The organism is Streptomyces sp. NPDC096046, from assembly GCF_040303285.1.
Lineage (GTDB): Bacteria > Actinomycetota > Actinomycetes > Streptomycetales > Streptomycetaceae > Streptomyces.
The window spans coordinates 54,479-106,605 of sequence record NZ_JBEOSZ010000027.1 but is presented as its reverse complement, the minus strand read 5'-3'; the positions used below and the strand labels follow the sequence as shown (position 1 = coordinate 106,605).

Below are 52,127 nucleotides of genomic sequence, written 5' to 3'. Positions count from 1 at the left end.
GATCGGCACGGTGCTGCCCGCGCTGATCGCGTACCGGGCGGCGCATCCCGGGGACGACATGACCACCGGGCGACGCTCACCGGCCCCTCGGCATTCATCGAGCCCTGGCGGGTGCGGGTGGGACGGGGGCCGGCCTCCGGCCCGCCGTCCCTGCACCCGCCGGCTCCTCGCGGGGTACCGCGCCGGGCGGTGTCACGCCCTGAAGAACTCCGCCAACAGCGGCGCGCCCGTCTGCTGGTTGAACAGGTGCCCTTCGCCTTCGAGGCGCAGGAGACGGGCCCGAGCAATCTCCTCGGAGAGCGTCACGCAAGCCTCCTGGATCCACGGAGCGCTCTCGGAGCCGCTAAGAATCAGCGTCTCGACAGTGATCTTCGGCAGCAGCGCGTGAGGGATGGAACCGTACTGATCGTTGATGATCGCGTCGTAGACACATGAGGGAGCCATGGACTCGAATGCCTGCCAGGCAGGGTGCTGCTTGAACCTCTCCAGCGTCTCGTCTGTCATGAACTTGACGATTTCCTTGCCGAAGAGGATCACCGCCTCTTCCCGGCGATCCTCGGCGACGAGCCGCTTCAGCCGGTCGACCTCGTCGCCCTGGAGCTGGGGCGAGGAGTACGGCGGTTCGTAGAGCCCCAGCTTCGCCATCGGGACGCCGGCCGCCGCGGCATGGATGGCGATCATGCCGCCGCTGCAATTGGCGAAGACATGGCTGGGTTCCCCGATGGCGTCGAGCACCGCGACCAGGTCCTCGACCTCACGGTCGATCGTGTACTGCTCCGGATCCCCGTAACCGCTGTCCCCACGCCCGCGGCGATCGTAGTTGAACACCGTGAACTGCTGCGACAGGCTCTGGGCGAGCGGCGTGAACATGGCCTTGTCGTTGAGCCCACCCCCGATGATGACGACGGGCGGACCGCTTCCTGACTTCTCGTAGGCGATCGTGGTGCCGTCGGCCGACACCACGGTCTCGACCGGAAGATCACGCGGTCCCGCGTAGTCATCGCCCAGGGGCAACCCGTCCCCCACGACCCCCGCTTCGGCCGTTGCTCCTGAATCCACCATCAAAACTCTCCTTGTACGAAGGGTCACGTCGCCCAGTGCGTCCGCTCGGATCGGTGAACGGCACGGTGCGACGGGCGTGATCAAGTCGTCGGCGCGGGCATCACCGGGTGAGGGCCGCGGTCCTGCCCTTCAGGTGCACCGGCAGAGCGGCATGGCCGTTGACCACGAAGCTTCCCTGCCCCTTGAGTTCGTCGCGACGGACCGCCAGTTCCATGTCGGGGAAGCGCTCGAACAACGCGGGGATGCCGATCATCCAGGCGTGCTTCGCGAGCCGCGCGCCGAGGCAGTAGTGGACGCCGTGCCCGAACGAAAGGTGTGTCTTACGGGACCGGAGAGCGTCGAACTCGTCGGCGGTGTCGCCGTGGATGGCAGGGTCCCGGCCGATGCCCGCGAAGTCGACCAGCAGGGGATCGCCCTTCGAGATCTTCACACCGCCGATCTCGAAGTCCTGGGTCGCGTAACGGAAGGGCAGGTGCGCCACGGGCGACTCCACACGCAGCGTCTCCTCCCACACGTTCTCCCAGGAGATCTCGCCGGAGGCCACCTTCTTGCGCAGGTCGGCATCGGTGAGCAGAGCGAGGGAGGCGTGGGCGAGGGCGTTCACCAGGGTTTCGGAGCCGGCGCCGAGCAGCAGGTGCAGCGTGCCGATCAGCTCGGAGTCGCTCAGCCGCGACCCCTCGTCCCTGGCCTCGATCAGTGCGCTCGTGAGGTCGTCACCCGGATGATGACGCTTGTACGCGACGAGATCGGAAATGGCCTCCTGCCACTGCCCGAGGTTGGCTTCCGCCGCCTCGGCGGAGATCCGAGTGTCGATGTTCTTGTGGCCCCCGGCCAGCACCTCGTCGCGCCTCTCCTCCGGTACCCCGAAGAGGTCGCACATCAGCCGCGTGGGCAGTTCGGCGTGGAACATCGCCTTGATGTCCACGATCTCGTCGTCGGCCTTGGCGGCCATGTTGTCGAGAAGCTCGTTCACGGTCTTCTCGATGTGCGGCCTCATGGACTCGACCCGACGCTCGGTGAAAGCCTTCAGGAGCAGCTTGCGCAGACGAGCGTGGTCGGCGCCGTCCTGGGTGGCCATGGTGTCCATGGCCACCCAGGTGATCAGGGGCCAGCCGTTCGATATCTCCCCGTTGATGTACGCAGGCCAGTTCTTGCGGGGATTCTTGGAGAACCGCTCGTCGGCCATGATCTGCTTGGCGACCGCGTAGTCGTGCACCGACCACGCAAGTACGCCGTCCTGAAGTTCGACCCGGGCGATCGGGCCCTGCTCGCGAAGACGAGCGGTCTCCCCATGAGTGTCGGTGCCCTCGGGGTCAAGACGATACGGGCACACAGCCTCGGTCATGGACACAACCTCCAGCAGGGTCTGTTGTAGCGGAACAGGCGTCAGGCGGCTTTCAGCGGATGAAGACGCAGGAGGGCCGCCACATGGCGCGCGACAGGCACCAGTGCACGCCGGCGCGGGCGGCTCGATCGTTGTCCACGCTAGTCTCACGCCCCGTCCACGGCGTCTTCCTGATTGCGGAGAGCAGGAGTTGCCTGCCGGTGCGGGTGACCGCTCGTCAGGAGAGCCGGACACGGGGGCCGGAGGCGAGAGCCGGGCGGCGGGACAGGCCGGGGCGGGCTGAAGTCAGATGTCGAAGGGTGCGCCTCGACGGGTCGTCGTCGGCGTCGTGACATGCCTGGGCCCCGCGCGGTGTACCTCCGCGCGGGGCCCAGGCATGAGGGGGTTCAGGAACTCATGACCCCGACGTTGTTGCCGTCGGGGTCGGTGAAGACAGCGATGCGGCCGGTGGGGGTGTCCTGCGGCGGCATCTTCACGGAGCCACCGAGCTTCTCGGCCTGAGCGAGGGCGGCCTCGACGTCGGCGACCGGGAAATAGGGGACGACCCCGACGTACGGGCTTTCGGAGCCGGCCTGACCGATTCCGCCGGAGGGTGGGCCGTCCCCGGAACTCACCATGGCGTAGGTGTCATCCAGGGCGCTGATCGTCCAGCCGAAAATCTCTTGGTAGAAAGATCGCGTTCGGGGGGAGTCGGGAGTGGAGATGTCGAACCAGCCAGGAACGGCGGGGAAAGTTGCCGTTTCGTTGGTCTTTCCTTTTTCGTCTGCCATGTTTACACCGTACATAAACTGGGGCCTGCCGGTCAACCGGACTTGCCAAAGTGGATGAAAATGCTCGCATTCTCTCCGGGAGTCCGCTCGGCGAAGTATATTTGGATTCGCCGATTCGCCGGTCCGGTTCAGGAAATCGACGCCAAAGGATTACGGGAGGCTCGTGTCAGCGGGTCTGACCGACGATTTCGGAGGTCGGGTCGCGCAGCTCCGGATCCACACGTTCGAAGAGTGCCATGATCAGGACACCGCCGATGATCATCAGCGCCGCTCCCACCCGGAAGGCCAGGGCGTACCCCGACGTCACCGCGACCTCGACGGGGACACCGTCCTGGATCTCGCTGGTGGTGTACCGGATGGCCAGGGGCACCAGAACGGCGAGCCCGAGGGCTCCTCCGATCTGCTGCATGGTGTTCTGGACGCCCGAGGCCAGACTGGAGTTCTGGCTGGTGACCTGGTGCAGGGCAGCGCTCGTCGCGGCCGGCATGGTGGCGCCGGCGCACACGCCGAACACGACCATCCCCGGCAGAATCCCTCCGACGTAATCGGTGTCGACATCGATCATGCTCGTCAGCAGAAGCCCGACCCCGGCACCGATGAAGCCCGCCGCCACGATCGCGCGCACTCCGACACGCGGGGTCAGCGCGGTTCCCACTCCGATACCGATACCGATACCGAATCCGAGAGGGAGGTACGCCAGACCGGTCTCGAGCGGCGAGTACTTCAGAACGTGCTGCTCGAACAGCGTCAGGATGAACGTGTACGAGATGAACGCCGCCATGAAGAACAGGGAGGTCCCGTTGATGACCGACCTGGTCCGGTTGGCAAAGAAATCCAGCGGGATGAGCGGGTTCTTGGCACGGCGCTCGATGATGAGCGTGGCGAGCAGCAGAGCGATACCACCGGCGAGCGGCAGTACCACCGAGGCCGACTCCCAGGGGTGCTCAGCGGCTTGCAGCAGGCCGTAGACGATGGCCACGAGCCCCGCGGTCGAGGTGACCGCGCCGGCGATGTCGAGACCCTGGTCCTTCTCGCGCTCCATCCGGCTCTCGGTGACCATACGCGGAATGGCCACCAGCACGGCCAGGGCCACCGGCAAGTTGATGTAGAAGAGCCAGCGCCAGGACGTCAGGTCCGTCAGCACTCCTGAAACGATGTAACCCAGAGTCCCGCCGAGCGCCACGAGTCCGCCCCAGATCCCCAGGGCCTTGTTCCGTTCCTTGGGGTCGGTGAAGAGTAGTGCGATCAATCCGAGTGACGCGGGAGCGGCGATGGCCTCGGCTGCCCCCTGAGCGAACCGGCCCACGACCATCATCCCCGGAACCACGGCAGCGCCGCACACGGCCGAGGACACAGCGAAGATACCGACACCGGTCAGCAACAGGCGCCGCCGGCCGAAGACGTCGGCCAGGCGACCGCCGAGGATCAGCAGTCCTCCGGCTGCCAGCACGTACCCGTTGACCACCCAGGTCAGGCCTGCCTCCGAGAAGCCCAGACTGTCCTGGACGAGCGGCAGCGCCACATTCACGACGGTCATGTCCAGAAGGATCATGAACTGCAGCCCGGAGAGCAGGGCCAGTACCCACCAACGCCGAGGATCCGCCTTCGGCCGAGAATCGTCCTCGGCGCCGTCCGCGGCCACATCCGAGTTCACCGTGGTCACGCGTTTCTCTCCCTTGGTCATGGATTCCGTGAAGTCGGCCAGGTGTTGAGTGATCGAGGACTGCCGAGAGCGGGCAGGTGTCCACGCGCGCAACCGGTGTTGCCTCCTCGTCCCCACCGGGTCGATCGCCCTGATGTACGCTGTACTCAGAGTGTTCACACCATATACTTCAACGGGCCCAAGGGGGCCGCGGACAGCGGAATACCGGCCGAAGACCCGCGATTTGGCACCGGAGTGCCGAGGTCACGGATCGCCAAGTGCCCGACGCCGGCGGTCCGGTGCCGCCGGCGCCAGTGTCCGATCGCCGCAGAGCGGGATTCCGCACACCACGCAGGTCACACGCCACTGCCGCAGCTGGAGCCTGGTGCCCCCTCCACGCTTCCATACCGAGGCGGATGTTGCCTTCTTCCAGATTGCTCAATGTGCGGGACCGCCCGGCGTTTGATGCAGAACCGGCCGAACGTATACGCTGTCCACATCAACCGTCGCCGGAATCCGGGAAAATGCGGAAGTGGGCCACGGGCACGGATCGGAAGGCACCCGTGCGGGACCTGTCCGCGCGGTGCGCACCACCGCCCGGTCCGGACCGTCACCTCCGGTGCCGACTGTTCTCACTGTCCGCGGCCGGGAGGGTAGGGGCACACCATGGTCCGTGACGCGCATCCCTATCACCGCGGCGGCCTGCGCGCCGCGCTCATCGAAGCCGGTCTGAAGCGTGCGCGGAAGGGCGGCGCGGAGGCGCTCGGGCTCCGGGAGATCACCCGATCGGTAGGAGTCACGCCGAACGCCGCCTACCGGCATTTCACCGACCGGCAGGAGCTCGTGCTCGCCGTCGCCGCCCGGGCCCAGGACAAGCTGGCGCAGGCCATGCTCGACCGTATGCAGGACGTTGCGGACCAGGGGGACCCCGCGGCTCACGCGGTGCAGCAGCTGCGCGGAGTCGGCCTCGGCTACATCCACTTCGCATTGTCCGAGCCGGGCTGGTTCGAGCTCGCGATCCTGCTCCAGGACGAGCCCGGCGGTGATTCGGAGGCACGTGTGCCGCCGCCCTACCAACTCCTGCTCGACGCCCTCGACGGCATGGTCAAGGCTGACGCGTTGTCTCCCGAGCGACGGGTGGACGCCGAGTGGGTCTGCTGGTCGGGGGTCCACGGATTCGCCGATCTGGCGATCCGCGGTCCGCTGCGCCGACAGGACCGCGCGATCGTGGACAGGCTCGCCGTCCACGTCGTGGACACCGTCATCAGCGAACTCGGGGCCTGACGGCCCCCCAGGCCACGGCCGCCGACGCGTCGTTGCTCGCGGCCAGCGCACCGGGACAGCCGGCCGGAGGCCGCGGTACGAGAAGCAGCGCACGCGGGAGTATGTACCGGTCGCCCTTGCGGTCACGACCATGGACCGAGCCCCGGAACGAGCAGCTGCCGACGCGGGTGGAACGCCCGCGCGTGCGAGCGATGCGGTTCCGCAGCGCCTGACCCACGGCAGCGCAAGCCCGGGACGTCGAGTCACACAGGGATGTGTGAGCCGCATACCACCGGACTGTATGGAGTCGTCGTGGGCAGAGATCCCGTCATGGGCCGAGAGGCACCTCGGAAGATCGCAGCGGAGCGGCCGGACCCGCGGCAAGTCGCATCATGACCAGCGTCCTCCCCCGGTTCGAGTCTTCCTCCCGTCCGGGCCTGCCGCCCCTGCGCGGTGTCCTCAGCACACGCGAAAGCGATCTCGTCGCTGCGGCGCGGGACTTCGGCAACCGCGTACATCTCCGGCCCGTCGCCGTGCTGTACCCCGCCGACGCCGAGGATGTCGCGGCGATCGTGCGCTTCGGCCGGGAGAACGGGTTCGCGGTGGTCCCCCGGGGTGCGGCCTGTTCGGTGGACGGTCAGGCGCAGGCATCGGACGGGATCGTGATCGACCTGTCCTCGCTCCGCGGAGTCGGTGAGCCGGGTCCCGGCCTCGTGCGCGTGGACGGCGGTGCACGGTGGAGCGCGGTCCTCGATGCCACCCTGCCTCGCGGCCAGGCTCCTCTCGTGGTGCCCGACTACCTCGGGCTGTCCGTCGGCGGGACACTGTCCGTCGGCGGGATCGGCGGCACGAGCCACCGGCACGGCAGCATCGCCGACAACGTTCTCGAACTCGAGGTAGTCACCGCGAACGGCGACCTTCTCACCTGCTCGCCCGTCCGGCACCCCGGACTCTTCGACGCGGTCAGGGGGAGCCTGGGCCGGTACGGAATCATCACCGGTGCCACCATCGCGCTCACCGGGGCGAGGAGTTCCGCACGGACCTACCGCCTCGTCTACCACGATCCCGCCGCACTCCTCGCGGACCAGCAACGGCTGGTCCACGAGGGACGGTTCGAGCACGTGGAGGGACACGCCCACTGCTCCGGAGAGTCGGACTGGAGGTTCGTCCTGGAGGCGATGCAGTCCTTCGACGTACCGCACGAGCCCGACGACACCGCACTGCTGGCGGGCCTCACACACCATCATGTCGACAGGATCGAGACCACCTCCTACCACGCCTTCCTGAACCGGGTCGCACCGTTCGAGGCCCGGCTGAGAGCGCTCGGCTCGTGGCAGCACCATCCGCATCCGCGTTGCAATGTCCTCCTGCCGGGCCGCAGCGCGGCAACGCTCATCACAGAGACTCTGGCCGGCCTCACCGAGGAGGACATCGGACTGGGAGGGAGCGTGCTCCTCTACCCCATCCCCACCGCCCGGCTCGCCGCCCCGAACGTTCCGAAGGCGCGCGATGCCATGACCGTCGTCTTCGGGCTACAGCGGACCGCACCCCCCGGCCGGCCCGAACTGCTGGACCGCATGGTGCGCGACAACCTGGCCCTGCGGACGAGGGGCAGGGAGGCGGGAGGCGCTGATTACGCGTATGCGGCGACGCACTGCGGAGCCCCCGACGCCCATGAGCCGTTCGGCCGGATGGCACCGTCCCACTCTCCGCGCCTCTAGCCGAACCCGCTTTGTGCACGTTGATGCCCCGTACAGCACGTACGGGGCATCAGGGCGCAAGAGAGCGACGGTCGACTAGGCCGCCCGCAGCGCGCGGGCGAACGCCCGCAGGTCCGAGACGAACAGGCCGGGCTGCTCCATGGCGGCGAAATGACCGCCGCGCTCGAGCTCCGCCCAGTGCACGATGTTGGGGAAGGCGCGCTCGGCGAACCGGCGGACGGGCTGGGCCGAATCGGCCGGGTACACCGCGACGCCCAGCGGCGTCGGCAGCGGTGGCGCGGGAGGGGGCGGGGTGGGAGCCGTCGGCAGCACGTCGGAGATCTCGTAGTAGAAGTGGGCGCTCGAACCGGCGGTCGCGGTGAGCCAGTAGATCATGACGTTGGTCAGCAGCCGGTCACGGTCCACAGCGTCCTCGGGCACCTTGTCCGTGTCCGCCCACTCCATGAACTTCTCGACCACCCAGGCGAGCTGCCCCACTGGCGAGTCGGTCAGGGCGTAGGAGAGAGTCTGCGGTCGCGTCGACTGGATCTTCATGTACCCGGAGCCCTCTGCGCCGAACTCGGTCAGCAGGTTCAGGCGCGCGAGGTCTGATTCGTCGAGTCCGGCGAGGTCGGCCGGATCGCCCGACGGCGGGGTGATCAGGAAGTTCACATGGGTGCCCACGACATGCTCGTGATCGAGCCCCGAGAGTGTCAGGCTGGTCCAGGCTCCGAGGTCCCCGCCCTGCGTGGCGTACTGATCGTATCCGAGGCGCCGCATCAGTTCCGCCCATGCGGCGGCGACCCGGGGTAGGTTCCAGCCGGGTTCGGGAGTGGGGCCCGAGAAGCCGAATCCGGGCAGCGAAGGAATCACCAGATGGAATGCGTCGGCCGGATTCCCGCCGTGCGCACGGGGATCGGTGAGCGGGCCGATGATGTCGAGGAACTCGGCCACCGAACCCGGCCAGCCGTGGCTGATGATCAACGGAAGGGCATCGGGCTCGGGGGAGCGGATGTGCATGAAATGCACGTTCGTGCCGTCGATCTCGGTGGTGAACTGAGGGACCGAGTTCAGACGCGCCTCGGCCTCCCGCCAGTCGTAGCTGGTACGCCAGTACTCGACGAGCTCCTTGAGGTAGTCCAGCGGAACACCGCGGCTCCAGCCCGTGCCGGGAATGTCGCTCGGCCAACGGGTGGCATCCAGGCGCCGACGCAGGTCGTCCAAATCTGCCTGCGGAATTTCTATGCGGAACGGATCCACCAATAGCTCCTTTGCATTCGCTCGCGCCTTCAAGAGTGAAGAATCCACGGACCGGACAGGAAGAGCCCAAGCTGCGGAGCTGCTTCACGGCCACGTTATGGAGCCGCTCGTCACGGCGGCAAGAGCAACTCGTGCAGTGAGCACCTTGGAAGAATCACGGCAACCTCCGTGCCGCTACTTTGCATTACAGAGAGATCGTTCCGCATGATTCGGAGGCGTCATCATGAGTGGTTATGTCGGTGATCACGCGGTGGTCCTGGGAGGCAGCATCGCGGGGTCACTCGCAGCGCGGATGCTCGCTGACGCCTATCGCAAGGTGACCGTGGTCGACCGGGACGAGCTCACCGACGGGAGCGATCCGCGCCGCGCCGTACCCCAGGGACACCACATCCACGCGCTGCTGGCCCGCGGACAGCAGATACTCGACGAGATGTTCCCCGGCTTCACGGATGAGCTGGTCTCGCTCGGCGTGCCCATCGGTGACTTCGGTACCAGCCTGACGTGGTACTTCGAGGGCAAGGCGATCAAGAAGGCGGAGACCGGGCTGACGTGTGTGGCGGCCGGCCGGCCGCTCCTGGAGAGCCGTATCCGGCGCCGGATCAAGGGCCTGTCCAACGTCACCGTGCGGGAGTTGACCGACGTCGTGGGGCTCGTGACCTCTCCGGACCGGCGCAGCGTGACCGGGGTCCGCGTGCAGTCGCGTGCGCAGGGCTCCGCCGAGGAGGTACTTGCCGCAGACCTCGTCGTCGACGCGACCGGGCGCGGCACGCGCACGCCGCGGTGGCTGGTGGAACTCGGCTATCCGGAAGTGGCCGAGGAACGCGTCAAGATGGATCTGACCTATACGACCTGCCACTTCCGCGGTCCCCTGCCGTTCGACCCCATCGGTGACGACATCGCCCTCCTCCCGGTCGCCACTCCGGAGATCCGGCGGGGGGCGATCTTCGCCCGGATGCCCGACCGCTACTCGCTGTCGCTCACCGGGCTTCTCGGCGACCGCCCGCCCACCGATCACGAGGGCTTCCTCGCCTACGCCGAGTCCCTGCCGGTCCCGGAGGTGTACAAGGCCCTGCGCGATGCCGAGCCGTTGGGGCCTCCGGTGTCGTTCCACTTCCCCGCGAGCGTCCGGCGCCGCTACGAGCGGCAGTCGCGCCACCCCGAGGGACTGCTGGTGATGGGTGACGCCGCTTGTGTCTTCAATCCGGTCTACGGCCAGGGGATGTCCGTCGCCGCGATCGAGGCCCTGGTGCTGCGCCGGCATCTGAGCCAGGGTCCGCCCAAGCCTCGTGCCTTCTTCCGCGACCTGGCCCGGGCCATCGACGCTCCCTGGGACATTTCCGCGGGAGCGGACCTCGGCTTCCCGGAAGTCGAGGGGCGCCGGACGTTCAAGACGCGGCTGGGCAACGCCTACATCACACGCCTGCAGGCTGCCGCCGCCGAGGACGGTGAGCTCTCGGCTGCCTTTCTGCGTACCGCCGGACTCGTCGACCCGCCCCAGGCCCTCATGCGACCGTGGGTGATCTCCCGTGTGCTGCGCGGTTCCGCACGGTAGCGCTGCCGGGGAACGCCGCCCCCGAGGCCGATGACGGCACGCCCGAAGGGGAGCCGGAACCGCCCGGTCGGTTCCGGCTCCGCCGCGACGGGAGAGCCGTTCCCCCTACCGTGCGTTCACTGTCCCGCGCCGGCGAACTGACCCGGCTTGCGGCCCTCGCCCGCAGGGCCGCGGTAGGCCTGCGCGATGTCCAGCCATGCCTCCGCGTCCTGGCCTGTCGCGGTCAGGGCCAGGTCGTCGCGGTGGCGGCGGCGGGTCACCAGGAGGCAGAAGTCGCCGGCCGGTCCCCTGACGGTCTGGGCGGCGTCGTCCGGACCGATCGTCCAGACCTCACCCGAGGGCGCGGTGAGCTCGAAGCGGAAGGCCTCGGCCGGCGGGGTGAGGCCGCGCGCTTCGTACCCGAAGTCACGGGTGAGGAACGCGAACTGGGCCAGGTGACGGATCCGGTCGGTGGGCTCCCTGCGCACCGCCAGGGCGTCGGCGATGTCCTGCCCGTGGGCGAAGACCTCCATGATCCCGGCGCAGGCGAGTACCGCGGGAGGCAGCGGGCGGACGAGCCACGGCACGACCTGGTCCTCCGGAACCGAGGACAGGGCTTCGACCGAGGCCTCGCCCTCGGCGCGGAAGCGGGCGAGCAGCTCCCCCGGGGGGAAGGCGTTGAACTGCGCGAGGGCGGCGTTGACCGCACCGTTGAAGTCGCGCGCCGCCGCGGCCGTCATGGCCTTGAACCGCTCCGGCGCGGCCGCGGCGTTCCTGGCCAGTGTGAAGATGAAGGTGAGGTGCGCGATCTGGTCCGCGATGGTCCAGCCGGGGGCCGGAGTGGGAGTGGACCAGGCTTCGTCATCCAGAGGTTCCACAAGGCGGACGACATCGTCGATGTCGGCGGCGAGGTCCTTGAGTACGTCGTTCGCGGGGATCATCTGTGCCTCCTAGACAGGTATGGGGCTCGGGGCGCCGGAGCGCTTTCTCCGGACGGCTCACCTGGGCGTGCCGGGCAGTCCCGGTCGCAGGCGGTCAGTTGCCCACCAGGTCGGGCAGCAGGGGCAGGACGTCCCTGCGTCCGCTGCGGGAGCCGCTGGGGGCCGGCGCGCCGTAGGTGACGCCGACGCCCCGGTCCCGGGCGGCCCGCACGATGCCCGGCACCGCGCGCTCGGCGAGTGCGGAGATGGTCATGGCCGGGTTGACCGTCAGGGCGCCGGGGACGGCGGAGCCGTCGGTGACGAAGATGCCGGGGTGGCCGCGCAGTTCGTTGCGGTCATCGAGCGCCGAGGTGTGCGGATCGTCCCCCATCCGGCAGGAGGCCAGGGGGTGCACGGTGTAGGCACCGACCAGGTCGTTGGTCCAGGGCATCACCCGTGCCAGGCCGTCCTTCTCGAGGATTTCCTTTACCTCGGCGTCCGACTTCGCCCAGGCGTCGAGGGTGGTTCGCGTGGGCGCGTATCTGAGGTTCCCGCGGCCCAGCATCTGCTGGGAGATGCGGTGAGCGTTGCCGGTTGCGGGGGGCGGACCGAAGACGCCCTCGTTGTCGTCCTCGATCATGGAGAAGATCGTCAGCCAGGAGGTCCAGCGCTTGAGGATCTCCTTCTTCTCCGCACCGAACCAGGCGGGGCCGGCGGCATCCGGTACTTGGGCGAGGATCGTTCCCAGGCCGGGCGGGAAGTAGAGCTGCTCCAGTGAGTAGCGGGAGTACTCCGGCAGCGAGCCGTCCAGGCGGTCCCAGCTGGCGACGGTCGGCCCCCTGCCGATGTGGTTGGCGCGGTACGCCGACCCGGCTCCGCGGTCCAGTCCGAGCAGCTCGGCCGCCTTGTCCTCGTCGATGATGGCGGTGTTGAGCCGCTCGCCGTTACCGGAGAAGTAGCGTCCGACCGCGTGCGGCATCCGGCCCAGTTGCCCTTCACTGCGCTGCAGGATGACAGGCGTCGCACCCGCGCCGGCCGCCAGCACGACGATCTTCGCCTCAATCACCCCGCTGCCGGCGGTGATGCGGTAGTCCTGGCCGTCCACGACGTTGTAGTGCACCCTGTACCCGCCGTCCGAGGTGCGCTCGAGGTACTGGACCTCGTGCAGGGGGCGGATCTCGGCGCCGTGGGCGAGGGCCGCGGGAAGGTAGTTGACGAGCAGGGACTGCTTCGCCTCGAACCGGCACCCGGCCATCATCCAGTTGCAGTTGACGCACTTGGCCTTGTCGATGGCAACCGAGAGCGGGTTGGCGGTGCGGCCCGCCTGGGAGCAGGCCGCCGCCCACAGTCCGCCGGCGTAGCTCACGTCCTCCCAGCCCTGACGGGCGACGGACAGCGACTCCTCGACGCGGTCGTACCAGGGGTCCAGGCTCTCGCGGCTGATCGACTTCGGCCACATGCGGCGGCCGATGGAGCCCTGGCGGTCGAAGACGAATCGCGGTGCGCGTGGCATGGCAGCGAAATACACCACGCTGCCGCCCCCGACGCAGTTCCCGCCCAGGACGCTCATCCCGTCGCCGACCATGAAGTCGAAGATCCGCGTGTAGGAGGAGCCAAGCTTGTAGTCGTGCTCGAACTCGTCGTGCTCCAGCCAGGGACCGCGCTCCAGGACAGTCACCTTGGCGCCGCCTGCCGCGAGGTGGTAGGCAGTGATCGCGCCGCCGAACCCGCTGCCGACGACCAGGACTTCCGTACGCTCGACACTGCTGCTCATGCAGGGCTCCCAGTGGACGTGGTGTCGGGGTGGAGGCGTGCCAGTGCGCGGCCGTAGCCGAAGTTTTCGAAGCGCCACAGCCCGTCAGCGCCGGGCGCGGTGATGCCCATGGCCCGCAGGCCGGGGTGGCCGTCGGCGATCGCCTCAGCGGTGTGCAGGTGCGCGGCCGAGTCGAAGGCCATGTTGCAGAAGAGGGAGAGCAGGACCCAGAACTCCTTCTCCGGATGTCCTGGAGCGGTCAGCCTCCGGACCAGTGCCACGCGGTCTTCGTAACCGAGGGCGACGAACGGCGGAACCGTCCCGTCCAGTGCGAGCCCCGTCTCCTCCGCGTAGGCCTGGGCGTGCTCGTTGGCGAGGTCCGCCAGGTTCTCGAGATCGTCGTGGATGCCCGTCGCATCCCAGCGCAGCAGCTCGATCGCGCCGGCGGCCACGGCGCCGCCGTCCTCCACGGCTCCGGCGACGGCCCTGTCCTCCGGCCAGCGCTTCTGTCCCGGGACGATCGTGTCCGCGTAGGCCTCAAGCGTGAGCACGGCATCGTCGGCAATCTCGACCCTGCGCTCGGATTCCTCTTCCGTTTCCTGCACCTGAACCTCCCGTTCCAGTGATATCGGCGTTGTCCCGGTGCTGTGGAAAAGAAAGCTAGACCCGGTAAGTGTTTTCAAACAACTGACTCGTCCGGGTTCGAGTGAACAGCGGGTTGTTCCATGAAACCAATGAAAGTCGGCGCTTCTTCGCCTGGGATCTCGCGATGAAACCCTGGGAACGGTAACTTCGCCGACGACGTGTCCCTTTCCCTGCCATCGATCCGGACACGGGAAGGAAGAGCGTCTCGCAGCACGTCCTGGACTCAAAAGGGGAGGGGAGTTGGAAAGCGTCGGCACAACCCCAGAACCGCTTACGGACTTCACGGACTGGGTGCAGATCGAGGTATTGCTGCCCGCGGATTCTCCTCGCCTGGAGGGCATCAACGAGAAGTACGTCAGGCAACTTGCCGAAGTCTTACCGGAACTGCCTCCGATAGTTGTACATCGCGCAACGATGCGCGTGATCGACGGGATGCACCGGCTCGCCGCGGCCAGGCTGAAGGGACTGACCACCGTACGGGCGCGCTACTTCACGGGAACAGAAGAGGAATCGTTTCTTCATTCCGTTTCGGCCAACGTCGTCCACGGCCTGCTCCTGTCGACCGACGACCGCAAGGCAGCGGCCCGGCGCATCCTGGACGCGCGACCCGAGCTCTCCGACCGGGCCGTAGCGGTCTTGAGTGGTCTGTCACCCAAGACCGTGGCCGCCATCCGGTCGCGTTCAACCAAGGATTCCGCGCGGTCGAACATGCGGATGGGCAGTAACGGCCGGGCCCATCCGCTCAACCGCACGGCAGAACGCCTGCGCGCGGCTGAGCTGATGACCGCCCGTCCCGATCTGCCGCTGCGGGCCATCGTCCAGGAAACGGGGCTCTCACTCGGCACCGCGCACGACGTCCGCCAGCGCCTGTTGCGCGGCGAGGCCCCGGTACCCGACAGCCGCAGGCAGCCGGCCCGGGGCCGGCCCCTGGAAGCCACCGTGCCGCTGACCCGCCCAGCCTGTGCGGCAGGTGACCCCGACACTCTCGGCAGGCCTCCCTCGGCGTTCCCCGAATCCACACCGCTGGGAAGGTCGCGGACGTCCGTGGAGCTGCTGCGCAAACTCTCCTCCGACCCGTCGCTGCGGCACTCGGAATCCGGTCGCTATTTCCTTCGCTGGCTCCACGACCATTTCCTGAGCGACGACGCGTGGCGCCAGCAAGTGGACGCCGTTCCCCCACACAGCGCGGCTACGGTCGCGGAACTCGCCCTCCAGTGTTCGAACGCCTGGAAAAGGTTTGCTGAGGACCTCACCAGCCGTCGGCTGACCGGCGCGGAGCGCCCTTCCCGCATGCAGGCAGGCGCACAGCATCGGAATTGACAGCACGTCTGCGGATTGACATCAACGACAGGGAGACATGGTGACTTCCACCACCATCGAGCATGCTGTCCATCGGGTGATCAGCAACATGCGTGCCAATCTCGGACAGGACCTGACGATCGACGACATGGCCCGCACGGCCATGTTCAGCAAATTCCACTTCACGCGAATATTCAGGGACGTCACCGGTACCTCACCGGGAAGATTCCTCTCGGCGCTCCGCATCCAGGAGGCGAAGCGCCTCCTGATAGACACCGAATTCAGCGTCGCCGACATCAGCAGTCTGGTCGGCTACAGCAGTGTCGGAACCTTCAGCTCGCGCTTCAAGTCCTGTGTGGGCGTCTCCCCCAGCGTCTACCGGGAGTTGGAGGGTTTCACGACCGGCATCGGCCCGGAGTCGTCGTCCGAGCCGTCCGTCCCCTCGTCCGGCCCGTCCGGCACAACGCTGCGCGGCCATGTCACCCTCCCCGAGGGACGGCCCGCCGGCTACTGCTACGTGGGCATATTTCCCACCCAGGTCCCCCAGGGGCGGCCCGTGCGGTGCACGGTGCTGGAGGGTCCTGGAGCTTTCGAACTGCGTGACGTCCCGGCCGGCTCCTGGTACGTCCTGGCGCACTCGGTGGCCTATGGCCAGGAGCATCTCGTCTCCGGCGTCAGCCGCGACGGAGAGGTCGTCTCCGTCGGACGGTACGGGCCGGTCACGGTGCAGGCCGACGCGCTGCCCCTGCCGGTGGGCATCGCCCTTCGGCCGCTGGGAGCCTTCGACCCCCCAGTGCTGATGGCCCTGCTGGATCTGCGCAGGACCGCCGCTCTGCAGACCGCCGTCGGCTGACCTGCCGTACGTCGGGGGAACCCGGGCCGGCCGCGGCCGGCCCGGGCGTCCCTGTCCCCTTCTCACCTGGCCCGGCGGACGGTCATGGGCAGCCCTCCGCGCATCCTCAGGGACATCATCGGTTCGGCGACCCCCTCATGGCCTGGCAGGACCTGCAGGTCCAGGTCCCGGGTCAGCAGGGCCGTCACGAAGACCGCCTCCATCATTCCCAGGTTGCTGCCGACGCAGAACCGTGGCCCCGCCCCGAAGGGGATGTAGGCGTAGCGGGGGCGGTCGGCGACGCGCGCCGGGTCGAACCGCCCCGGCTCGAAGCTCTCCGGCCGTTCCCAGAGCTCGGGATGGCGGTGCAGTGTGTACGGGCAGACCAGCACGTCAGCGCCGGCCGCCACGGTGAACGGCCCGACCTGGTCGGCCTGTCTGGCAACGCGCGGCAGGATCCACACGGGCGGATAGAGGCGCATGGCCTCCTGGACGACCTGCGTCGTGTACATCAGCTTGTGCAGGTCCTCCGCCTCCGGCGCCCTGCCGCCCGACAGCACGCCGCGGGCCTCCTCGCGCACCAGATCCCGGACGTGCGGGTGGCGGGCGAGCAGCAGCAGAGTCCAGCCCAGGGTGCTGGCCGTGGTCTCGTGTCCCGCGAGCAGCAGGGTGACCAGCTCGTCCTGCAGCCGTTTCCGCGCGGCCGCCGGGTCGGGTTCCTCGCGGGCCGCGAGGATCATGCGGGAGAACGCGTCGTCGGCGTCCCCTCCGTCCGCCATGCGCGCACTGCGGTCGGCGACCAGTTCGTCGACGCTCCGGATCAGTTCACGGCGGGCCCTGCGGAACCGCCGCTGGGTGGCCAGCGGCACCCAGGTCGGCACCATGTTCTGCGTGACCATGTCGAACATCGCCTGGTCCTGTACCGCCTCGAAGGCGTGCGCGATGCTCCCGTGCCCGCCGAGGCCGGTGTCCAGCACGGTCCGCCCCAGCACTCCCAGGGTGAATCCGGTGACCTCCTGCAGCACGTCGACGGGACCCTGTTCAGCCCGGTGGCCCAGCGCGCCCAGCAGGCCCACCGCCTCCTCCGCCACGGCCGCGGCCTGGGCGGCGATCCGCCCCGGCCTGAACGCCGGCTGAACGGTGCGCCGCTGGTCGCGCCAGAGCTGGTCCTCGCTGGTCAGCAATCCGTCACCGAGCATCTTGCGGGACTCCACCAGCCCGATGCCCTTGCGGTAGTTGGCGGCGTTGTCGGCCAGCACGTGCTTGGCGTAGTCGGGCCGGTTGAAGATGTACATCTTCCTCGGGCCCATGGCGACACGGACGGCATCGGCCAGGGCAGCCGCGTCGCGCATCATCCCTAGGCGGTCCACGGCCAGCTTGCGCAGCAGGCCGGGCAGCGCACGAAGCGGCGGGGACGGCGGATCGGCGCTCATGCCGCACCGTCCGACCGTGCGGTGGTGAACCGCCGGAAGCGGCCGCGATGGAACACCAGCGGCTCGCGGTCCGGCGTATCGTGCAGGGCGAGCACCTCGCCCACGCAGATGATGTGGTCGCCTCCGTCGTACGCCCGCCACTTCGCGCACTCGAAGTGTGCGGCAGCTCCGGTGATCAGCGGTGCGTCAGCCGACCTGCCCGGCCTGCAGCGCACGGTCTCGAACTGGGCCGTCCCCGTCGGCCGGGAGCGGTCGGCGAAGTACCGGGCCACCTGCTCCTGCCCGGCGTCCAGCACCGACACGGAGAAGGTCTCGGCGTCGGCGAGGACGCGGTGCATGATCGTGTCCCGGCCGAGACACACCAGGATCAGGGGCGGGTCGAGGGAGACAGAGGTGAAGGAGTTGGCGGTCATGCCGTGGGGGAACGAGCCGCCGACCGTCACCACGGTCACGCCTGTGGCGAACGCTCCCAGGGCCCGCCGCAGCCTCGTGGGGTCGGCCGTTCCCACGTCGGAAGGCGGTACGGCGGCCAGCGCGCTCATGCCGTCCGCCCCAGCATCGGCCGGGCCTGCGCCGCATACGGCTCCAGGGCCCGGGCGAGCGCCTCGGGGATCAGCGAAGGCACCGTGTTGGTGTTCTGTCCGCGCATGCAGGCGATCCGCTGCCTGCCACGGGCGACCAGCGTCTCGGCTCCGTCCCCGGCCAGTTTGACGTAGTCGAAGGTGAACTCCAGCTGCGTCTGTCCCAGCTCCGCCAACCGCATCCGGATGGACAGTTCGTCGAAGGCAGTGATCTCCGCGAAGAACTCGCAGTCCACCTTGAGCGTGAACAGCTTGAGGTCGTCCTGGACGTCGGCGAGGACCTCGGGGGCCTCCTGTTTGAGGAACAGCTCCCGGCAACGCCCCTGCCACCGCAAGTAGTTGACGTAGTAGACGTTGCCGACGAGGTTGGTCTCCTCGAAGCCGACCGTGTGCCGGTACTCGAAGTAGCTTTCCTTCATGGTCCTAGGACCGCCCTTCCGTGGGTTCCGGAGCGTGCGTGAGGAAGGCGAAGACGGCGGGTTCCAGCGCGTCACGCAGGGCGGTGACGAAGGTCCCGATCCTCAGTCCGCCGGCGGAGAAGACCACCCAGGCGTCCTTGCGCCGGGGCAGCACGGTCAGCGGCGCGCCCGCCATGACGCCCGCCTTCCGCAGGCACTCCACCGCGCTCCACACTCGGGTGGCGGCGGTGTCGGGCGCTTCCCCGGTTTCCGCGGCGACCAGTTCGGCCACCGCGGCGTGCTCGCCGAGCAGGCTCTTCCACTCGTCCGGGGCACGCATGCTGACCGCCTCGATGTCGCAGGCCACCTCGGTGCCGGATACCGCACTGAGGGTGAGCTCCAGACCGTGCGCGGCCGAGACGTGCCAGTCCCCGGCGAGCTCCGGGCGCCCGTCGGGCCGGTGGTGCACGACCGCGGGGGCGTCCAGGGTGCGTGAGGCCGCGGTCACGGTGAACGCACGGCGTTCGGCGACGGACCCCGCCGGTGATTCGCCGTGGGGTTCGACGGTGACCGCGATGCGGGTGCCGAGCACCTCTTCGAGCGTCCGTTCCAGGTACGGGCCGAGCAGTGGGGCGACCCACGGCCCGGAGCCGTCGGTCTTGCGCACCGCGTGGAGGGTCAGGCCCTCCCAGCGTTCGACGACGGTGCCGTCCGCGTCGCGGACCGCGATGTCGTACACGTACGTGTCGCCGTCGCGGCTCCGCTCGACCGCGCAGTAGCGCAGCTCTTCGGGCACGTGGGAACCGGCGCCCAGTGGGTGGATGCGCTCGACCTTCGAGGGCAGCAGTGTGGCGTCGGGGACGCACACCTGGTTGCCGTGCATCAGCGCGTCGCGCATGCCGGGGTCGGCCAGCAGCAGTTCGCCGGGCAGGAAGCCGGCGAACCAGCCCTGGGGCTCGCGCACGGCCACGTCTGCGTCCACGTGGCGCGCCGCGGCCCGGTGGAAGCGGAGCAGCCGCTGGAAACGCGCGCCCTGAAAGAGGATGTCGCCGTACAGGTCCTTCGCCGGGTCCAGGGGCACCTCCGGCGTGTCGACGGCGGTCTGCAGGGGCGGCCCGTCCGCCGTGGTGGCGCCCGAGTAGACCAGCCGGGCGCGGAAGTGCTCCGCGGCGAAGCCGGTGTCCTCGGCCTGGACGGCGACGGCGACGCTGTCCGTGCCGGTGACGGTCGCCGCGATGCGGATCGTGGTGCTGCCGTCGGGCGGGACCACGATGGGCCGCAGGAAGCATGCGTCTTCGATCACCGGTGTGCCGGTCCACCCGGTGGCGGCGGCCGCGACCTGGACCATCGCTTCCATACCCATGACGGCGGGCATCAGCAGGTTGCCGTCCAGCAGGTGGTCGGCGAGGTAGGGGTCGGTGCCCGCGTTCAGCTGGACCTCCGTGACCAGCTCCACGCCGTGGTAGCGCACCAGCGGATTGCCGGTGAACCGCAACAGCGGCAGGGGCGGCAGGTCGCGTCGCACCGTGTCGATGCCCTCCGCGCGGCCACTGACGACCGTCACCACCGGTGCCTGCGGGTCCCGGATCAGCCGCATCAGGATCTCGACGCCCTGATCCGGGGAGACCGGCGTGATGCCCTCACGGGACAGCGACTCGACGACCGCGAGCTTCTCGCCCATGCCGACCCCGGACCACACAGACCACTCCACGCAGCGGGCGCGCAGCCGCGGATGGGTCCGGGCGGCCTCCTCGGTCAGGTCGGCCAGCCACTCGTTGGCGGTGGCGTAGTGGGCCTCACCGCGCAGCCCGGCGCGGCCGATGATGCTGCCGAAGGTGACCAGCAACTTCAGGTCGCCGGCACCGACCACATCGAGCACGGTCCGCAGACCGTCGACCTTGGGCGCGAAGGTACGGTGGAAGTCCTCCGGCTCCAGCTCGCGCAGCGGCCCGGGCTCGTTGCGTCCCGCGCCGTGCAGCAGACCGGTGACCGGCCCCAGTTCCTTCTGCAGTTCGGCGATGGCCTCCCGTACCTGCGCCGGTTCCGTGACGTCGGCACGCGCGTAGTGCACGGTGAGGCCGCTGTCGGCCATCCGCTTGAGGTTGTCGGCCAGTTCCCGGTCCACCGCGGGATCGGAGCGACCCATCACCGCAAGCCGTGCCCCGCTGTCCAGGGCGATCGCCAGAGCGCACTCGGCGGAGATGCCTTTGCCGCCTCCGGTCACCAGCAGGACGTCAGAGGCGTCCAGTGGAGAGTCCGTGCGTCCGGCTTCGACGGGCAGGGCCCGAAGCGTCGGTACCCGGCGCACTCCGTCGGGGCCGTAGTGGGCTTCGGTGAAACCGGTGGTTGCGGCCACCTCGGCCACCACCCGCCTGACCAGACCCTCGTCCGCTGCACTGTGGACGATCGTCGTGCGCAGACGGGAAGCCTCCTGGTGGAGCGTCTTGGCCAGCCCAGCCGCTCCCCGGCCGTCTTGCACCAGGACGAAACGCCGGTCGTCATGGCCCGCCAGGGCGCTCTTGGCACCGGCGAGGGCGAGTTCGATCTGCTCCGGGGGGCAAGCCGGAGGCAGATACACCAGCACGCCGGGGCCGACCCCGGCCGTCTGCAGAGCCTCGCGCAGTTCCCCGGCCACCGGGTGGCCGGCCGGGGCGAAGAGCTGCCAAGCGCCCTCGTTCCCGCCCTCGACGGCCCGGGGCAGCGGTACCTCGTCGAGGTCCACGGCGAAGGGCCGGGCCCAGGGCGCGGCGCCCGTGACCGGGTCGGCGTCCTCTGCGTCGCTCCCGCCGCCCGTGCCGACCAGTGTCTCCAGCGCCTCAGCCAGTTCGCCCAGTGTGGCGGTGGCGAAGTTGGTCGGGATCTGGGATGCGGCGATGCCCAATCGGGACGCGGCCTGGTTCACGATCTGACCGACCGTTATCGAGCTCATGTGCAGGTCGTCCAGGAGCCGGTGGTCGGCGTCCACGAGGTCGCTGGGCAGTTCGGCCCGCGCGGCGACGAGGTCGCGCAGCACGTCCAGGGCGGTGGTCTCCGCGCTGCCGTCCGCTTCTGCGGCTTCGGCACCGTTCGCGGGCTCCAGTACCGGGGTGGCAGGGCCCGCGGGGGCGTCCGCGGCAGCCGAGGACACCAGGTCCGCCGCCGGGCGGGCGTCCTTCGGGGCCTGCTCGCAGGGGTTGGCGAGGAAGCTGAAGCGCTGTCCGACGTCCAGAGGCCGGAGCAGACGGTCCCCGAAGAGCCGCTCGTGGGAGACGTGCGCGCCGATGACCCACGCGGCGCCGCCGACGCCCAGCAGCCCCCGCAGCGACTCGGCGTCGGTGTCGAGCGCCACGGACGGGACTTCGGTCGACTGTGCGGCGAGCGTGCTCAGCACCCGCCCAGGGCCCACCTCGACGAACAGGTCGACGTCCCGGGCGGCCTCCGTGACCGCCTGGGTGAACCGCACGGGCTCCGTGATCTGCCGTCGCAGCAGCTCTGCCAGGTCCGTTTCGCGGGCCAGTTCTCCGCCGGTGACGGTGGAGATGACACGGGCGCCGACCTCGCCGATTCGGGCGTCGGCGAGCCAGCCGCCGAAGGCGGCGCCAGCCGGCGCCACCAAGGGAGAGTGGAAGGCGTGGGAGACGGCCAGCCTGGTGCAGCCGACCCCCGCCCCGGCGACACGGCCGCTCACCTCCTCGATCGCGTCGACCGCTCCCGCCACGACGGTCTGCGCCGGCCCGTTGAATCCGGCGATGACGACGGGCAGCCCGTCGATGAGCCGCTCGGCCTCTTCCGGGCCCGCGGCCAGCGACACCATGGTGCCCGAGGCACTGTGGTCGGCCATGGCACGACCCCGGGCCCGGGCTGCCCGCAGGAGTGTCTCCTCGTCGAGGGCTCCGGCCCAGTGCAGGGCGGACAGTTCGCCCAGGCTGTGGCCCAGGGCGACAGTCGCCTCCACCCGGAGGGCGTCCAGGACACGCAGACCGGCCGCCGAGCCGGTGGTGATGCGCGGCTGGGCCACGTCGGTGGCCACCATGTCACCCGTGGTCGGAAGACCGGCCTTGTCGTAGACCTCCGCCGCCTCGGGAAAACGGCGGCGGAGCGCACCGCCGTCGGTGCCCGTTCCGGAGCCCTGCCCCGGGAAGAGGAAACCGATCCGGCCGCGGCGGGTAGCGTGACCCAGGAAGCTGCGGCCGTCGGAGGCGAAGTGCGCCTTCTCGCCCGCGTCGAGGGCGTCGACCAGCTGCCGCATCCGTCGCTCGGCGTCCTCCGGGGACGTGGCCACGACCGCGGCCCGGTGCGGCAGGCCCCGCAGTTCTCGCTCGAGCGTGGCGGCGAGGTCGGCGACCTGGGCGTAGGAGAGCTGCCCCGCGAAGTCGGCGACCTGAACGAGCCGGGCGCGCAGGGCCTCGCGCGAGTCGCCTTCCAGCAGCAGCAGTTCGCAGTCCTGGGCGGAATGCGCGAGCGCCATCGAGCGGCGGCTGGGCAGCGTGCGCCGACGGGCGGCGGGCTCGTCCAGGACGAGGTGGGTGTTGATTCCCCCGAAGCCCATGGCGGTGATACCGACGCGGCGCGGCACATCCTGCGGCCAGGCCTCGGCCGTACGCAGAACCCGCAGGTTGGCTTGCTCGCCGACGAGGAGCTCGTGCGGGTTGACGCAGCCGACGGCCGGGGGGAGGACCTGGCTGTCGACGGCCTTGGCCGACTTGATCAGACCGGCGATGCCGGCCGCCGCCTTGGTGTGACCGATCATGCCCTTGATGGAGCTGATGGCGGCGGCGGGTGCGGTCGGGTTCGCCGCTGCCCTGGCGCCCATCAGGGCTGTCAGTTCGGTGCGGTCGCCGACGGCGGTGCCCGTGCCGTGCCCTTCGAAGAGGGGGATGGTGTCGATGCCGAACCCGGCGCGTTCGTAAGCGCGTCGCAGCGCGAGCCGGTACCCGCTGACCTCGGGACGGGTGATGCCGCCCTGACCGTCGGAGGAGATGCCCCAGCCGGCGATCGTCGCGTAGATGCGGTGGTTGCCCGCCAGGGCGTCTTCCTCCCGCATCAGCACGATCATTCCGCAGCCCTCGCCGGGCCAGAAGCCGTTGGAGCCGCGGTCGTAGAGGCGCATCTCGCCCTTGGCGAGTGCTCCTGTCTTCGCGAAGCCGATGATCTCGAACGGGTCGATCGACAGGTCGACCCCGCCGGCGACGGCGACGTCGACGTCACCGGACAGGAGCGAAGTGCCGGCGGTGGTGACCGACAGGAGGGAGGAGGAGCATGCTCCGTCAACGGTGTACCCGCCGCCGTTGAGGTCGAAGTGGTTGCAGATGCGGCCCGCGATGGTGTTGGCGAGACCGCCCGCGAGTGTGTCCTCGTCGATAGCCGGGAACGGCTCCTTGTATGCGGTCTCGACCTCGGCGAGGAAACCCTCGACACGCAAGTCGTCCCAGCCGTCCTGGCCGGCCAGGGCCGCGGCCATCACCCGCCGTACGTAGGGCCAGCGCAGCCGCATGACGTTCGCGCGGGAGAACTCGCCGGTGAGGGTGTTGCCCACCACCACTCCGGTGCGCTCGCGCGGCAGGCCCTCGCCGCCGGGGAAACCGGCGTCGGCCAGGGCCCGTCCGGCGGTGTCGAGGGCGAGCCAGTGCGTCAGGTCTGTGGAGCGGAAGGTGCTGCCCGCGATCCGGTGGGCTATCCGGTCGAACTCGTATCCCTCGATGACGGCGGCGTTGCGCGCGTAGAAGGTGTCGGGCGTCGCCGGGTCGGCGTGCCAGTAGTCATCCAGGTTCATCCGGACGTCGGGCAGCCGGCGGAAGGCTCGCCGCCCGGCGACGGCGTTGTCCCACAGTTCGTCGGGTGACGTGGCGTCCGGATAGCGGCATGCCATGCCGACGATGGCGATTCTGGTCATGCTGCCACCGGGACCTTCCGGGTCTGGCCCTGGGACTCGGGCGGGCAGGCACAGGCACCGTCCGGGCAGTCGCACGCCGGCGCCGCGTCCCTGTCCATGGCCTGTTCGACCGCGGCCAGCTCCAGGGCTTCCTCGGCACGCCTCCTGGCCACGATGTCCGCGGTCCACAGGAATGCGCCCCTGATGGCGCAGACGACTGCGGTGGCGAAGAAGAGGCCGTACGCCACGCTCATGGCGGTCAGCACGCCGTACATGGCCGCGACACCGCCGCCGAAGGCGATCTGGCCCCACTTGGAGGACGGGGTCGTGCCCGGGTCCGTGATCATGTAGTTGGTGAAGAGCACGAACGCCACGCCGGTCATCATCGCCAGGGCCGCGGGGATGGAGGTGCCGAACAGTAGGCCGCGGACGATCGCCTGGACGACGAAGCCGCCGACCCAGGCGAGGATGAGCCACATGCGCTCGGTGAGCTTGGCGTTGAGCATCGTGCCGAGGGTGATGATGATCGCCGGCACGAGCCAGTCGAAGCCGCCGTCGAGGTACTCGGTGAAGTGGTACGGCGGGGCGATCGAGGCCCAGGGGAAGAGCAGCAGGATGACGGCGATGCCGAAGTTCGACGGGTTCATGTAGTGCCGCATACGGCCCTTGACCGGGGTGCGCAGTACCCACTTGGTGCCGACGGCGACGATGACGCCGAACACCATGACCCACATCTTGTCGTTGACGTACGACAGCATGTTCACGGCGAGTGCGGTGATGTGGGCCGGGAAGAGGAACTCCACCATGCCCTTCAAGCCGCCACCGGCGAAGCGCGGGGCGCGGGCCTCGGCGCGGGCCCCGATGAACTCCAGGGCGATCTCGACGGTGTAGCCGGTCGCCAGGGCGACGAACGGCCAGATCCAGGGCTGTTCGAAGCCGAGCAGGGTGTAGCCGAAGATGTTCAGCACGGAGATGGAGATCGCGAACCGGCGCAGCGCGGTCGTGACCTTCGGGTTGTGCCGTGCGGCCGGGGTGGGCGCGGCCGTGGTGGGTGCGGCGGTGGTGGGTGCGGACATCGTCACTTCTCCTTGGCCTCGGTGCCCAGCTCGAGGCTGTGCCAGCCCGGCTTGAGCTTCAGCTTCTGCTCGTGTACCTCGCCGGCCCGGTCACGCCAGGTGATCATGGCGGGGAGGGGACCGTCGGCGTCCTTGCCCAGTCCGATGTGCACGTCGGTGCTGCGCTTGCCGGAGTGGCCGCCGCCGCCGTCCAGGCGGGTGACGCGCTTGGTGCCGTCGGGCAGTTCGACGCAGACCTCCGCGCCGACCACGGGGGAGCCGTCCGGGTGGGTGAGCTTCAGACCCAGGTAGGAACCGGGGTTCTCGCTGACGTTGTGAAGAAAGACCGGCTCGCCCCACTGGCGGGCGACCGCGAGGTCGAGGCGGCCGTCGCCGTCGACGTCACCGGTGGCGAGGCCGCGGGTGGGGACGGGCTCGCCGATGCCGAGGGCGACGGAGAGGTTGTGGTAGCGGTCGGTGTCGGGGTCCTTGGCGAAGAAGCGCATGCGCTGGCTGCCGGCGAGGTCGTCGCCGTGCTTGACGTTGGGCCACCACAGGGGGTTGGGAATCAGGGCGTCATTGGCGGTGGCGAGCTCCTGCAGCTGCGGCCAGCGGTTCTTCTTGCCCTTGACGAAGCCGAGGGCCTGGGTGATCTCCAGGTCGCCGTTGTTGTCGAAGTCGCCCGTCTTCACGTCCCAGCCCCAGCCGGACCAGGCGAGCCCCATGTCCGTGGACTTGTCCTTGTACGGGGCCTCGCCGTCGGCGAAGCGGCCCTGCAACTCGGAGCGGCTGCCGGCCTGGCTCATGAAGGCGAAGTTGGACTCCTGGATGCCGAACGAGGTGGTGATGTTGCTGACGAACATGTCGTACTGCCCGTCGTGGTCCAAATCGCCGAAGTCGACGCCCATGCCCTTGAACGAGCTGCGGCCCATCTCCTTGGACTTGGGCACGGTCGCGCTGTGCACGGACTTGACCTCGGAGAAGCGGAGCTTGCCCGGGGTGGAGGTGTTGTGCAGCAGTGCCGAGGTGCCGAAGTCGTGGGCAAGGAACATCTCGGGCAGCGCGTCGCCGTCGAGGTCGGCGGCGGAGGCGCCGAGCGTCCAGCCCTTGTTCAGGCCCTGCGGGATGGCGTCGCTGACCTTCTCGTAGCCGTCCTTCGTCCACCGGAAGAAGTGGCCGCCGCCGCCGTTCTGGGCGTGCGACAGTGAGGCGTTCATGGTGACGTCGCCGTCCTTGGCGGGGTCCAGGACCGGGCTGTCGGGGAAGTAGTTGCCGATGTAGATGTCGTCGTGGCCGTCGCCGTCGAAGTCGGCCACGGCCGCCGCGTTGGAGTTCCACAGCGGCCCGGTGTACGTCCGGCCGGCCTTGCCGGGCAGCAGCTCGGTGGGGGTGAAGGAGGCGGCGGTCAGCGGCTCGCCCTTGTCCCCCTCGTTCATGAACAGCACGGGCGTGCGGCCCCAGTAGTAGACGAGGAGGTCCATGCGGCCGTCCTCGTCGTAGTCGCCGGGCATGCAGCCCATCGGCGCCATCGTCTTGCTGGTGCCCAGCGGCGCCGGGTCGAGCGCGAACGGCTCGTACTTGTCCTTGCGGGTGGGTGCGGGGGTGACCACGGCCTGGTCGATGCGCACGTCGTTCACGCACAGGTCGTTGGGCAGGCCGTCGCCGTCCAGGTCGTTGACCGCGACACCGGCGCCCACCGAGGAGATCCAGGCGTCGATGTGCTGGTAGGCCTTGTTGACCTTCCGGACCTCGTGCTTGTCGAATCCGGCGGGCATGGCGATGGACATCGGCTGGAAGGAGAAGTTCTTCGCCAGTTTGTCGATCTCAGCGGCCGAGGACTCGGGCAGCCGCACGCCGTAGAACGTGCCCACCATCAAGGCCAGGGCGACGACTCCAGGCGAATTTCTGCGAAGCCAGCTCTTTGCGACCGTCACTTGTCGGCCCCTTTCGAAACGAGCGAAGAAGGTGCGAGTTGCGCGGCGATGTCGCGCCGCCATTTCTCGTAGGCCGGGAATGCGCCGTGGGCGCCGAAATCCTGGGGCCGGGTGTCCCGGCACACCTGCGAGGCACGTTCCGCCGTCGTGCCGCACACGACGCGGGCCGCGAGATGGGTGTGGTCGATGACCGTGTCCGCCTTGACGCGCGCCTCGGTCGCGAACGCGGATCCCTGGGCGAGCGCCCAGCGGTGTTCGCCAGCGCCCTCGGCGAAGTGAGCGAGCTCGTCCTCGCTGGCCCCGCCCGCGTAGGCGCAGGCGAGTCCGGCGCCCGCGTACAGGTCGCTGTGGCGGTGTTCGGGGTAGGCGCGGATCAGGCCGGTGACGACGTCGGGATCGGTGCCGCCGACGAACCACAGCGCGCGGCCGATGCCCTGGTCGATGACGTTGGCCGTGTAGTGGTTGTGGCCGCCGCGCCAGCGGAAGGGGTGCTGGACGTGGGGGCTGCGCACGTACGCGTCGGTCCTGAAGTACGCCTGGTGGAAGCCGTACCCGTCCAGCGCCAGCCAGCGCAGCAGCGGGTCGGTGGTGGGGATGTCGGGCCACAGCGGCTTCGGCAGGCGGGCCATCGCCCAGCCGACGCCGACGTAGATCATGTAGTCGTGGTGACGGCCCCGGCCGGCGAGCAGTCCCCGCAGTCTGCCGCTGTGACCGGGCAGCGCGTCGTGCACGACGGCGCCCATGCCGGCGCCCTCGTAGGCGAAACCGCGCATGTCCCGCGGGACGGTCTCCAGCAGTTCCTCCGCCTCGGCGGGCGAGCTCGCCTCCACCGCGTGGGCGTAGCCCCGCAGGAACACCTCACCGATGTATTCGAGCCGCTCTTTTGATTCCGCGCTCTTCACATGGAATCCGCGTAGCTCCATGGTCGTTTCAGAAACAGGAGGTGTGAGCAATCGACGCCGGAGTGCGCCAAATACACTGGACACAACAGTAAACCGCCCCTCATGAATCCCTTGAATCCCCAGGCGAATCGAATGTAGCCAGATGCACCGGAGCGGCGTCTACTTCAGATGTGCTCAAACAACGGCCGTGCCCATTTGCGTCCGCACATTGCGCCGCCATACCTCGTAGGCCGGCGTGGTCCCGTCCCCGGGCGCGGTGGCCGCGCAGTCGTCGGCGAGACGGGCCACGGCCTCGACGGTGTATCCGGTGAACGCATGCACGGCGACGTCGCTGTGCTCGGGAACGAACCCGGCGTGGTGGCGGGCCTTCGCCGCGAACACCGCGCCCTGCGCCAGGGGGCCGGCGAAGTCCCCGGCCTCGACGCGCAGCGTGGCCAGGCCGTCGGCCGTGGCGCCGCCGGCGAAGGTGGCGGCAAGGCCGACGCCGCTCCACAGATCCGCCTGCCGGTCGCGCGCGAACGCCCGTACCGCCGCGGACACGTTGCCGACGCGCCCGCCGTGGATGAACCACAGGGCTCGGCCGACCCCCTGGTCGAAGGCATGCTGCCAGTACGAGGGGACGCCGTCCCAGTCGTACGGGGTGTCCAGGCGCTGTCCGTCCACCCAGGTGCCGGTGTCGAAGTAGGCACGGTCGAAGCCGTAACCGTCGACGCACAGCCAGCTCATCGCCGGGTAGAGGTCCGGCTCGGTCAGGTCGGGCAGCAGCTTCTTCCACAACGGCCGGGGCAGCTTGGCCATGGCGAAGCCGATGCCGATGTAGTTGAGGAAGATGTGTGGCCTGCCACCGCCGCGCAACAGGTCACGGGTGCGGTGGCCACCGCGGCTCATCGCGTCGCGGATGGCGCACGCCATGGTGGCGCCCTCGTAGGCGAAGCCCCGGTTCAGCGGGTCGACCAGTGCGAGCCGGCGCTCGGTGGTGGCCAGGTCCCGGTCCTCGATGCCCCACTCGAAGCCGGTCACCACGGTCTGGGGGACGGCTTCCAGCTGACGGGTGCGTTCGGTGGGTTCGACGTCGAAGCCTCGCCCGGCGAAGCCGACGTCCTCCAGGGTCGGAGCCATGATGAGCCTGCGCAGCGCTCCCAGTGCGGGCACGGACGCCTCCTCGTACGTGCCGCTCTCTCTTTCGGCGGCGGGGCTGTCATCGTGGGTGTCCTGGCCCCGTGGCGGCATCTTCGTCCGTGCGCTCCCCCACCCCTCAGCGGATGCGGCGGACGTCCACCTCTTCGTCGTGCACGGCGCGTCCGCAGTCCGTGCAGCGCAGTTCGACCTGGAGGGTTCCGGTACAGCCGGCGTGGTCGGCGCGGCGCGGGGGGCCCAGTTCCTGCGGCAGGTTGCGGTCCCCCCACTGCATCAGGGCGACGACCGTCCGGGTCAGGTCTTGGCCGGCCGGGGTGAGCCAGTACTCGTGGCGCACCGGCTTGTCCTGGTAGGGCACGCGCTCCAGGATGCCGTGCTCGACGAGCCGGTTGAGCCTCGAGGACAGCACGTTGCGCGCGATGTCCAGGTGGGAGAGGAACCCGTCGAAGCGGGTGGTGCCGAGCAGCGCCGAACGGATGATCAGCAGGGTCCAGCGCTCGCCGATGACCTCGAGGGACCGGGCAAGGTTGCAGTCCTGCCCCTCGTACGTGTGTCTCAGCATGGTTCCCTTCAGGGCCGGGCGAGTTGCGTGAGGCTACCCGAGTGGGCGAAGAGGTACCGGGATTGTGCCGGGGCCGTCAGGCGGCGGCGAGCATCCGCTCTCCGCCGCCCATGGGGCGCCGTTCGAGGCGGTTGTAGGCGTACGCGGCCGACACCAGCGTCATGTGGTGGTGCCAGCCGGGGTAGGAACGCCCCTCGAAGTCAAGCAAGCCAAAGCCGTCCGCCATCCCGCGCACGGACTCGTCCACCTGCGCGAGCGTCTGTGTCAGCGCGAGCACCGTCTCCATACGGGTGTGCGTGAGGCTGGTCAGCCACAGCTGGACGGGGCGCCGCCCTGCTTCGGGGCGGACGGCGAAGAGCTGGTAGGTGTGGTCGATGCGCTCACCGGCCCGCCCCGCCCCGGGCAGCCGCACGAAGCCGGACATGACCGTGGCCTGGCCGCCGCGCCCGTTCCAGGGGGCCACGCTCTCCAGCCGGGTCAAGGTGCCGGCGTCGAACTCGAACAGACTGCGCGCCGCGAGCACCAGACCCTGTCCGTCCTCCCGGTGCGCGGGCTCCAGACGCAGACGCTGGCCCACGGCGACCTGCAGCCGGTCGGGGACGGCCACCACGAAGTCGCGGCCACGCCGCGCGAGCCCGTGCACCAAAGACGCCGCGTTGGTCCCGCCGAGGGCTTCGAGGTCGGCGACGACCGGCAGCGGCGCGCTCCGGCTGTGGTCGGCGAGAGTGTCCGCGAGGTCGAGGATGTGCTGCTCGACGGATCGGGGGCTCACCTCGGCGGGTATCCGGGTGCGGTGGCGCCGTTCGGGGTCCTTCGCCCAGGAACCGGGAAGCAGCAGCCGCCAGTCGGCCGGCACGGCCCGGTCGTAGGACGACAGGAACATGCCGATGCCCACCTGGCACGTCACCGAACGGCCGCTGGAGGCCAGGAAGCGGCGGTGTACGCCGCAGGAGTGCTCACCGCGCTTGCGCAGCACGGCCTGGCCGATCACGCACGCACGCGGGGTCACGCGCTGCTCGACCCACCGGGTCAGCTCCGCCCGGACCGGCGTCCAGTCCCAGGGACTGGCGTTGACGAACTGGTGCAACGACTGTGACGCGGCCGGTGAGGTGGAGACCGTCGCGGCGAGCCTGCGTACCGACTTCTTGCCCGGAGTGGCGAGCAGGCCCTGCACGTAGGCATGAGCCCAGCGCCGCTGGTCCGCCCGCGGCAGGCACTCGAAAAGTCTCTCAGCGAAGGCGGGCAACGACGTGTGTTCGGTCGTCAGAGCATGTGCGCCCATGGCTGGTTCCCCTCCCTGGTCTAGGTCTGCGGCTGCCGACCAGGCTAAAATAATAGCGAACGCCCTCTTTTTTTTGCGACTCAGGAGAGTTGCCCCACGCACTTCGCCAAGTCGGCCCCCGCTCCGCCCCGCCATCCCAGTGAGCTGCAGCGATCCGGGACTTCTTGGGCAACTTCGTCTTGCCGAACGCCAGATGGGAGCTCAGCCTTTGAGTGGAAGATGAACGTTTGTTTACTGCGGGACGCTCAGGCGGTGTGCCGGCGCCTCGTAGTCGGGGCCTTGCTATCTCCGGCCGCTCAGAGCCCTCTTCGGGAGACGGTGTGGTGAAACAAGAGAGGGCTCTGCGCACGCGTCAGGCCCTGATCAAAGCGGCGGCCGCGGAGTTCGACCGTCACGGGTACGACGCGACGTCGCTGTCACGGATCAGCGCCGTGGCCGGCCTGTCGATCGGTGCCGTGACCTTCCACTTCCCCTCGAAAGCGCGGCTGGCGGACGCGGTGCAGGAGGAAGGGCGGTCGGTGACCCTGGCCGCGCTGTCGCGTCTCCCCACAGAGGCGACGCCACCGCTGCGTCTGGTGATCGACCTCACGCTGGAGCTGGCGAGACTGATGGAGAAGGAGCCGTCGGTACGGTCCGCCATCCGCCTGGCCCGCGAGCGCCCGGACGCCGAAGCCTGGTCGGACGCCTGGCTGCCGATGGTTCGCGGCCTGCTCGACCGCGCGTACGAAGACGGCCAGCTCCGCACGGACGCCCTGCCCGCCGACGTCACCATGCTCGTGGAGCACCTGACCAGCGGGGCGGAGGCTTATCTGCGCAGACGGATGGGGCCGGATCCGGCGTTCGAAAGCACCGTCGCCCAGCTCAGGCGGGTGTGGTACCTGGCCCTCGTGGGCGTCTCAGCCGACGAGGCGGTCATACCCGGCCGGCCGACAGCCGAATCCGGCCGGGAGCAGCTGGCCGGATTCCGGCCGGATCCGACCATCGAGGGGGAGCCGGTCGGCTGACGGGTTGCTGAGCGGACCGTTTCGGGCCACCCGGCAACCCGTCAGGAGAGCCCTGTCAAACGGCGGTCCGGCCACCGTCCACGGCCATCGCCGTCCCCGTGACGAACGAGGCATGCGGGCCGGCGAGCCAGAGCGCGGCCTGCGCCACCTCGTGCGGGTCCGCCATACGCTTCAGGATCTGGCGCGCGGCGAACTGCTGCTGCAGGTGGGGCTGCTCCTTCACCGCTCCCTCGATGAGTTCGGTCCGTGTGCAGCCCACCACCAGGGAGTTGACCCGGATCCCGCGCTCGCCGTACTGGGCCGCTGCGGCCTTCGTCAGCCCGACCACCGCGTGCTTGGCGGCGATGTAGGGCGCTCCCGCGCTCGTCGCCATCACGCCCGCCGTGCTGGCGGTGTTCACCACTGCACCGGCCCCGGCACGGAGCATCGCGGGTATCTGGTGGCGGAGGCAGTTCCACACACCGCCCACGTTGACCGCCATCACCTTGTCGAACTCCGCGTCCTCCGTCTCGTGCAGCTTCGTGCCAACGGTGCCCCAACCGGCGTTGTTGAACGCCACATCCAGTCGGCCGAACGCCTGCTCCGTCGTGGCCACCACCCGTCGCACGTCCTCGGTGTCCGTGACGTCGCCCGGTGCGGCCAGGGCGCGGCCACCACTCTGGACAATGTCGTCGACGAGCTGCTCCACGCGCTCAGTGCGCCGGGCCATCAGGACGACCGCCGCCCCCTCCATGGCGAATAAACGTGCCGCCGCCGCGCCGATACCGCTGGAAGCGCCGGTGATCATGGCGACTCTGCCCTCCAGCAGCCCGCTGGGTCTCTCCGCGTTGCTGAATCTTCCGTCCATGGTCCATCCCCCCTGTAAAACGGTCAAAACGCACCGGCCCGGCCTGCGTGGACCTCACACCGGCGCACCGGCCCAGACCGTACCGGCGGCGGCCTCCCCGTCGACAACGCGCAGCATCGCGTCGTCCAGGGAGGCCAACGACGTCGCGATGTGGCGCACACCCACCTCGCTCATCATCCGGTGCTGGAAGCTGCGCTCGAAGGTGCTGGGACAGCCGATGAACGGCACGCCCAGTTTTCTGGCGCTCTCCGCCACGCGGGCCACGTCGTCGACGAAGAGCACCTGGTCGGGAGCGAGACCGAAGACGTCCTCGGCGATCTCCCGGATCCCGGGCCGGACATCGTTGGTGCACACGTAGCCGGGCCCGTCGAACAGATGGGCCCAGGACCCCAGGAAACGGTCGAAGTGCTCCCTGCCCAGCCCGCCGTAACAGACCGTCCGCAGTCCCAGGCTCCGTACCCGGCGCACCAGGTCGATGGCGCCGTCGACCACCCGGACAGGGTGTTCGCGCAGATAGGCGTCGCGCTCGGAGAAGTACGCCCGCAGTGCCTGCGGACCCGTCATGGGTACCGGTACCGCGCGCGCCAGGTACGCGCTGGCCAGGTGCTGGGGCTGGGAGAAGACGTGTCGCTCCACCTCGGCGGTGTACTGGCCGCCGCGGCTGACGACGAAGCGGTGGATGACGGGACTGAACGTGTCGTTCAGCAGCACGCCGTCGATGTTGAGGGCGGCGAGGCGCAGGTGTCGAAGTCCGCTGGGCACGGAGGATCTCTCCTGTGTTCGTTCGGGGGCGTGGACGGTCGAGAGGCGGTGCGAGGGACGTCGACGGCGCGACGGCGTTCAGACGAAGCGGCGTACGTTCAGGTCGATCGATTCGGCGATTCCCTCGGTGGCGACGCCCGGCAGCAGGATCCGCCACATCGCCACGGCCCGCTCCGGCAGGTCCCGTCGGCCGCTGACGGCGTTGGCGTACATCTGCATGCCCGTGCACGCGCTGACGAGGAACTCGGAGAGCTGGCGGACGTCGGCCGACTCGACGACCTCGCCCGCCTCCTGGGCCTGACGCAGGGTCATTTCGAGGATCTGCGCCCACTCCTGGTAGGGCCTGGCGTCGCGAACGCTGGTGCCCTCCTGCTCGTTGGTGAGGCGGACTCCCGCGCGCAGCAGGACGTCCCGCTGGATCTGCCAGGCCCACACGAACGTCATGTCCACGATCCGCTGCAGTCCGTGCGCGTCCAGTCGCGGGACGATCGTGTCGGGCTGCGCGTTCATCACGGCCCGGGCGAGGTCCTCCTTGGACTTGAAGTGGAAGTACATCGCCCCCTGGGAGACACCCGCTCGCTTCATGATCCTGCTGATGCTGGCGCCATTGAAGCCATATTCGTCGAAAACTTCGGCGGCACCCCTGATGATGGTTTCCCGCGTCCTGACTGCTCGGTCCTGCTGCAGCTTCACCATGAGCGGTGGGCTTCCTCTCGACAAAAAAAACGAACAACCACTATTTTATAGCTCGCCCGGCCGGTCAGGCGGGGCTTGGGGGACACGCACGCCATGGGGGAGAGGCATGCTCACAACTGCAGAACCGCACAGCGCGATCACGCCTGTGCTGACGAGGACGGTCGCGAGAGAGTACGTGCACCGAGCGGCTCTGTCGGAAGTCCTGATGACCGGCTGGACCAAGCTGGGACGCGACGTCTTCACCGCCACTGCCCAGTGGCCCCGCTCCCACAGCTTCTACATGCCCGAGCACGGGCTGCACGACCCTCTGCTGCTGTGCGAGACGATCCGGCAGACCAGTACGCTGCTCGCCCACGTCGGCTACCACATTCCGCTCGGCCACCACCTGACCTGGTCCCGCCTGCAGTACGTCCTCGCTCCTGAGGCCCTGCGCATCGAGGCCAGACCCGCGGAGATCCAGCTCCACGTGACCTGCTCGGACATCCGCTACCGCCGCTCGGTGCCGGTATCGATGGCCATGCATCTGGAGATCGCCCGGGACGGGAACCCGTTGGCCATGGCCAGCGTCCGCTTCGCCAGTCATACCCCCGCCGTGTACAAGCGCCTGCGCGCGGGCCGGGGGGAGGTCGGCGAGGTCTTCGCGAAGGCGCCGCAGCCGCCGGAGCCCGTCTCACGCAGCACCGTCGGCCGGCTTCGCGAGCAGGACATCGTCCTGGCGCCGACACCCGAGCGGCAGCGCTGGCAGCTTCGCGTCGACACCAGTCATCCCGTGCTCTTCGACCACGCCCTCGACCACGTCCCGGGCATGCTGCTGCTGGAGTCCGTGCGCCAGGCGGCGCACGCCATGGAGCCCGGACGGGCGGCAGCAGTGCTGCCGACGTCGATGGACGTCTCGTTCAACCGCTACATCGAGTTCGACGAACCCTGCTGGATCGAGGCCGAGCCCGCGCTCACGACGGTCTCCTCCCCGGGCGCCCGCAGCACCATCCGGGTCAACGCCGTACAGAAAGGTTTCTTCGCCTTCCACGCGAGCGCTGAACTCGCGGATGCCGCCTGGGTCTGACACACGGCGTCAGCAGCCCCGGAAGAAGAAGTGAGGAAAAGGATGTAGAGCTTCACGGGGCGACCGATGCCCTGAGGGGAACGGTCACCGACCGGCACCCAGTGCTGCCACCACTGGGATCCACGGTCTTCCAACACCGCCCGTCGAGATGCCAACTCGGCGGGCGAAGGCCCGTTTCCGGGTGCCACCCCGGAAACGCGCGATGCCAGGTTCTGCCAGAACCGTCAAGCCGCCGCACAGCGGCTTTTCCATGCCTCGTAAAGAGACGTGCCCATGATGAGCCAGAGTCCCGCGTTTTTCCAGCCCCATGAACATGTCCATAAGGCTGCAGAACACATCAATGCCGGTCCTGGGACGGCCGGATCCAGCCGTCCCAGGACCGGCGACGACCGCCTCGTCCCCTCGCCCCTGCCGCGCGGCCGGGTGAAGGTGCCGATGCGGCTCGTCGAGTCGCCTCACTACACCGATGCCGCGCTCAGCGTGTACATCAAGGTCAAGGCGCTCGGCCTGCGGGTGGAGGGCTGCACCGCGGGGGTCGCCACCCTCGCCTCGTATCTCGGCCTGTCCTCGTCGACCGTCCAGCGCGGCCTGGCGCAGCTGCGTGCACCGGCCCCCGACGGCGTCGTCGAACTGCCCGACAGCCGGCGCCGGTCCCTGCCGGGCGGCCGCGGGACCACCGCGCTCCGCCGGGTCCGCCCACTGCAGCGCACCGAGCGGTTCATCTGGCTGCCCGTAGTGGCGAGCGAACTGCTGCGGCCTCGCCTTCTCCGCGCCTACGCGGTCATCGCGTACGCCGTCGTGCAGAGGATCCCCCTGACCGAGGGTGTCCTCGCCGGCTTCCTGCGCCACCATTCCGGCCGGCGGGCGGGAGCGGCGATCAGTTCGGACGCGGCGGGGCGCATCGTCGACGAACTGGTGGCATCCGGGTGGATCGACGTACGGCGGCGAGCCGGCTTCCAGGGGCGTCACGTGTTCGTCGTGCACGACCAACCGACAGCTGCCTCCTCCTGTTCTGATGACCGATTAGGTTCCGATGCTGATGCGCGTTGGCTCGCGAACAAGGAAGACCTGATGACTGACCGACCCGAGAACGACGCCGCGCTTGTCCCATCCGCCGTAGGCGAGGTACCGGTGGACAAGAACGCCGAGTCCCGCCTCACGACACCGCGCCCCGCCCGAAGACCCGGTGATCGCGCGCTGCGCGCGGGTGGGGAACGACTCCCCTCCCCCATCCCCGGCAAGAAGCCGTACGCGGGGCCGCACCTGACCTTCAGCGGCAGGCTCCACGGCGTGCTGGAGCCAGTCCGCTTCCTGCTCGCCGACGTGAACACCTATGTGCAGCGCAGAATCGGCCGGGAGATCGCCCGGCAGCTCGACGACGGCACCACCGTGCCCCGCCTGCGGGCCAGGCTCACCCAGCGCCTCGCGCACACCATGCTCACCGACATAAGGGACCCGGGCCGGTGGCTGCTGGGCGTGGCCCTCCCTCGCTGGGGCTGCGCCGATCCGGACTGCGAGGCGGGCGTGCTGTGGTCGACCGGTGCAAGCTGCTCCGCCTGCCGTGAGGTGGTGGCGCGGCGCGCGGCGGCCCGCCGGGAGGGAACACCGGATCGCCGCGGGGAAACGGTCACGCGCGCCGAGGGCCTGCATGGTTCCGGCTCCCTGGCCCCGGTCCCCTCCCCCTCCCGCCGCCCCCTCGCCTGCTGCCCGCGCTGCGAGCGTCCGCACCGCCCGGGGAACTCCGGGCTCTGCCGGGCATGCCGTGACCGCCCCCTACCCGCCGCCACGACCGACGCCCGCTGCCGGGGGAACGACTGCGCGTGCGGCCGTCCGGCCCCGCACGGCTCGTGCTGGCGGTGCCGGACGGCGGCGGAGGCGAGACGGCCGGGCACGCGCGCAGGTGCGGCCCTGATACCTGGTCAGGCCGCTCAAGAGCGTCCGGCGAGGGTGGGCTCGGGTGCCGCGGCCTCCTGGGCGGCGGAGCGGGCCGGGACACGCTCGGGCTCGGACTCGGCCGCTCCGGACTCCAGGGAAACCTCGTACCCCGCCTTGACCGCGCGCCGTTCCTTCCAGAGGTGGTAGAGCGAGATGGCGAGGATGGCCGTGCCGATCAGGTTGGCGACGAAGTGCCACCACACCCGGTACGTCACCAGCGCGGGCCCGGGGTCGATCGCGCCGAACCAGGTGGACAGCCCGATGGCACGGCTGGCCCCCAGCGCGACGGACACGGTCAGCACCACGTGCTCCACGCCGTGGATCCCCTGCATCCACACGCCCATCCTGGCCCACTTGCGGGAAGCGAGGCTTCCGACGGCCCGCCGGGTGATCTGCACGATGCCGACGAGTCCGGCGAGGAAGATGAAGTTGCCGGTCAGGTGCAGGATCTCCATGCCGAGCGCGGGCTTGCTCGGGTCCACCTGGCCCATGCCACGCGCCAGGCTGTCCGCCCAGGGAGTCATCCAGGCCGGGGAGTACGGGTTGGCCACCCAGTAGGCGGCCTGGGTCACATGCTCCTGGAAGTGCCCGATCTGCCCGATCACGCCGAGCCCGATGACGCCGACCGCGGTCCTGTACAGCCACGGCCGGACCGGCCCGCGATTCGCGTAGGCGAGCACGACGACAGCCAGCCACATCGCGACCGCCCAGCCGATGAACAAGACGGCGCCGATGGTGTCCAGATAAGAGACGGAACTTCCCATCTCGTGTGCTCCGTGCGCTCCGCGCGGGTGATCCATGAGGTTCTCCTGATATCCGCCTGCGGTCAGCGATCCGTACGTTGCTCCGCGTCACGCTAGGGATACCGGTGTTCCAGCAACCACTTCACACGTGCGGACTTGCCGGGATCCGCAGTGGGTCTCACCAGGTCTGACGAGCACCGCGTCCTTGAGTCCGGCTCTGGGCTTGCCAGCGAAGGGCGACGCACTGCGTCTTCTGACGTGCGCACTGCCTGCCGCGCCTCGACCGAGTCGTGACTTGTTCAGGGGTCAATGAGCACGTCCTGTCGACCGCACCTCATGTACGTCACGTCAATGAGGTGCGGTCGGTGGGACGTCAGGTCGCGCGGCGCAGAGGGACGACGACGTTCTCCCCCATGCGCTTGGGGTCGAGTCGGTACTTGATGTGCCCGATCCTCTCGGTCTCCTCCAGCCACCCGGCCTCGATGACCTGCTTGCGGGTGCGGGAGAAGACGGGGGGCGCCATGCCGACGAGCTGGGCCAGGTTGGCGGCCGTCTCGAGAACGGCACCGGACCGGTCGGTCGGGTGCAGGGCGTACAGCATGACGACGAGGCGCTGGTTGGCGGTCATGCCTGCCGTCCTCTCAAGCAGCTCGAGGTTCTTCTGCTTGTCGTCACTGCTGATCACTGGGCCTCCCACCGCGCAGGGGCGTTCTCGTTGAATCCGGGGATGTCCGGCGGGTTGCATGTCTTCACCGCTTCACGCTGCTCGAGCCCCGTTCCGTGGAAAGCGATGTACGGGCTGATTCGGTAGAAGTTGTAGTTGCCGATCCGTCCTCGGACGATCAGGATGCGGTGCTTGGCCAACTTCCTGTTGATTTTCCCTACAGCGTCGGTGGACATCCCCACCCGCTTGGCGATGTCGGCTCCGGTGGCCCGCAACGGCTCCATGCCCTCGGGCGAGACCCCGATCCACCACAGGACGAGGAACTTTTGGCTGGGCGTGAAAGCCTTGGATTCGGTGATCGCCTCGACGCGCGCCTTGTCTACCTGTGTGTGCCTGCCGGAGAAGGCGTACGGCGCATAGGGGACCGCCTCGCCTGTCTCGGCATCAACCAGCCTGCGTGCTGCTCCCAACGGGCCCTCCGTGAACGGGGGTTGTCTGACGGTCATGAGAGGCGGCTTCGAGGCCGACCAGATGAACTTAACCTCGGGCTTTCACGAGGTGACCTGTCCGAGGCTTGATCACAAACGCGAGAAGTGCTCCTGAGTGCGCAGGTGGCCGTGACCACGGTGTAGAGCAGGACGTCGTAGGAGTTGAGGCCGGTCAGGGCGTAGTACCAGCCCTGGCGTTCCTCCCAGTTGAGCCGGATTCCGCCGCGGCCGCTGGTGCGGGAGACGTCCCAGGCGAGGGTCATGTAGGTGGTCAGGCCGCGCTCGAGGCCTCGGTGGCTGGCCCGGACGGCACCGGGCGGGAGACCGCGTGCGGTCAGGGCGTCGTCGACGGCCTGGACGTAGGGCCAGTGCGGCATCCCCTGGGGTGCGCCGCGCGTTCCTGGCGGGTCGAGCAGCACGGGTCTACCTCCACGGGAGTGGCAGCTATGAGGCGCGGCGGAAGACTGCGGCGGGGCCGATCACCTGGGGGCCGAACTTGTCGCGCACACGGTCGACGGCGCTTTCCGCGGCGAGGCGGGCCTCACGGGCGTCATCGAGGGAGAGCTGCCAGGCGGCCTGGTCGGCGTCGATGAGGTCCTCACCCTTCAGTACGAGAGCGGTCAGGCGGCCGCGCTGAAGAGCGGCGGCGTCCATCAACTGATAGGCGAGTTGGCGCAGGTCGTCCTCGTGGCCGGAGGGCGCTGCCAGGCGGCGGGTCTTCTCCCATCTGCCGCCGCCGGCGAACTGCAGGGTCAGGGTGAGGGCGCGGGCCACCTGGCCGCGGCCGCGCAGCCGGGTCCCGAGCTCCACGACCAGCCGGAGGAGGGCCGCGCGCACTTCGGCGCCGTCCAGCGTGTGCTGGTCGAAGTGGTAGCGCACGCTCGCGGTGGCGGGCAGGGCGCGGGGGACGACGGGTCGGGGGTCGATGCCGCGGGCCCGGTCGGCGGCCAGGCGGCCGGCCTTCCCGCCCAGCAGGCGCTGGACGGTGGCGGGCGGGACGGCGGCGAGCAGGCCCACGCAGTGGATGCCGTAGTCCCGCAGCACCGCAGCCTGGCGGGGGCCGATGCTGTGCAGGGCCTCGACCGGCAGCGGCCTCAGCCACCCGGCGGCCTCCTCGGGCGCGACGGCCAGGACGCCGCCGGGCTGTGGAACCTGAGCGGAGGCAGTGGCCGCGATCGTGATCGACGGTCCGATGCCCACCCGGACGTCGACTCCCAGCCGGGACAAGGCGCGGATGCGCAGCACCTCGCCCAGCTGGCCTGCGTCCACGCCGTAGTACGGCAGCGCACCCGGTCGATTTCACGGAGGGCCAGCATGACCTGGAAGGCGTCGGCTGGGCGGTCGTCAGGGTTCTTGGCCAGGAGCCGTTCAATCAGGTTGACCAGTGCAGGCGGGGTGGAGAGCCGCCGTTTGATCAAGGGAGGCGGCTGTTCGTTGAGGTGCTGGTTGATCAGGTGCCAGGAGCTCCCGGTGAAGGGCTGGTGCCCAGTGAGCATCTCGTAGAGCACGCACCCGAGCGAGTACAGGTCGGAGCGGTGGTCGAACGTGCCGTTGAAGCACTCGGGTGCCATGTAGGCCGGGGTGCCGATCAGGACGCCGCTGGTGGTGATGTCATGCCGTTCGTCGCTGCTCTTGGTGATGCCGAAGTCGACCACCGTCGCCTGGCCGTTGGGGCGGACGATGATGTTGGACGGCTTGATGTCCCGGTGTGTCAGGCCTGCCGCGTGTGCGGTGCCCAGGGCGTCGGCGATGCAGACCGCCGTGCGGACGGCATCGGGCAGGGGCAGCCGGCCGTCTTTCAGCACGACGCTGAGGGGCTTGCCGCGAAGCAGCTCCATCACCAGGTAGGCGTGTAACCGTCCGTCGTACCTCGCGGAGCCGAAGTCGTGGACGGTGACGATGTGCGGATGGGACAGGCCGCCGGCGACCGCGGCTTCGCGGGCGAAGCGGGCCGCCTGTCGGCTGCTGTCCGTGCTGCCGTCGCTGGTGAGGACCTTGACCGCCACCAGCCGGTCGACCTTGGGATCGTGCGCCTTCCAGACCTGCCCGAACCCGCCCGCACCGATCGCCTCGATCAGCTGGTAGCGGCCGTCCAGCACGGTCCCTGCCTGCACGACTCCCCCTTCTCGGTACGCACCGCGACGCACGGTGTACCAGGCGTGTACCCGTCACGCTACGCCGGGACAACCACCTGTCACCAGGGAAGTGCTGATCGCGTTCTCGGGTCAGGCCGTGGTCCGCAGTGCAGGAGGCGGACCGACGGCCGGCGTCCCGGCTTCCCGGGCCGCACGCTCTTGCCGGGCCCGGCGCAGGGCGGCGGCCTCGGTGGCCGCGGCCTGGCGGCGGCGCTGGGCGCGAGCCGCGTCGATCGGGGCCGGCGCGTCGTCCGCAGGCACGTCCGGCTCCGGGAACGCACGACGGCTCAGCTCCCGCATCGCGGCGGTCTGCCGCTCCACCGCTTCCGCGATGTCCGGGTCAACCCGGGACGGCCGCGCGGCCTGGCGGTGCGCTTCGATGGCCAGGCGGTAGCCGTCCGGCGGGGTCCGTCGCTGCACCGGCCCGGCGGGCGGGGCTGTCTGCGGGATCGGATCGGCGGCCGCCATGGCGGAGCCGGCCTTCACGGGCGCGGGCGCCAGGACGTGCAGGGCGCGGACGTTCGCATCCCGCACCCGCTCGTTGGCCGCCGCGATCAGCTTCGGCGCGCTCCAGCGCAGTTTCGTGCCGTACGCGGGAGCGTCGGGAGCGACGTCCAGACGGCCGGTGTCCACGTCGAAGCCCACGGCCTGGACGTGACCGGCGAGCTCGGGCGCGGCCGCGGCGAGAATGTCGTCGAAATGGGCGAGGACGCTGCCGCCGGCGGCCGGGGCGACCATGCCGCGCTCGGTCATCATCATGCCGATCGCCGCACCGAGCCCGAGCGGCTCCCGGCCGTCACGGCGCAGTGCCGTGCCGGTACGCCGCTTCGGCTTCTCCTTGCGGGGGGCGCCGTTCTTCTTCGCCGCCTCCCGGGCCGCGACCAGGGCCTGGCGCGCGAGGTCGACCCCGCTCAGCTCAATGCTCACGCCATCACCGCCCCGGCCGTACCGCCGTCCAGCGAACGCGCGGCGAGCCTGGTGAGCCGGTCAGTCCACGGCGCGGGCGCGGCCGGCTCGGTGCGCACCGCTGCCTGCTCGCGCAGCTGCTCCAGCCGCGCCGTCAGCAGGTACTCAGCAACGCGATCCCGGGCAGCGTCGGCGGCCTTCGTCGCGGCGGCGATGGCGTCCGCGCCGTTCGGGTTGTGCTGGAACCACGGGCGGTGCTGCTCGGCCTTGAACGCCCGCCGGGCCTCGGCTTCGGCCTCCTCGGTCCGGCCCAGCATGTTCAGGGCGTTGTCCTGGTACTCCTGGACGGCCTGCTGTGCGGTCTGGAACGCGGCGAATGCGTACGCGTCCTCAGCTGCCTGCGGATTGGCCTCCAGCATGGCGACGTCGGTGATCTGCAGGAACTCCTGCCATGCGGTGGCGATGCTGTTGCCGATGGCCGTCCGGACTTCGGCGACCACGGCCGCGACGTTGCCCGGGTCGGTCAGTTCGGCGGACCAGGCCGCCGCGAGGAGACCGGCCTCACCGATCAGGGTCTCGGTCTGACGGCGGTGGTCGCACGCCTCGCACAGCCCGGCCGCCTGGTCCTGCCCGCAGTCCTCGCACGGCATGGCCTGGCGCACCGCTTCGGCAGCGGCTGCGGCCTCACGTTCGCGCTCCGCCCGCTCCCGGGCAGCCGCACGGGCGGCATCGCGGCGGGCCTGCTCCGCGCGGGCCTGCTCCCGACGCCGCACGAGGCCCTCCGCCTCGATGGCCGCCTGCTCCCGCAGCCGCTCCTCGAGGACCCGGCGGCGCTCGCCCTCACTCAGGCCAGGCAGCTCCCGGTCGACCTCCGCCGCGATCTTCGCCCGCCGGGCACGCCGGATGTGGACCACGTTGCCGCAGTTCTCGCACTCCCCGCCGGTGTCCAACCGGATCCCGTCGTCACAGCGCCAGTCCGTGCACGCCTTCCGCTGCACCAAGCCCCGCCCGATCAGCCACCCGTACGGCTTGTTGACCAGGGCCTCGCCGCCGGTCTCCTTCAGCCGGTCGGTGAGCCGGTCGGCCAGCAGCCGCGGCGCGCCACCCGGCAGCGCCAGCAGACCTTCCAGGCGTGCCAGCTCCGCCTTCGCGGCCGCCTCAACCCGGCCCTGCTGCCAGCCCGACAACCGCTCCCACAGCCCCGAGACCGGCCCCAGAGCCACCCGCAGACCAAGATCAGCCGGAAGGCCAACCCTCCGCTGCTGCTGCGCCTTTCCACCACCCACGGCCTTCAGCCGACCACCGGCCACAGCCCCAGCAGCACGCTGCCCACCCCGCTCATCGACCGAGGACTCCTTCGGCTTTTCCCCGCGAAGCGGGCCGCCCTCAGCCACCGGCGACGCCGACCCGGCAACGGCGGTTTCGCCGTCGACGGCCTGGTCCTCGCGCACGCACACGCGCTCCGGCCGACGGCCTTCACCCCCACGGCCTTCGCCGGAAAAACCCCAAGAGAGCTGTTGAGGAACTCCAGGAGTAACCACAGAAGCGTGGACTGCGTGGAACTCTGCACCATCGGGACGCTCCTGATCTCCCGCACTTTCACCACCCTCAGCACCCCAGATCCCAGAGGTACCAAGGGCACCAGCCACATCAGTCGGAGCATGATCTCCGCACGCACCATCAGGACGCGCCAGAAACACGCTCTCGGAGTTCTGAACAGTCTCCACAGAGGCCACGGTGCGACCGTACGCACGAGCCACGGGCAGCAGCCTGACCCGGCTCCGGCCGCGCATCCGCGTCGCCGTATCCCGGTGCTGCCGCGCCACGACACCGGCCTCCGTCAGCCGCGCCAGGACCTTCCGCGCCCCGGACGGCGAGCAGCCCAACAGCCGCGCCAGCGTCGCCGCCCCGCGCCCCTCCTTCTTCTTGACCGAGCCGCCGCACAACTGCAGCCAGCCCGACGCCGGGGTGTTCAGCACCATCAGCAGCAGCCCGAGCCGGTCGGTCGCCGCGCCCTTGCCCGTACGGCCGGCCAGCAGCCCCGGCGGCGTCGGCTCCTTGCCCTCCGGCGTCCAACCCGGCCCGAACAGCGCCTCGAGGAGGCGCAGCAGCGTCGCCAGCTCCGCCTTGTCCAGCGCCAGCGGGTGACCCGCTCCCCCGCCGTGGTGGGCGTTCCACAGCGGCATCACCAGGCAGTCCAACCCGGTCGGGTGCCCCTGCGCGTCCCTCACCACACGGGTCCGCAGCGCACCCGAGCCACGCAGCACAGGCAGCACCTCGTGGTGGACCGTCGACTCCTTCATGCCCAGCCAGCGGCCCAGCTCCGCCCCCCAGATCGAGGTCTGGAGGTCGGTTTTCTCGCCCTTGGGCGCCCGCGACTTCGCGTACATCACCACCGACGCCAGCTTCGGCGTGTCCTTCAGCCCGGCGATCGACGGATCCGCCATCAGCGCCTGGACCGCAGCGAGCAGCCGCAGCCGCATCTTCCGACCGAGGCGCAACGGGTCGTCCGAGTCTTCGTCGCCCGCCTGCCCCGAGGCCGGCACCGACTGCAGCGCGGTCCGCTGCCCGGGAAGCACCAGAGCCTCGTCGACGGAGTCGTCGAAGAGCTCACCGAGCGGGCGGTCCAGCGTGGCGGCCGACGCCGCCACAGCGCTCACCGGCTCATCCCGGCTGACGAAGCGGACACGATCATCGGGCGATCGTCAGTCGACAGCCACTGACCCGCCTCCGGCACGTACAGGCCGGGCAGCACCTCGACCGCGTCGGCGTCGTCGACTGACGGACGCGGGGTGGGCACCATCGCGGCGGCCGGCGCCGCTACGGCGCTCACCGGCTCATCCCAGCTGACGAAGCAGAAACGATCATCGGGCGATCGTCACCCGATCGGCCTGTGGACAGATTCTGCGGAGCCGCGGCGGGGCTGTGGACAACCGCAGCAGGAATGCTCGGGGCAACCCGGAAGCCGACCCGAACAACCGCGCATTCGGGACGTACGGGGCGGACATTTTCCGTCACATGTGACAGCCCAGGCTGGCAAAACCGGATCAACCGGGCATTGTCAGACTGGCGCGAGGCAAGCTGGTCGTGCAGAATGGCGACGGCCTCCTTCTAGTTGGAAGAGGGCATGACGAAGCCCCTCGTGGTGCTTCAGGTTTCTGGGCGAAACCGAGAATCGAACTGTTCGACCGGGTGCGAACCGGCCGGACAACCCCTTCAGAGGGCGTGCGAAACCCTCTGGAGACAGATGGGGCGCCAGCCGGGGTGATTGCGAGTCACCTGGGTGGCTGAGCGTCCCGGCGGCGAATGCCGCCCCAGACCTACGTCATCTCGACCCCTCTGCGGAGGGCTGGTCGGGGTGCGCGGGAACGCGAAAAGACCCCGCTGACGTGCAGCGCGATTGATCGCGGAGACGGCGGGGATCTTGTGTGGCCCGGAAGGCCCACGGGTACAGTGGTGCCATGAACACCGAGAGCCTCCTTTGCAGGTTCTCTACTCCCCCGGGCTTCCCAAGGCGCGGGGGATTTTCAATATTCAGATAGACCTTGATCGCAGCCACCATACAGCGTCGCTCACGCTTCGTGCAGAGGGCGTTGCGGGTGAGTCGGCGAGAACCGTGTGGAAGGGGCATCTCGCGGTGCTGGAACGTGGGCTGACGGTGGCTCAGGGCAAGATGATGTCCATGCCTGCATCCCCTCCCCCAGGCTGGGACGCCATGGATCCCGGCGTTGCCACCTACGCGACCGCCGCACAGCAGCGCGCGTACATCGCGGCCATGAAGAAGATCCGCGAGCAGCGGAAGGTCGGCGACCTGGTCCGCGTCTACATCTGCGCCACCCCGCACATCGCCCGCCGCCAGGAGTGGGACCGGCGCCTTGCGAAGATCCGCCACCGGCTGCCCGGGGTTGAACTGCTGCAGTTCAACGACCTGTTCACGCCCGAGACCTACGCGGAGAAGTGGAAGCAGGAAGCGGCCAGCTTCGACGGCATGGTCGTCGTCGCCTCCCCCAAGCGCGGTGCCGAAGGGCACGTCTACAGGTTGGGCGAGACTGCCCGCCTCGAGGTCATCGACATGGTGAAGGCCGGCAAGCCGGTCCTCCTGCACGCCAAGGGCCTGGGCCTGATCCCGTTCGTCGACTGCAAAGTCCACCGGGTCGGCGGGGAGAGACTGCGGACGAAGGTGACGGTGCCCGACGACTGGAACCCCGCGGACTACGAGCCGACGCTGAGGGCCGCGCTGCGCGCACTGCGCCCCCGTAGTGCCGAGGCGGACAAGTCCAAGGACACTCCCCCGCATCTGACGCATCCCTTCGCTGCACCTCCTCAATGACGTCTTCGACCCGTTGTCGACTACAAACGCGCAGGTCGCGCTCGTGGTGCCCATGATCCGAACATGTTTTTCCGGATTCGCCAAGAGCGGTATGCCGGATTCGCCGGATCTCCCGTCCGGCGGGCAACATTCCGAGTTGGCCGTCCGCCTGACGGGAAGCAGAGGACTCGAACAGCATTCACGATCAGCGCCGGTTGCACCAGGAAGAGGGTCTTCCGGTAGGAACATACGAACGCTCTGATCAGGCATCAGAGCACTCAGCACGTCGACCGGGTTCTCGGTGAGCTTGGTTCTGCTGGCGCAGTGAACGAGCCGTCCAGCCATCACCAGCTCCACTCGTGGGCGAGAACGGAGAACAGCACGCTGTCGCGCCACGCTCCGTTGGTGAAGACGTGGTCGCGCAACACGCCCTCGCGGCGAACCCGAGCTGCTGAACGACGGCGATCGAGGCGGCGTTGTCCGAACCGATCGCCGCGGTGATCCGGTGGAGACCGATCTCCTTGAACGCGTATGTGACCAGAGCGCGGGCCGCGTCCGTGGCGTAGCTGCGGCCCCACTCCGTAGCTGCGATGGCGTAGCCCAGCTTCCCGGCCTGGACGCCACTGAGCCCGATCCTGGCGAATCCGATCACGCGATCGCCGTCGCGCTTGGTCACCCCGAAGTAGAACTCGGTCCGGGGCTCCTGCTGAGCGCGCTCGAGCGCGCCCTCGATCATGGCGACGGCCTGGTCCCGGTTACGGCTGTCGAAGGACAGCCACGTTGTGACCTTGTCGTCTCCGATGATTGCCAGGACGTCGTCGACGTCCTCGAGGGAGAACTCGTGTAGGACGACCTGGTTGCCGAGGATGCGGATCGGATACGTCACAGGTGATCTCCTCAGGCGGCCGTCACGCGTCGAAGGTCAGCAGGGGTACGTCGTAGAGGTCGGGGTTCTTGGGCCGGGTCATCACCGGGGCGGTGACTTCGACTACGAGCATCTCGACAAGGAACTGGACGCGGGCGCTGAGCAGATGGCTTGTGTGGCCGGTGGCCGATCGCGCCTTCTCCCCCAGCGAGGTGTGGATGTGCGGCAGGACCGTGTCCGTCTCAGCGTCATACGCGAGCGTTCCGCACCCCATGGCCTCCACTCCGGTCAGGTGGACCTTGCTCCACACGGGAGCCTCGGGGTTCTCTAGCTTCTCGCAGGCGCCGACGATCTCGGCTTCGGCGAAGCCGGCGATGAACATGGGGATGTAGCCGTGCCGTACGTTCTTGCTGCGGCAGAAGTCGGCGAGGGTGGGAAAGAAGTCGTCGCCGTGATCGAAGGTCACGCCGAAGGTCCGGCCGGTGGTGAGTTCGTAGCTGCGCAAGATAGGGTCCCGGGGCTGTTGGGGCGGTTACGAGAGGGTGCTGAAGGCCTGCATGATCTGGTCCCTGTCGGCGCCGGTCATCAGCAGTAGCTGAAGCAAAATGCGCGCCTTGACCGGGTCCAGCGTGCTACCGGAGATCAGCCCGCGGGCGAGCAGGTCCGACTCGGAGCCGGGGAAGCCGTAGGTCTGCCGCAGTACGGGGCCGGATCCGGTGCGGGTGGCCAGGATGACCGGCATGCGCTTGGCGAGGTCGGTGAGGGCGTCCACGCAGGCCATCGGGACGTGGCCGGCCCCGAACGCAGCGACGACCAGGCCGTCGACGTAGTCCCCGAGGACCTGGAGGAGCGTCCCGTCGTCTCCGATCCCGACCGTGAAGACGGTGGTGCGGGCGGCGGGAGCGGTGGCGCTCGGGGGAGCAATCGTCGGGGCCGCGTCGGGGCGGGCCAGAATGCGTACGTGGTCTTCCGCGACGTAGCCGACCGGACCTGGGTACGAGGTGAAGGCGGTGGGGCTCGTGGCGTGGGTCTTGCGGACCCAGCGGGCAGCGTGGATCTCTTCCCCGAATACCACCACACAGCCGGTGCCCCGTGCTTCGGCGCTGGCCGCGGTGCGGATCGCGGCCAGCACGTTCGCGGGACCGTCCGCTCCCGCCATGCTCGCGTTGCGCATCGCGCCGGTGACCACGATCGGCATGTCGCCCGTGGTGACGAGGTCCAGCAGGTACGCAGTCTCCTCGATCGTGTCCGTCCCCTGGGTGACGACCACGCCGTCGACCGCGAGTGTCTCGATCGTCGCGGCGAGCTCGAACAGGTCGGAGAAGGACAGCGACGCGCCGGGCAGACGGCGGAAGTCACGTACCTCCACATGGATGCCGGTGTCAGCGAGCCCCGGTACCGCGGCGATTAGGTCGTCGGCCGACAGCGTCGGCGTCGCGCCGCCGTCGGTCTGCGCGGTCATCGCGATCGTGCCGCCGAGCGAGATCACTGCGACGCGCCGGACGTTGTCGGCCATGGCCTCTTTCCCCTTCGTGAACAGGCAGGTGATGGTGCGGGATCAGTGATCGGCCGGAAGAGAGGCCACGTACGCGCAAGCGGCGTCGATGCCAGCTGCGGAGACCAGCCGGCTGCGGGACTGGATCAGCCCAGACGATCCGTACCGGGCGAGCTGGCCGCACCGCTGGATCAACCAGGACCACGGCAGATCGAGGTACTGCGCCAGAGCACGCAGCCGTCCGGCAGCCGTCGGCGCCGCGGTGAGTGAGTCCGCGTCGACGTCGCGCGCCGCGATCGTGAACTCGCGGACGACCGAGGACCGGGCGGTCACGTCGACGTGCCACATGCCGTCGCCCCTCACCCAGTTCGCGATCACCGCTTCCTTGTCGGGCGAGACCACGAAACCCTCAACGCTCTCGTACGCGGGATCGGACGTGAACTGTGCGTGGATCCCGAGCGACTCCATCAACGCCACGGCCAGGAACAGCAGGACCCGCTCGTACCTCGGAGATGAGCGGACCACCTCCTCCGGGATGCAGAACGCCCGGGTGCTCGTGCTGCCGAGCGCCTTCGTGGTTTCCCGCAAGTACGGGTACTTGTGGTCGAAGATCAGCCAGGCGCTGGCCTCCTCACCGCGCTGTTCCCTTGTCCAGAACGCGGGCAGCGCTGGCAGATCGGGCAGCGCCCGGAGGATGTGGCGAGCGCAGAAGTCCGAGCCCAGCCACATGTGGGCGACCGGATTCAATCCGGGTGCGGCTTCCCGGCTGACCGCAGAGGAGGATAGCCGCTCGTAGGCCTTGAGATCGCTGCGGGTTTCGGCAAGAGGCTGGTCATCGGCCTGTAGAGCATCGTCGTAGTTGCTGACGGCCCACAGAATGCCGTAGGTGAGGTCATCCAGTTCGTAGGCCGCGGGCGCGGCGACTTCGTACACGCCGCCGTTCTTCGCGAGCTTGCTGCGGGCCGATCGGCCGTCCAGAGCGTAGAACCGTGAGACTCCCTCGGCGTTGACTGCCCCGACCAGCAGGCTGCGATGCGGCCGTGCCAGGAATTCCTCAGCCCGCCGCTGGTCGGGGACGGACACGATCACTCGGCCTCCCTCGAGGCGCGCGGGGTGCACCTGGAGCGAGAGCTGGGACCCGAGCATGGAACGGCCACCCGGGATGAGGGCGTGCAAGTCGACTCCGAAGTCAGGTGTCGGACGGGACAGCTGAAGGCCTGGCCAGCTTTCGGCGGCGGTTCTCGCAAACCCGAATGAATCTTCGGAGGTGCTGATTGCTGAAGCTGCTGGCATCCCCGTGCCGGCAACCGCAGCTACACCGACCCCCACCCCGGCGCGCAAGAGCGCGCGTCGATCGAGTGCCACAAGCACCACCGTTCCATCGTCGAGACGTGCAGGGACGAAGATCCCCTCACTGTCCGACGGTGCCGTGTGCGAAAGGGCCGTGGCCAGGCTCATCGGTGTATCGGATACATGGGCCTCCGAACCGGATACATGGATGGGCTCGGATACACCTCGGTTGATCTCCTGCCACAGCTCGATCAGGAACCCGCCAGCACCAAGCGTTCGGTCGATGAGCTCCGCCTCACCCCGGTCCTGAGGTGGGCGGGCCCCGTTTTCCCAACGCTGCACCTTGGAGTGCGAAACGAACGTCCTCGCGGCGAATTCCCGCATGGACAGTCCACGCGCCTCACGCAGCTGTCGGATCATGTAGCCAAGGCGGTGCTGGGGAGACTGGTCCGGCGTCAGCACCTTCGGCCTCTGCCCCACGTTGAGCCCCCTCGATGTATCCAAGTCCCTGTATCCGCAGGACGGATACAGGGCAACCGTAGAAGTCACCCAAGATCACGCCTACACCTGGAGTACCGGCTTCTCCAGCCGGGATCCCCAACTTCGGCTCTAGGAGGGCGAGATGAACGAGCTTCGGCATGCCCACGACACGGGGCACCGTGTAGCCGACGCGCATGGCCGCAACATCGATCTCACGCCCACCGGCGCGAGGTCGACACATGACTGCACCTGCTCGGGAGCCATGGCAGGAACCCGGCCGCGCGGACACCTCCGCGGCACGGTGGTCATACGCGTCACGGTCATTCTGACCGGCGGATTGGTCGTAACGGTTCTGCTGGTGGTGATCCGCGACATCGTCACCACCGTGGCCAGCACCAGCGTGACCGGTGTGATCCTCAAGGCCCTGCTGATGCCGTCTCACCGGCGGGACCGGTGAGTTCCGTGGCCTCTTGCGATCGGCTTCGCGCGCGCCGGGCACTGTGGGTTGGCTCCCTGTGCGGGAGTAGCAACCCACAGTGCACGGGTCACGAAGCGGGTACATCAGGCGTCGAACTCGTAGTCGAGCACGTACGCGGCGGAGTCCATGGTCATTTCGTTGATCTCCACCGCTCGCCCTTCGGAGTCGAACGCTGTACGCGCCAGCTTGATGACCGTCCTGTCGGCGGGAATGGCCAGCCGGGCTGCCTCTTCGGCGGAAGGCATACGCACGCGGATCTCCTCCCGGAAGTGAGCCGGGGCTCGACCAAGGTCAGCCAGACGGGCGTAGATACCGCCGGGACCGGTGTCGGCCTGAGTGATGGGCGAGCCCGCCACCAGCGACTGCGGCAGGTAGGACTCCGCCACCATGACCGGGCGTCCTTCCATTACGTACCGACGACTGCGGACGCAGACCGTCTCGCCGGGCGCCAGCTCGAACACGTCGCTGATGTGGTTCGGCGGGGTCGTGTCTTCCTGAACCGTGATTTGGTCGACGTCCGGAGCGCGGCGGTCGTCTGCGGACCAGATCGTCTTCCCGCTGCCCCACTGCCCGCGGGCCAGCCGGGGAATGCCCCGCCGCCTGATCGGGCGGAACGACTCAACGAACCAACCGGATCCCTTGCGAGACCCGACAAGGCCTTCCCTGCGCAGCACTCCGAGCGCCTGGCGCATCGTGAGGGGTGCTACGCCGAAGTCGGCAGCCAGGGTGTTCTCGCCTGGGAGACGGTCGCCGGGCTGGTAGTCGCCGCGTTCGAGCGCACCCCTCAGTTCTGCGGCAATCCGCAGGTAC

At 69.3% G+C, this 52,127-nt stretch carries 44 protein-coding genes (1 of these 44 cut by a window edge); 9 read left to right on the top strand and 35 right to left on the bottom strand.

Annotated elements, in window-relative coordinates:
• Positions 1-192 precede the first annotated feature (192 nt).
• From ABTX62_RS23470 to ABTX62_RS23455, 4 genes are all read right to left on the bottom strand, one after another.
• Complete coding sequence (locus ABTX62_RS23470) at positions 193-1,062, bottom strand: alpha/beta fold hydrolase (RefSeq protein ID WP_352118020.1); 870 nt, start codon at positions 1,060-1,062, stop codon at positions 193-195.
• A gap of 100 nt (positions 1,063-1,162) precedes the next feature.
• Positions 1,163-2,407 carry a cytochrome P450 family protein gene (locus ABTX62_RS23465; RefSeq protein WP_352118019.1) on the bottom strand — a complete coding sequence of 415 codons (1,245 nt, stop codon included), beginning with the start codon at positions 2,405-2,407 and terminating at the stop codon, positions 1,163-1,165.
• Between the two features lie 386 nt (positions 2,408-2,793).
• The gene (locus ABTX62_RS23460; protein ID WP_352118018.1) at positions 2,794-3,177 is read right to left on the bottom strand and encodes a VOC family protein; all 384 of its coding nucleotides are present in this window, start codon (positions 3,175-3,177) and stop codon (positions 2,794-2,796) included.
• A 166-nt stretch (positions 3,178-3,343) separates the two neighbouring features.
• Positions 3,344-4,840, bottom strand: a complete 1,497-nt coding sequence (locus tag ABTX62_RS23455) for an MFS transporter (protein ID WP_352118017.1) — start codon at positions 4,838-4,840, stop codon at positions 3,344-3,346.
• 645 nt (positions 4,841-5,485) lie between these two features.
• Between ABTX62_RS23455 and ABTX62_RS23450 the strand changes: the two genes are divergently transcribed.
• Together ABTX62_RS23450 and ABTX62_RS23445 are read left to right on the top strand one after the other, a co-directional pair.
• Positions 5,486-6,103, top strand: coding sequence for a TetR/AcrR family transcriptional regulator (locus ABTX62_RS23450; RefSeq protein ID WP_352118016.1), 618 nt, complete (start codon positions 5,486-5,488; stop codon positions 6,101-6,103).
• A 371-nt stretch (positions 6,104-6,474) separates the two neighbouring features.
• Complete coding sequence (locus ABTX62_RS23445; protein WP_352118015.1) at positions 6,475-7,803, top strand: FAD-binding protein; 1,329 nt, start codon at positions 6,475-6,477, stop codon at positions 7,801-7,803.
• A 75-nt stretch (positions 7,804-7,878) separates the two neighbouring features.
• On the opposite strand, the gene ABTX62_RS23440 is transcribed toward ABTX62_RS23445, so the two are convergent.
• The gene (locus ABTX62_RS23440) at positions 7,879-9,042 is read right to left on the bottom strand and encodes an epoxide hydrolase family protein (RefSeq protein ID WP_352118014.1); all 1,164 of its coding nucleotides are present in this window, start codon (positions 9,040-9,042) and stop codon (positions 7,879-7,881) included.
• A 223-nt stretch (positions 9,043-9,265) separates the two neighbouring features.
• Here ABTX62_RS23440 and ABTX62_RS23435 point away from each other — a divergent pair, with 223 nt between their 5' ends.
• Positions 9,266-10,594 (top strand): FAD-dependent oxidoreductase, encoded by a 1,329-nt coding sequence (locus ABTX62_RS23435; RefSeq protein WP_352118013.1) that lies wholly within the window; start codon positions 9,266-9,268, stop codon positions 10,592-10,594.
• A gap of 116 nt (positions 10,595-10,710) precedes the next feature.
• On the opposite strand, the gene ABTX62_RS23430 is transcribed toward ABTX62_RS23435, so the two are convergent.
• The 3 genes from ABTX62_RS23430 to ABTX62_RS23420 all read right to left on the bottom strand — a co-directional run bounded on the left by ABTX62_RS23430 (position 10,711) and on the right by ABTX62_RS23420 (position 13,851).
• On the bottom strand, positions 10,711-11,514 hold the full coding sequence (locus tag ABTX62_RS23430) for a TIGR03084 family metal-binding protein (RefSeq protein WP_352118012.1): 804 nt from the start codon (positions 11,512-11,514) through the stop codon (positions 10,711-10,713).
• 94 nt (positions 11,515-11,608) lie between these two features.
• The gene (locus ABTX62_RS23425) at positions 11,609-13,267 is read right to left on the bottom strand and encodes an FAD-dependent oxidoreductase (RefSeq protein ID WP_352118011.1); all 1,659 of its coding nucleotides are present in this window, start codon (positions 13,265-13,267) and stop codon (positions 11,609-11,611) included.
• On the bottom strand, positions 13,264-13,851 hold the full coding sequence (locus ABTX62_RS23420; protein ID WP_352118010.1) for a DUF5987 family protein: 588 nt from the start codon (positions 13,849-13,851) through the stop codon (positions 13,264-13,266). The genes ABTX62_RS23425 and ABTX62_RS23420 overlap by 4 nt, the downstream gene beginning before the upstream one ends.
• Positions 13,852-14,131: 280 nt before the next feature.
• Between ABTX62_RS23420 and ABTX62_RS23415 the strand changes: the two genes are divergently transcribed.
• Both ABTX62_RS23415 and ABTX62_RS23410 read left to right on the top strand, forming a co-directional pair.
• A complete protein-coding gene (locus tag ABTX62_RS23415; protein ID WP_352118009.1) occupies positions 14,132-15,211 on the top strand; it encodes a ParB/RepB/Spo0J family partition protein in 1,080 nt (359 codons plus the stop codon).
• Positions 15,212-15,251: 40 nt separating this feature from the next.
• Positions 15,252-16,043, top strand: coding sequence for a helix-turn-helix domain-containing protein (locus ABTX62_RS23410; protein ID WP_352118027.1), 792 nt, complete (start codon positions 15,252-15,254; stop codon positions 16,041-16,043).
• Between the two features lie 62 nt (positions 16,044-16,105).
• On the opposite strand, the gene ABTX62_RS23405 is transcribed toward ABTX62_RS23410, so the two are convergent.
• The 10 genes from ABTX62_RS23405 to ABTX62_RS23360 form a co-directional block, all read right to left on the bottom strand.
• Positions 16,106-17,455: a cytochrome P450 gene (locus ABTX62_RS23405; protein WP_352118008.1), complete on the bottom strand. Its 1,350-nt coding sequence runs from the start codon at positions 17,453-17,455 to the stop codon at positions 16,106-16,108.
• On the bottom strand, positions 17,452-17,997 hold the full coding sequence (locus ABTX62_RS23400; RefSeq protein ID WP_352118007.1) for a flavin reductase family protein: 546 nt from the start codon (positions 17,995-17,997) through the stop codon (positions 17,452-17,454). The genes ABTX62_RS23405 and ABTX62_RS23400 overlap by 4 nt, the downstream gene beginning before the upstream one ends.
• Complete coding sequence (locus ABTX62_RS23395) at positions 17,994-18,455, bottom strand: acyl-CoA thioesterase (RefSeq protein WP_352118006.1); 462 nt, start codon at positions 18,453-18,455, stop codon at positions 17,994-17,996. The genes ABTX62_RS23400 and ABTX62_RS23395 overlap by 4 nt, the downstream gene beginning before the upstream one ends.
• 4 nt (positions 18,456-18,459) lie before the next feature.
• Positions 18,460-24,306 carry a type I polyketide synthase gene (locus ABTX62_RS23390; RefSeq protein WP_352118005.1) on the bottom strand — a complete coding sequence of 1,949 codons (5,847 nt, stop codon included), beginning with the start codon at positions 24,304-24,306 and terminating at the stop codon, positions 18,460-18,462.
• Entirely contained in the window at positions 24,303-25,361 is a 1,059-nt protein-coding gene (locus ABTX62_RS23385; protein ID WP_352118004.1) for an enediyne biosynthesis protein, read from the bottom strand. The genes ABTX62_RS23390 and ABTX62_RS23385 overlap by 4 nt, the downstream gene beginning before the upstream one ends.
• A gap of 2 nt (positions 25,362-25,363) precedes the next feature.
• The gene (locus tag ABTX62_RS23380) at positions 25,364-27,214 is read right to left on the bottom strand and encodes a CRTAC1 family protein (RefSeq protein WP_352118003.1); all 1,851 of its coding nucleotides are present in this window, start codon (positions 27,212-27,214) and stop codon (positions 25,364-25,366) included.
• A gap of 56 nt (positions 27,215-27,270) precedes the next feature.
• Positions 27,271-28,260 (bottom strand): DUF1702 family protein, encoded by a 990-nt coding sequence (locus ABTX62_RS23375; protein ID WP_352118002.1) that lies wholly within the window; start codon positions 28,258-28,260, stop codon positions 27,271-27,273.
• 90 nt (positions 28,261-28,350) lie between these two features.
• Positions 28,351-29,328, bottom strand: coding sequence for a DUF1702 family protein (locus tag ABTX62_RS23370; RefSeq protein WP_352118001.1), 978 nt, complete (start codon positions 29,326-29,328; stop codon positions 28,351-28,353).
• Positions 29,329-29,431: 103 nt separating this feature from the next.
• A complete protein-coding gene (locus tag ABTX62_RS23365) occupies positions 29,432-29,875 on the bottom strand; it encodes a winged helix-turn-helix transcriptional regulator (RefSeq protein WP_352118000.1) in 444 nt (147 codons plus the stop codon).
• Positions 29,876-29,951: 76 nt separating this feature from the next.
• Entirely contained in the window at positions 29,952-31,157 is a 1,206-nt protein-coding gene (locus ABTX62_RS23360; protein WP_352117999.1) for an IS701 family transposase, read from the bottom strand.
• A gap of 359 nt (positions 31,158-31,516) precedes the next feature.
• On the opposite strand from ABTX62_RS23360, the gene ABTX62_RS23355 reads away from it, so the two are divergent.
• Positions 31,517-32,161, top strand: coding sequence for a TetR family transcriptional regulator (locus ABTX62_RS23355; protein ID WP_352118026.1), 645 nt, complete (start codon positions 31,517-31,519; stop codon positions 32,159-32,161).
• Positions 32,162-32,216: 55 nt separating this feature from the next.
• Here ABTX62_RS23355 and ABTX62_RS23350 read toward each other — a convergent pair whose 3' ends face one another.
• The 3 genes from ABTX62_RS23350 to ABTX62_RS23340 form a co-directional block, all read right to left on the bottom strand.
• Positions 32,217-33,008, bottom strand: a complete 792-nt coding sequence (locus tag ABTX62_RS23350; RefSeq protein WP_352117998.1) for an SDR family NAD(P)-dependent oxidoreductase — start codon at positions 33,006-33,008, stop codon at positions 32,217-32,219.
• Positions 33,009-33,062: 54 nt separating this feature from the next.
• The gene (locus tag ABTX62_RS23345) at positions 33,063-33,770 is read right to left on the bottom strand and encodes an HAD family hydrolase (protein WP_352117997.1); all 708 of its coding nucleotides are present in this window, start codon (positions 33,768-33,770) and stop codon (positions 33,063-33,065) included.
• Positions 33,771-33,848: 78 nt separating this feature from the next.
• Complete coding sequence (locus ABTX62_RS23340) at positions 33,849-34,466, bottom strand: ScbR family autoregulator-binding transcription factor (protein ID WP_352117996.1); 618 nt, start codon at positions 34,464-34,466, stop codon at positions 33,849-33,851.
• A gap of 106 nt (positions 34,467-34,572) precedes the next feature.
• Between ABTX62_RS23340 and ABTX62_RS23335 the strand changes: the two genes are divergently transcribed.
• Entirely contained in the window at positions 34,573-35,529 is a 957-nt protein-coding gene (locus ABTX62_RS23335; protein ID WP_352117995.1) for a ScbA/BarX family gamma-butyrolactone biosynthesis protein, read from the top strand.
• 1,928 nt (positions 35,530-37,457) lie between these two features.
• On the opposite strand, the gene ABTX62_RS23330 is transcribed toward ABTX62_RS23335, so the two are convergent.
• The 9 genes from ABTX62_RS23330 to ABTX62_RS23290 form a co-directional block, all read right to left on the bottom strand.
• Positions 37,458-38,264, bottom strand: coding sequence for a DUF6008 family protein (locus tag ABTX62_RS23330; protein WP_352117994.1), 807 nt, complete (start codon positions 38,262-38,264; stop codon positions 37,458-37,460).
• Between the two features lie 316 nt (positions 38,265-38,580).
• Entirely contained in the window at positions 38,581-38,889 is a 309-nt protein-coding gene (locus tag ABTX62_RS23325; RefSeq protein WP_352118025.1) for a cyclic nucleotide-binding domain-containing protein, read from the bottom strand.
• Positions 38,889-39,341, bottom strand: coding sequence for a MarR family transcriptional regulator (locus ABTX62_RS23320; protein WP_352117993.1), 453 nt, complete (start codon positions 39,339-39,341; stop codon positions 38,889-38,891). Before ABTX62_RS23320 ends, ABTX62_RS23325 begins: the two co-directional genes overlap by 1 nt.
• Before the next feature lie 32 nt (positions 39,342-39,373).
• Positions 39,374-39,736 carry a DUF6292 family protein gene (locus ABTX62_RS23315; protein ID WP_352118024.1) on the bottom strand — a complete coding sequence of 121 codons (363 nt, stop codon included), beginning with the start codon at positions 39,734-39,736 and terminating at the stop codon, positions 39,374-39,376.
• A gap of 67 nt (positions 39,737-39,803) precedes the next feature.
• Complete coding sequence (locus ABTX62_RS23310; RefSeq protein ID WP_352117992.1) at positions 39,804-40,559, bottom strand: DNA polymerase Y family protein; 756 nt, start codon at positions 40,557-40,559, stop codon at positions 39,804-39,806.
• A complete protein-coding gene (locus tag ABTX62_RS23305) occupies positions 40,454-41,473 on the bottom strand; it encodes a serine/threonine-protein kinase (RefSeq protein ID WP_352117991.1) in 1,020 nt (339 codons plus the stop codon). Before ABTX62_RS23305 ends, ABTX62_RS23310 begins: the two co-directional genes overlap by 106 nt.
• A gap of 111 nt (positions 41,474-41,584) precedes the next feature.
• Positions 41,585-42,421 (bottom strand): DciA family protein, encoded by an 837-nt coding sequence (locus tag ABTX62_RS23300; RefSeq protein WP_352117990.1) that lies wholly within the window; start codon positions 42,419-42,421, stop codon positions 41,585-41,587.
• On the bottom strand, positions 42,418-45,060 hold the full coding sequence (locus ABTX62_RS23295) for a hypothetical protein (RefSeq protein ID WP_352117989.1): 2,643 nt from the start codon (positions 45,058-45,060) through the stop codon (positions 42,418-42,420). Before ABTX62_RS23295 ends, ABTX62_RS23300 begins: the two co-directional genes overlap by 4 nt.
• A complete protein-coding gene (locus ABTX62_RS23290) occupies positions 45,057-45,233 on the bottom strand; it encodes a hypothetical protein (RefSeq protein WP_352117988.1) in 177 nt (58 codons plus the stop codon). The genes ABTX62_RS23295 and ABTX62_RS23290 overlap by 4 nt, the downstream gene beginning before the upstream one ends.
• A gap of 849 nt (positions 45,234-46,082) precedes the next feature.
• On the opposite strand from ABTX62_RS23290, the gene ABTX62_RS23285 reads away from it, so the two are divergent.
• Positions 46,083-46,730: a hypothetical protein gene (locus ABTX62_RS23285; RefSeq protein WP_352117987.1), complete on the top strand. Its 648-nt coding sequence runs from the start codon at positions 46,083-46,085 to the stop codon at positions 46,728-46,730.
• A gap of 241 nt (positions 46,731-46,971) precedes the next feature.
• Here ABTX62_RS23285 and ABTX62_RS23280 read toward each other — a convergent pair whose 3' ends face one another.
• From ABTX62_RS23280 to ABTX62_RS23265, 4 genes are read right to left on the bottom strand one after another with little or no spacing between them, the layout of a single operon-like run.
• Complete coding sequence (locus tag ABTX62_RS23280; RefSeq protein ID WP_352117986.1) at positions 46,972-47,595, bottom strand: GNAT family N-acetyltransferase; 624 nt, start codon at positions 47,593-47,595, stop codon at positions 46,972-46,974.
• A gap of 22 nt (positions 47,596-47,617) precedes the next feature.
• Positions 47,618-48,079 (bottom strand): PPC domain-containing DNA-binding protein, encoded by a 462-nt coding sequence (locus ABTX62_RS23275; protein ID WP_352117985.1) that lies wholly within the window; start codon positions 48,077-48,079, stop codon positions 47,618-47,620.
• 27 nt (positions 48,080-48,106) lie between these two features.
• A complete protein-coding gene (locus tag ABTX62_RS23270) occupies positions 48,107-49,090 on the bottom strand; it encodes an asparaginase (protein ID WP_352117984.1) in 984 nt (327 codons plus the stop codon).
• 42 nt (positions 49,091-49,132) lie between these two features.
• The gene (locus tag ABTX62_RS23265; RefSeq protein ID WP_352117983.1) at positions 49,133-50,779 is read right to left on the bottom strand and encodes a helix-turn-helix domain-containing protein; all 1,647 of its coding nucleotides are present in this window, start codon (positions 50,777-50,779) and stop codon (positions 49,133-49,135) included.
• A 202-nt stretch (positions 50,780-50,981) separates the two neighbouring features.
• On the opposite strand from ABTX62_RS23265, the gene ABTX62_RS23260 reads away from it, so the two are divergent.
• Positions 50,982-51,296 (top strand): hypothetical protein, encoded by a 315-nt coding sequence (locus ABTX62_RS23260; protein WP_352117982.1) that lies wholly within the window; start codon positions 50,982-50,984, stop codon positions 51,294-51,296.
• 104 nt (positions 51,297-51,400) lie between these two features.
• Here the strand turns inward: ABTX62_RS23260 and ABTX62_RS23255 are convergent, their stop codons facing one another.
• Positions 51,401-52,127: the 3' portion of a GntR family transcriptional regulator gene (locus ABTX62_RS23255; protein WP_352117981.1), read on the bottom strand. 32 nt of this gene lie beyond the right edge of the window; the window shows 727 of its 759 coding nt (coding positions 33-759); its start codon lies off the right edge, out of view; its stop codon occupies positions 51,401-51,403.

What these genes read in the sequence shown, in the direction of transcription:
- ABTX62_RS23285 (WP_352117987.1), top strand. Translation starts at nt 46,083, where the DNA reads ATGCCTGCATCCCCTCCCCCAGGCTGGGACGCCATGGATCCCGGCGTT.
- ABTX62_RS23430 (WP_352118012.1), bottom strand. Translation starts at nt 11,514, where the DNA reads ATGATCCCCGCGAACGACGTACTCAAGGACCTCGCCGCCGACATCGAC.
- ABTX62_RS23395 (WP_352118006.1), bottom strand. Translation starts at nt 18,455, where the DNA reads ATGAAGGAAAGCTACTTCGAGTACCGGCACACGGTCGGCTTCGAGGAG.
- ABTX62_RS23425 (WP_352118011.1), bottom strand. Translation starts at nt 13,267, where the DNA reads ATGAGCAGCAGTGTCGAGCGTACGGAAGTCCTGGTCGTCGGCAGCGGG.
- ABTX62_RS23330 (WP_352117994.1), bottom strand. Translation starts at nt 38,264, where the DNA reads ATGGATCACCCGCGCGGAGCGCACGGAGCACACGAGATGGGAAGTTCC.
- ABTX62_RS23460 (WP_352118018.1), bottom strand. Translation starts at nt 3,177, where the DNA reads ATGGCAGACGAAAAAGGAAAGACCAACGAAACGGCAACTTTCCCCGCC.
- ABTX62_RS23405 (WP_352118008.1), bottom strand. Translation starts at nt 17,455, where the DNA reads ATGAGCGCCGATCCGCCGTCCCCGCCGCTTCGTGCGCTGCCCGGCCTG.
- ABTX62_RS23340 (WP_352117996.1), bottom strand. Translation starts at nt 34,466, where the DNA reads ATGGTGAAGCTGCAGCAGGACCGAGCAGTCAGGACGCGGGAAACCATC.
- ABTX62_RS23365 (WP_352118000.1), bottom strand. Translation starts at nt 29,875, where the DNA reads ATGCTGAGACACACGTACGAGGGGCAGGACTGCAACCTTGCCCGGTCC.
- ABTX62_RS23315 (WP_352118024.1), bottom strand. Translation starts at nt 39,736, where the DNA reads ATGCCGCACTGGCCCTACGTCCAGGCCGTCGACGACGCCCTGACCGCA.
- ABTX62_RS23445 (WP_352118015.1), top strand. Translation starts at nt 6,475, where the DNA reads ATGACCAGCGTCCTCCCCCGGTTCGAGTCTTCCTCCCGTCCGGGCCTG.
- ABTX62_RS23350 (WP_352117998.1), bottom strand. Translation starts at nt 33,008, where the DNA reads ATGGACGGAAGATTCAGCAACGCGGAGAGACCCAGCGGGCTGCTGGAG.
- ABTX62_RS23385 (WP_352118004.1), bottom strand. Translation starts at nt 25,361, where the DNA reads ATGTCCGCACCCACCACCGCCGCACCCACCACGGCCGCGCCCACCCCG.
- ABTX62_RS23435 (WP_352118013.1), top strand. Translation starts at nt 9,266, where the DNA reads ATGAGTGGTTATGTCGGTGATCACGCGGTGGTCCTGGGAGGCAGCATC.
- ABTX62_RS23265 (WP_352117983.1), bottom strand. Translation starts at nt 50,779, where the DNA reads ATGATCCGACAGCTGCGTGAGGCGCGTGGACTGTCCATGCGGGAATTC.
- ABTX62_RS23380 (WP_352118003.1), bottom strand. Translation starts at nt 27,214, where the DNA reads ATGGTGGGCACGTTCTACGGCGTGCGGCTGCCCGAGTCCTCGGCCGCT.
- ABTX62_RS23400 (WP_352118007.1), bottom strand. Translation starts at nt 17,997, where the DNA reads ATGAGCGCGCTGGCCGCCGTACCGCCTTCCGACGTGGGAACGGCCGAC.
- ABTX62_RS23390 (WP_352118005.1), bottom strand. Translation starts at nt 24,306, where the DNA reads ATGACCAGAATCGCCATCGTCGGCATGGCATGCCGCTATCCGGACGCC.
- ABTX62_RS23270 (WP_352117984.1), bottom strand. Translation starts at nt 49,090, where the DNA reads ATGGCCGACAACGTCCGGCGCGTCGCAGTGATCTCGCTCGGCGGCACG.
- ABTX62_RS23450 (WP_352118016.1), top strand. Translation starts at nt 5,486, where the DNA reads ATGGTCCGTGACGCGCATCCCTATCACCGCGGCGGCCTGCGCGCCGCG.
- ABTX62_RS23335 (WP_352117995.1), top strand. Translation starts at nt 34,573, where the DNA reads ATGCTCACAACTGCAGAACCGCACAGCGCGATCACGCCTGTGCTGACG.
- ABTX62_RS23260 (WP_352117982.1), top strand. Translation starts at nt 50,982, where the DNA reads ATGAACGAGCTTCGGCATGCCCACGACACGGGGCACCGTGTAGCCGAC.
- ABTX62_RS23360 (WP_352117999.1), bottom strand. Translation starts at nt 31,157, where the DNA reads ATGGGCGCACATGCTCTGACGACCGAACACACGTCGTTGCCCGCCTTC.
- ABTX62_RS23465 (WP_352118019.1), bottom strand. Translation starts at nt 2,407, where the DNA reads ATGACCGAGGCTGTGTGCCCGTATCGTCTTGACCCCGAGGGCACCGAC.
- ABTX62_RS23470 (WP_352118020.1), bottom strand. Translation starts at nt 1,062, where the DNA reads ATGGTGGATTCAGGAGCAACGGCCGAAGCGGGGGTCGTGGGGGACGGG.